The sequence below is a fragment of the Roseateles sp. genome (genome assembly GCF_039929605.1).
In the GTDB taxonomy this organism is placed as follows: Bacteria; Pseudomonadota; Gammaproteobacteria; order Burkholderiales; family Burkholderiaceae_C; genus Pelomonas.
In genome coordinates, this window is sequence record NZ_JBDSQX010000136.1 from 57,672 (window position 1) to 114,885 (window position 57,214).

The 57,214-nt window shown below is 68.5% G+C and carries 46 protein-coding genes and 4 tRNA genes (2 of these 50 only partly in view); 25 read left to right on the plus strand and 25 right to left on the minus strand.

Features of this window, described 5'->3' with window-relative positions; translation table 11 throughout:
* Positions 1–1,880, minus strand: the 5' portion of a protein-coding gene (locus ABIS05_RS18840; protein ID WP_348011770.1) for a DNA topoisomerase III. The gene continues 721 nt to the left of window position 1, outside the view; the window shows 1,880 of its 2,601 coding nt (coding positions 1–1,880); its start codon is at positions 1,878–1,880; the stop codon falls past the left edge of the window.
* 201 nt (positions 1,881–2,081) lie between these two features.
* On the opposite strand from ABIS05_RS18840, the gene ABIS05_RS18845 reads away from it, so the two are divergent.
* Genes ABIS05_RS18845 through ABIS05_RS18855 form a run of 3 tightly spaced genes read left to right on the plus strand, consistent with a single transcriptional unit; the run spans position 2,082 to position 3,988 of the window.
* A complete protein-coding gene (locus ABIS05_RS18845) occupies positions 2,082–2,555 on the plus strand; it encodes an SET domain-containing protein-lysine N-methyltransferase (RefSeq protein ID WP_348011771.1) in 474 nt (157 codons plus the stop codon).
* A gap of 4 nt (positions 2,556–2,559) precedes the next feature.
* Positions 2,560–3,288 carry a biotin--[acetyl-CoA-carboxylase] ligase gene (locus ABIS05_RS18850; protein WP_348011772.1) on the plus strand — a complete coding sequence of 243 codons (729 nt, stop codon included), beginning with the start codon at positions 2,560–2,562 and terminating at the stop codon, positions 3,286–3,288.
* Positions 3,289–3,307: 19 nt separating this feature from the next.
* Positions 3,308–3,988 (plus strand): hypothetical protein, encoded by a 681-nt coding sequence (locus ABIS05_RS18855; protein ID WP_348011773.1) that lies wholly within the window; start codon positions 3,308–3,310, stop codon positions 3,986–3,988.
* On the opposite strand, the gene ABIS05_RS18860 is transcribed toward ABIS05_RS18855, so the two are convergent.
* The 3 genes from ABIS05_RS18860 to ABIS05_RS18870 all read right to left on the minus strand — a co-directional run bounded on the left by ABIS05_RS18860 (position 3,942) and on the right by ABIS05_RS18870 (position 7,780).
* Complete coding sequence (locus tag ABIS05_RS18860; protein WP_348011774.1) at positions 3,942–6,056, minus strand: S8 family peptidase; 2,115 nt, start codon at positions 6,054–6,056, stop codon at positions 3,942–3,944. The genes ABIS05_RS18855 and ABIS05_RS18860 overlap by 47 nt on opposite strands.
* A 92-nt stretch (positions 6,057–6,148) precedes the next feature.
* The gene (locus tag ABIS05_RS18865; protein ID WP_348011775.1) at positions 6,149–6,817 is read right to left on the minus strand and encodes a glutathione S-transferase; all 669 of its coding nucleotides are present in this window, start codon (positions 6,815–6,817) and stop codon (positions 6,149–6,151) included.
* Positions 6,818–6,886: 69 nt separating this feature from the next.
* A complete protein-coding gene (locus ABIS05_RS18870) occupies positions 6,887–7,780 on the minus strand; it encodes a DMT family transporter (protein WP_348011776.1) in 894 nt (297 codons plus the stop codon).
* 18 nt (positions 7,781–7,798) lie between these two features.
* On the opposite strand from ABIS05_RS18870, the gene ABIS05_RS18875 reads away from it, so the two are divergent.
* The gene (locus ABIS05_RS18875; protein WP_348011777.1) at positions 7,799–8,956 is read left to right on the plus strand and encodes an FAD-binding oxidoreductase; all 1,158 of its coding nucleotides are present in this window, start codon (positions 7,799–7,801) and stop codon (positions 8,954–8,956) included.
* A 168-nt stretch (positions 8,957–9,124) separates the two neighbouring features.
* On the opposite strand, the gene ABIS05_RS18880 is transcribed toward ABIS05_RS18875, so the two are convergent.
* The 3 genes from ABIS05_RS18880 to glnE all read right to left on the minus strand — a co-directional run bounded on the left by ABIS05_RS18880 (position 9,125) and on the right by glnE (position 13,511).
* The gene (locus ABIS05_RS18880; protein ID WP_348011778.1) at positions 9,125–9,757 is read right to left on the minus strand and encodes a hypothetical protein; all 633 of its coding nucleotides are present in this window, start codon (positions 9,755–9,757) and stop codon (positions 9,125–9,127) included.
* On the minus strand, positions 9,747–10,337 hold the full coding sequence (gene rrtA, locus ABIS05_RS18885; protein WP_348011779.1) for a rhombosortase: 591 nt from the start codon (positions 10,335–10,337) through the stop codon (positions 9,747–9,749). Before rrtA ends, ABIS05_RS18880 begins: the two co-directional genes overlap by 11 nt.
* 444 nt (positions 10,338–10,781) lie before the next feature.
* Positions 10,782–13,511 (minus strand): bifunctional [glutamate--ammonia ligase]-adenylyl-L-tyrosine phosphorylase/[glutamate--ammonia-ligase] adenylyltransferase, encoded by a 2,730-nt coding sequence (glnE, locus tag ABIS05_RS18890; protein WP_348011780.1) that lies wholly within the window; start codon positions 13,509–13,511, stop codon positions 10,782–10,784.
* 72 nt (positions 13,512–13,583) lie between these two features.
* Here glnE and ABIS05_RS18895 point away from each other — a divergent pair, with 72 nt between their 5' ends.
* Complete coding sequence (locus tag ABIS05_RS18895; protein WP_348011781.1) at positions 13,584–17,639, plus strand: YhdP family protein; 4,056 nt, start codon at positions 13,584–13,586, stop codon at positions 17,637–17,639.
* A 171-nt stretch (positions 17,640–17,810) separates the two neighbouring features.
* Here the strand turns inward: ABIS05_RS18895 and ABIS05_RS18900 are convergent, their stop codons facing one another.
* Complete coding sequence (locus tag ABIS05_RS18900; protein ID WP_348011782.1) at positions 17,811–18,638, minus strand: transporter substrate-binding domain-containing protein; 828 nt, start codon at positions 18,636–18,638, stop codon at positions 17,811–17,813.
* A gap of 93 nt (positions 18,639–18,731) precedes the next feature.
* Between ABIS05_RS18900 and ABIS05_RS18905 the strand changes: the two genes are divergently transcribed.
* Both ABIS05_RS18905 and ABIS05_RS18910 read left to right on the plus strand, forming a co-directional pair.
* Entirely contained in the window at positions 18,732–19,526 is a 795-nt protein-coding gene (locus ABIS05_RS18905; RefSeq protein ID WP_348011783.1) for a carbon-nitrogen hydrolase family protein, read from the plus strand.
* On the plus strand, positions 19,523–20,785 hold the full coding sequence (locus ABIS05_RS18910; protein ID WP_348011784.1) for an MFS transporter: 1,263 nt from the start codon (positions 19,523–19,525) through the stop codon (positions 20,783–20,785). Before ABIS05_RS18905 ends, ABIS05_RS18910 begins: the two co-directional genes overlap by 4 nt.
* On the opposite strand, the gene ABIS05_RS18915 is transcribed toward ABIS05_RS18910, so the two are convergent.
* Positions 20,775–21,329, minus strand: a complete 555-nt coding sequence (locus ABIS05_RS18915; RefSeq protein WP_348011785.1) for a hypothetical protein — start codon at positions 21,327–21,329, stop codon at positions 20,775–20,777. The two genes, ABIS05_RS18910 and ABIS05_RS18915, sit on opposite strands and share 11 nt — an antisense overlap.
* Before the next feature lie 105 nt (positions 21,330–21,434).
* On the opposite strand from ABIS05_RS18915, the gene ABIS05_RS18920 reads away from it, so the two are divergent.
* Positions 21,435–21,668, plus strand: a complete 234-nt coding sequence (locus tag ABIS05_RS18920) for a hypothetical protein (protein WP_348011786.1) — start codon at positions 21,435–21,437, stop codon at positions 21,666–21,668.
* 140 nt (positions 21,669–21,808) lie between these two features.
* Here the strand turns inward: ABIS05_RS18920 and ABIS05_RS18925 are convergent, their stop codons facing one another.
* Positions 21,809–23,221 carry a sensor histidine kinase gene (locus ABIS05_RS18925; protein WP_348011787.1) on the minus strand — a complete coding sequence of 471 codons (1,413 nt, stop codon included), beginning with the start codon at positions 23,219–23,221 and terminating at the stop codon, positions 21,809–21,811.
* A 177-nt stretch (positions 23,222–23,398) separates the two neighbouring features.
* A complete protein-coding gene (locus ABIS05_RS18930) occupies positions 23,399–24,067 on the minus strand; it encodes a response regulator transcription factor (RefSeq protein ID WP_348011788.1) in 669 nt (222 codons plus the stop codon).
* 148 nt (positions 24,068–24,215) lie between these two features.
* On the opposite strand from ABIS05_RS18930, the gene ABIS05_RS18935 reads away from it, so the two are divergent.
* The gene (locus tag ABIS05_RS18935) at positions 24,216–26,954 is read left to right on the plus strand and encodes a pitrilysin family protein (protein WP_348011789.1); all 2,739 of its coding nucleotides are present in this window, start codon (positions 24,216–24,218) and stop codon (positions 26,952–26,954) included.
* A gap of 16 nt (positions 26,955–26,970) precedes the next feature.
* Here the strand turns inward: ABIS05_RS18935 and ABIS05_RS18940 are convergent, their stop codons facing one another.
* Positions 26,971–27,342, minus strand: a complete 372-nt coding sequence (locus ABIS05_RS18940) for a hypothetical protein (protein ID WP_348011790.1) — start codon at positions 27,340–27,342, stop codon at positions 26,971–26,973.
* A gap of 165 nt (positions 27,343–27,507) precedes the next feature.
* Here ABIS05_RS18940 and ABIS05_RS18945 point away from each other — a divergent pair, with 165 nt between their 5' ends.
* The 10 genes from ABIS05_RS18945 to ABIS05_RS18990 all read left to right on the plus strand — a co-directional run bounded on the left by ABIS05_RS18945 (position 27,508) and on the right by ABIS05_RS18990 (position 33,567).
* Positions 27,508–27,687: a hypothetical protein gene (locus ABIS05_RS18945; RefSeq protein WP_348011791.1), complete on the plus strand. Its 180-nt coding sequence runs from the start codon at positions 27,508–27,510 to the stop codon at positions 27,685–27,687.
* Positions 27,688–28,050: 363 nt separating this feature from the next.
* A tRNA-Arg gene (locus ABIS05_RS18950) sits at positions 28,051–28,128 on the plus strand.
* A 12-nt stretch (positions 28,129–28,140) separates the two neighbouring features.
* A tRNA-Glu gene (locus ABIS05_RS18955) sits at positions 28,141–28,215 on the plus strand.
* Positions 28,216–28,329: 114 nt separating this feature from the next.
* Positions 28,330–28,405: transfer RNA gene (locus ABIS05_RS18960), tRNA-Asp, on the plus strand.
* A 56-nt stretch (positions 28,406–28,461) separates the two neighbouring features.
* Positions 28,462–28,638 (plus strand): SEC-C metal-binding domain-containing protein, encoded by a 177-nt coding sequence (locus ABIS05_RS18965; RefSeq protein ID WP_348011792.1) that lies wholly within the window; start codon positions 28,462–28,464, stop codon positions 28,636–28,638.
* A gap of 70 nt (positions 28,639–28,708) precedes the next feature.
* A complete protein-coding gene (locus tag ABIS05_RS18970) occupies positions 28,709–29,269 on the plus strand; it encodes an HNH endonuclease (RefSeq protein ID WP_348011793.1) in 561 nt (186 codons plus the stop codon).
* Between the two features lie 186 nt (positions 29,270–29,455).
* Positions 29,456–29,523, plus strand: a tRNA-Ile gene (locus ABIS05_RS18975).
* Positions 29,524–29,853: 330 nt separating this feature from the next.
* A complete protein-coding gene (locus tag ABIS05_RS18980) occupies positions 29,854–30,990 on the plus strand; it encodes an SPFH domain-containing protein (protein ID WP_348011794.1) in 1,137 nt (378 codons plus the stop codon).
* 143 nt (positions 30,991–31,133) lie between these two features.
* Positions 31,134–32,003 carry a DUF3365 domain-containing protein gene (locus ABIS05_RS18985; protein WP_348011795.1) on the plus strand — a complete coding sequence of 290 codons (870 nt, stop codon included), beginning with the start codon at positions 31,134–31,136 and terminating at the stop codon, positions 32,001–32,003.
* Positions 32,004–32,103: 100 nt separating this feature from the next.
* Positions 32,104–33,567 carry a serine/threonine-protein kinase gene (locus ABIS05_RS18990; RefSeq protein ID WP_348011796.1) on the plus strand — a complete coding sequence of 488 codons (1,464 nt, stop codon included), beginning with the start codon at positions 32,104–32,106 and terminating at the stop codon, positions 33,565–33,567.
* Positions 33,568–33,615: 48 nt separating this feature from the next.
* On the opposite strand, the gene ABIS05_RS18995 is transcribed toward ABIS05_RS18990, so the two are convergent.
* On the minus strand, positions 33,616–34,122 hold the full coding sequence (locus tag ABIS05_RS18995; protein WP_348011797.1) for a cupin domain-containing protein: 507 nt from the start codon (positions 34,120–34,122) through the stop codon (positions 33,616–33,618).
* A gap of 42 nt (positions 34,123–34,164) precedes the next feature.
* On the minus strand, positions 34,165–34,563 hold the full coding sequence (locus tag ABIS05_RS19000; protein ID WP_348011798.1) for a 4-oxalocrotonate tautomerase: 399 nt from the start codon (positions 34,561–34,563) through the stop codon (positions 34,165–34,167).
* 151 nt (positions 34,564–34,714) lie between these two features.
* On the opposite strand from ABIS05_RS19000, the gene ABIS05_RS19005 reads away from it, so the two are divergent.
* The 4 genes from ABIS05_RS19005 to ABIS05_RS19020 all read left to right on the plus strand — a co-directional run bounded on the left by ABIS05_RS19005 (position 34,715) and on the right by ABIS05_RS19020 (position 39,779).
* Positions 34,715–36,169, plus strand: coding sequence for a PLP-dependent aminotransferase family protein (locus ABIS05_RS19005; RefSeq protein WP_348011799.1), 1,455 nt, complete (start codon positions 34,715–34,717; stop codon positions 36,167–36,169).
* Between the two features lie 200 nt (positions 36,170–36,369).
* On the plus strand, positions 36,370–38,724 hold the full coding sequence (locus ABIS05_RS19010) for an excinuclease ABC subunit UvrA (RefSeq protein WP_348011800.1): 2,355 nt from the start codon (positions 36,370–36,372) through the stop codon (positions 38,722–38,724).
* A 192-nt stretch (positions 38,725–38,916) separates the two neighbouring features.
* Positions 38,917–39,285, plus strand: coding sequence for a hypothetical protein (locus ABIS05_RS19015; protein WP_348011801.1), 369 nt, complete (start codon positions 38,917–38,919; stop codon positions 39,283–39,285).
* Complete coding sequence (locus ABIS05_RS19020; RefSeq protein WP_348011802.1) at positions 39,270–39,779, plus strand: LuxR C-terminal-related transcriptional regulator; 510 nt, start codon at positions 39,270–39,272, stop codon at positions 39,777–39,779. The genes ABIS05_RS19015 and ABIS05_RS19020 overlap by 16 nt, the downstream gene beginning before the upstream one ends.
* Before the next feature lie 82 nt (positions 39,780–39,861).
* Here ABIS05_RS19020 and ABIS05_RS19025 read toward each other — a convergent pair whose 3' ends face one another.
* From ABIS05_RS19025 to ABIS05_RS19050, 6 genes are all read right to left on the minus strand, one after another.
* A complete protein-coding gene (locus tag ABIS05_RS19025; RefSeq protein ID WP_348011803.1) occupies positions 39,862–42,297 on the minus strand; it encodes a glycoside hydrolase family 2 TIM barrel-domain containing protein in 2,436 nt (811 codons plus the stop codon).
* Positions 42,298–42,515: 218 nt separating this feature from the next.
* Positions 42,516–45,380: a beta-galactosidase GalA gene (galA, locus tag ABIS05_RS19030; RefSeq protein ID WP_348011804.1), complete on the minus strand. Its 2,865-nt coding sequence runs from the start codon at positions 45,378–45,380 to the stop codon at positions 42,516–42,518.
* A gap of 218 nt (positions 45,381–45,598) precedes the next feature.
* On the minus strand, positions 45,599–45,829 hold the full coding sequence (locus ABIS05_RS19035) for a hypothetical protein (RefSeq protein WP_348011805.1): 231 nt from the start codon (positions 45,827–45,829) through the stop codon (positions 45,599–45,601).
* Between the two features lie 112 nt (positions 45,830–45,941).
* Entirely contained in the window at positions 45,942–47,576 is a 1,635-nt protein-coding gene (locus ABIS05_RS19040; protein WP_348011806.1) for a DUF5597 domain-containing protein, read from the minus strand.
* A gap of 269 nt (positions 47,577–47,845) precedes the next feature.
* A complete protein-coding gene (locus ABIS05_RS19045) occupies positions 47,846–49,270 on the minus strand; it encodes a glycoside hydrolase family 27 protein (RefSeq protein ID WP_348063310.1) in 1,425 nt (474 codons plus the stop codon).
* 359 nt (positions 49,271–49,629) lie between these two features.
* The gene (locus ABIS05_RS19050; protein ID WP_348011808.1) at positions 49,630–50,682 is read right to left on the minus strand and encodes a LacI family DNA-binding transcriptional regulator; all 1,053 of its coding nucleotides are present in this window, start codon (positions 50,680–50,682) and stop codon (positions 49,630–49,632) included.
* Between the two features lie 502 nt (positions 50,683–51,184).
* Here ABIS05_RS19050 and ABIS05_RS19055 point away from each other — a divergent pair.
* Positions 51,185–51,808 carry a hypothetical protein gene (locus ABIS05_RS19055; protein WP_348011809.1) on the plus strand — a complete coding sequence of 208 codons (624 nt, stop codon included), beginning with the start codon at positions 51,185–51,187 and terminating at the stop codon, positions 51,806–51,808.
* Positions 51,809–51,831: 23 nt separating this feature from the next.
* On the opposite strand, the gene ABIS05_RS19060 is transcribed toward ABIS05_RS19055, so the two are convergent.
* Positions 51,832–52,734, minus strand: coding sequence for a class I SAM-dependent methyltransferase (locus tag ABIS05_RS19060; RefSeq protein ID WP_348011810.1), 903 nt, complete (start codon positions 52,732–52,734; stop codon positions 51,832–51,834).
* A 33-nt stretch (positions 52,735–52,767) separates the two neighbouring features.
* Here ABIS05_RS19060 and ABIS05_RS19065 point away from each other — a divergent pair, with 33 nt between their 5' ends.
* Positions 52,768–53,679: a glutaminase gene (locus ABIS05_RS19065; RefSeq protein WP_348011811.1), complete on the plus strand. Its 912-nt coding sequence runs from the start codon at positions 52,768–52,770 to the stop codon at positions 53,677–53,679.
* Here the strand turns inward: ABIS05_RS19065 and ABIS05_RS19070 are convergent.
* The 4 genes in view from ABIS05_RS19070 to ABIS05_RS19085 are tightly spaced (at most 8 nt apart) and all read right to left on the minus strand, a layout consistent with a single transcriptional unit that may run on beyond the window.
* Positions 53,676–54,278: a redoxin domain-containing protein gene (locus ABIS05_RS19070; RefSeq protein WP_348011812.1), complete on the minus strand. Its 603-nt coding sequence runs from the start codon at positions 54,276–54,278 to the stop codon at positions 53,676–53,678. The two genes, ABIS05_RS19065 and ABIS05_RS19070, sit on opposite strands and share 4 nt — an antisense overlap.
* Entirely contained in the window at positions 54,275–56,392 is a 2,118-nt protein-coding gene (locus ABIS05_RS19075) for a thioredoxin family protein (RefSeq protein WP_348011813.1), read from the minus strand. Before ABIS05_RS19075 ends, ABIS05_RS19070 begins: the two co-directional genes overlap by 4 nt.
* Positions 56,393–56,400: 8 nt before the next feature.
* Positions 56,401–56,964, minus strand: a complete 564-nt coding sequence (locus tag ABIS05_RS19080) for a tRNA-uridine aminocarboxypropyltransferase (protein WP_348011814.1) — start codon at positions 56,962–56,964, stop codon at positions 56,401–56,403.
* Positions 56,961–57,214: the 3' end of a hypothetical protein gene (locus ABIS05_RS19085; RefSeq protein WP_348011815.1), read on the minus strand. Its footprint extends 319 nt past the window's final position; 254 of the gene's 573 nt are visible here — the last part of the coding sequence; its start codon lies off the right edge, out of view; the stop codon is at positions 56,961–56,963. Before ABIS05_RS19085 ends, ABIS05_RS19080 begins: the two co-directional genes overlap by 4 nt.

Here is a 57,214-nt window from a genome sequence, read left to right on the forward strand (position 1 = left end):
CGGTCATAGCCCTTGGCCTTGGCGACCATCTTCTCGGTCATGGCCGCGATCTCGGCCATGAAGACCTCGCGGCTCAGCTTGCCCTTCTCCATCTGGGCCAGCTTGAACTCCCAGTCGCCGGTCAGGTCGGGCTGGGTCAGGTCGGCCACCTCCAGGCCGCGCAGCAACGTCATCAGCTGGAAGGCCTTGGCCGTCGGGATCAGCTCGCGGCCTTCGCGCAGCATGTACTTCTCGCTGATCAGGCCTTCGATGGTGGCCGCGCGCGTGGCGGGCGTGCCCAGGCCCTTCTCGGCCATGGCCTCGCGCAGCTCGTCGTCGTCGATGAGTTTGCCGGCGCCTTCCATGGCGCTCAGCAGCGTCGCTTCCGTGTAGCGCGCGGGCGGCTTGGTCTGCAGGGCCTTCACGTCGACGCTCTCGGTGCGCACGACCTCGCCGGTGTTCACCGGCACGAGGTTGGCGTCCTCGTCGTCCACGTCCTTGCCGTAGACGGCCAGCCAGCCCGGCTTCACCAGCACCTTGCCGTTGGTCTGGAAATGGTGCGTGTCCACTTTAGAGATGCGCGTCGTGACCAGGAATTCGGCCGGCGGGAAGAACACACCGAGGAAGCGCTTGACGACCATGTCGTAGAGCTTGGCCTCGATCTCGGTCAGGCTCTTGGGCGCCTGCAGCGTCGGGATGATGGCGAAGTGATCCGACACCTTGGCGTTGTCGAACACCTTCTTGGTGGGCTTGATGTAGCCCTCTTTCAGCGCCGTGGCCGCGTGCTTCGACAGCGCAGCCAGCGGGCCGGGCAGGTCCTCGGTGGCCAGCATCTTGGCGGTGTCCTTGGCCACGGCGACGTAGTCCTCCGGCAGGAAGCGCGAGTCCGTCCGCGGGTAGGTCAGCACCTTGTGCTTCTCATACAGCGCCTGGGCGATGGACAACGTCGTCTTGGCCGAGAAGCCGAAGCGCGAGTTGGCCTCGCGCTGCAGCGTCGTCAGGTCGTAGAGGCCGCCGCAGCTGGTCGTGCTGGGCTTGCTTTCCTCGGTGACCGCTGCCGGCTTGCCCAGTACCGCCTTGGCGATGGCCTCGGCATCGGCCGCGTTCCACATGCGGTCGGCGCGGCGTTCGAGGTCGTCGTTCTTCTTCCACGCCGGGTCGAACCACTTGCCTTCGTACTGGCCGGCCTGGGCGTCGAAGTTGGCGCGCAGCTCCCAATAGTCGCGCGAGACATGCTTGCGGATCTTCTCTTCACGCTCGACGACGACCGACAGCGTCGGCGTCTGCACGCGGCCCACGGTGGTGAGGAAGAAGCCGCCGTCGCGCGAGTTGAAGGCCGTCATGGCGCGCGTGCCGTTGATGCCCACCAGCCAGTCGGCCTCGGAGCGGCAGCGTGCGGCGTCGGCCAGCGGCAGCATCTGCTCGTCGCTGCGCAGCTTGGTGAAGCCGTCGCGGATGGCGGCCGGCGTCATCGACTGCAGCCACAGCCGCTGGATGGGCTTGTTCAACGGGCCCTTGGCCGGCGTCGCGTACTGTTCAATCAGCCGGAAGATCAACTCGCCCTCGCGGCCCGCGTCGCAGGCGTTGATCAGCGCCGTCACGTCCTTGCGGCGGATCAGCTTGGAGAGCGCGTTGAGCCGGCCCTTGTTCTTGTCGATGGGATTGAGGTCGAAGTGCGGCGGGATGACGGGCAGGTTGTTGAAGCTCCACTTGCCGCGCTTGACGTCGAACTCCTCCGGCGCCGCAATCTCGACGAGGTGGCCCACCGCCGAGCTGACCACGTACTGCTCGTTCTCGAAATGGTCGTCGTGCTTGTCGAACTTGCCCGCCACAGGCGTCAGCGCGCGGACGATGTCCTGCGCGACGGAGGGCTTCTCGGCAATGATCAGAGTCTTGCTCATCGGTCTTTCAATCGGTTGTCAGTTCATCTTCCGGGCCGAGCGCCGGGCCGCCCCAAGCGGGCCCGTCAGGCGATGTACGCCTTGGACGAGGGACCTCATTCTTGCTGCCTACAATCCGGGCCTCGCGCGCATGCCTACGCACATGCCTACGCACATGCCTACGCACATGCGCACCCATGAAATCACCGTACCACAGGGCCGATGACCGCCAAAACCCCACGCCGCAAGATCGAAGTCCGTGATTCCGGCGTGCATGGCCGGGGCGTCTACGCCCTGGTGCCCTTCGCGGCGGGCGCACGCATCATCGAGTACACGGGGGAGATCATTTCCTGGGACGAGGCCGTCGAGCGCCATCCACACGACCCGGCACAACCCAACCACACCTTCTATTTCCACCTCGACAGCGGCGACGTCATCGACGGCCTGCGCGGCAACATCGCGCGCTGGATCAACCACGCCTGCGAGCCCAACTGCGAGGCCGACGAGGTCGATGGCCGCGTGTTTGTGCATGCGCTGCGCGACCTGGAAGCCGGCGAGGAACTGTTCTACGACTACCGCCTGATGCTGGACGAGCGCCACACGGCCAAGGTGAAGAAGCAGTTCGCCTGCTGGTGCGGCGCCGCCACCTGCCGCGGCACGATGCTCGAGCCCAAGACCCGAAAGTCAGGGCGCTGACACGATGGAGCGGCGCCACCTCGCCGAATGCGGCTCGACCAACACCGAGGCGCTGGCGCATCTGCGCGAAAGTGGCGGGCCGCTGCTGGTGTCGGCCAGCCGCCAGACCGCCGGCCGCGGCCGCCTCGGGCGCGCCTGGCTGACTGACACGAGCAGCGATGACGCCGCGCTGACCTTCTCCGTCGCGCTGCCGCTGCCGGCCGAGCTGGACCTCTCCGGCCTGTCCCTCGCCGTGGGCTGCACGGTGGCCGACACGCTGGACCCGGGCGGCGAGCGCATCCGCCTGAAATGGCCCAACGACCTGTTCCTGGACGGCGCCAAGCTGGGCGGCATCCTCATCGAGACCGTGCCGCTGCCGGCCGGGCAGCGCGGCGTCGTCGTCGGCATCGGCCTGAACCTGCAACCGCTGCCCGAAGGCGCCGACCGCAGCGCCTTCGCCAGCGGCCACGCGGCGCTGCAGACGCTGGACCCGGGCGCCACCGCCGCAACCACGCTGGACCGCCTGGCACCGGCGCTGCGCGGCATGCTGGCCGACTTCGAGACGCTGAGCTTCGGACCCTGGCAGGCCGCGTTCTCGCGGCGCGACCTGGCAGCCGGCCGGCGCGTGCGCGTCGGCGAGCAGGTGGGCGTGGCGCGCGGCGTGTCCACACGCGGCGAACTGCTGCTGGACACGGACGCGGGCATCGCCTTCGTGAGTGGAGGCGAACTCAGCCTCAGACTGGCGCCGGTATGAACGATCTGGAGACCTCCCCGTGATCCGTGTGCTCGTCATCGTGCTGCTGGCGGTCAACGCCCTGTTCTTCGTCTGGTCGCGCGGCTGGCTGGACACGGTCACCGGCCTGCCCGCCCAAGCCGGGCGCGAGCCCCAGCGCCTGAAGGCCCAGCAGCACCCCGAGCGCATCCAGCCGCTGGCGGCTAACGCCGTCGCGGCCATGGCCCAGCGCAGTTGCCTGGAATTGGGCCCGCTGGACGGCGACGCGGCCCTGGCCGCCGCGCAGGCCGCGCTTCGCAATGCCGGCGCAGGTGCAAGAGCCGAGGTCCAGGTGCGCAGCAGCGAGCAAGCGGGCGTGTGGGTGGTGGCGACCATCAAGCTGGCCGACGCCGAGTTCCGCGCCCGCAAGGAAGCCACCTACAGGCAGATGCGCATCAATTTCGAGCCGCTGGAGGGCCTGCCCGCCGAGCAGCCGGCCTTCGTGCTGAGCCGGCACGCCAGCCAGGCCGAAGCGGCGGCCGAGATTGCGGCCCTGGACAGGCGCGGCCTCAAAGGCCTGCGCGTGTTGGCGCTGAAGGCGCCGGTGAATCGCCACACGCTCGTCCTGCCCCAAGCCGACGGCCTGCTCGCCAGCCGGCTCAAGGCCAGCAAGGACCCGGCGTTGGCAGCGGGCTTCAGGGCCTGCAGCGCAGCGGCTGCGGCGTCGGCCGCTTCAAGCTAGGTTTCAGGCTAAAGGCGGCCAGCAGCAGGGCCAGCAGCCAGGCGGCACTGACCGCACCGCCACCGCCACCCGAGGTGGCAGGCGGGGTGACGACGGGCGCGGCGGCCACGCTGACCGTGGCCACCTGGCTGTGCACATAGCCGTCGCTGTCGGTCACGTCCGCCTGCACGACGAAGTTGCCTGCGGCGGCCGGCGTCAGCGTCGCGGTGGCCGAATTGGCGCCGCTGCTGAAATCGCCGACGACGTTGCCGCCCTTGTCGTTGATCGTCCACTTGGTCGCCGTGACGGTCTTGCCGCTGGCCAGGCCGGTGATGGCGGCCGTCAGCGTGCCCGACTGCGCGGCCGTCAAACCGGCGCTGGGCGTAACGGTGACCGTGGCGCCGTTGAGCGCCTGGGCGGCCTTCACGGCGGCGAAGGCATCCACCATGCCGGCGCCGCAGGTGTCCTTGGTGCAGTAGCACTCCAGCTGATCCGTCGTGGTCGGCGCCACGCATGCGGCGGTACCGACTGACCCTCCGGTGATCGGAAAAGCGCGCGCCGTCAGCTTGAGGATCGGTGTGACCTCGGCCGAGGTCAGCGCCGGCCGCACCGACGCCATCAGGCCCACGATGCCGCTGACAACTGGCGCCGAGAAGCTGGTGCCGACGGAAGCGTTGCTGCCGGTGTAGATGCCGTCGCCGGTGTAGGTCGCTGGCGAGGTCGTGCCGCTGTTGGTAGTACTGACCATGGGATAGAGGCATGGATAGCCAACGGCCAGATTCACGCAATTGCCACCCGGCGCCGCGATGGTCACCTCGCCGCCGACGCTGGAGAAGCCGACCTTGGTGCCCACATGGCGCAGCGCTGCAACCGTGACGACGCCTGGGCAATTGCCCGGCAGACCGACGGCATGACCAGCTGAGTTGCCGGCGGCGATGACGATGGTGGAACCGGTAGCGTTCACCCGAATGATCGTTTCGCGATAAAGCCTGGCCGTTTCGCGTTGTGAGGCGGTGGACGTAGTCGCATCGGGGTCGCAACTACCCGATCCACCAAGGCTCAGATTGAGCACCTTGGCCTTATTGGTGTTCGCTGGCAAGCCTGGGACAGAGAGGCCGGCGGCCCACTTCATGCCGGCCATGATGTCGCTGTCATAGCCGCCGCACTTGCCGAGAACGCGGACGGGCAGGATCTTCAGGATCTCCCTTCCGATGCCGGCCATGCCCAAGCCGTTGTCGGTCTTCGCGGCGATGAGACCTGAGACGCGCGTGCCATGCCAAGAACTGTTGCTGATGTCGCTGGCGTCGCAGCCGTCGCCTAGCGAGCCAATATCAGCCGAGCTGACCCAGTCACCCGGATCGGAAGGGTCGGCATCCGGCCCATCACCATCATTGGCGATGGCCGTTGACAGCTTGCCGGGGCTGCCGAGGCCGATCATGTCGTAGCCGCCGACGACTTGATCCGCAAGGTCGGGATGGTCCAAGCGCACGCCCGTGTCCAGCACGGCGACGACGGTGCCGGAGCCGTTCTTCGCAAGCTCCCAGGCGGCCGGGGCGTTAACGCTAGAAACGACTTGGCCTGGGGTGCTGCTTGGCGCCTTGAGATACCACTGGTCAACAGTACGGCTATAGGTGTCCTGGAGCTTTCCATCAGAGTCAGGAAATCGCCCGATGAAGTTAGAGGGCGCAGATTCAGCGCCGCCGAACAGTGGATCGTCGGGCAATGCCAGTCGCTTGCGTCGCTCGTCCACCGCAACCAGGTCGACCTCCGTGTCGGCCGCCAACCTTTTGGCCAGTTGGGTGCTGGTCATGCCGCGCGCGGTCACGACGTGGGTGCGCTCGTCCAGGCTGAGCCCGGCCCGCAGCGCCTGACCCGTGCGCATACCCAGCGCCGTGGCGCGCGTCTGCGCAATCTCGCGGGCCTCGAAGCGTGTCGCCCGCAGGGTCAGCGCCTTGGCACGCACGCTGTCGGCCTGGGGCTTGAAGCGCACGATGACCCGCGCCTCGGGTTCAGTCTGGGTCTGAGCCAGCGCCGGCACGGCCAGTGCGGCGGCGAAGAGGGCGATCAGCAGCGGGCGCAGGGGCATCATGGGAGGCAGTTGTGCGGAGCAGGGAAAAGTCAGTTTAGGCGGCCCGGCTCCGCGCAAATGCAAACAAATGCGCGCGAACTGACAGCTCCCGCTCAGGTCTGGGCGCGGTTGGCGGCGAGCGATCGTTCCTGGTCGGCCTTGCGGTCGGCCACCACGCGGGCCGCGTGCGGGCGTTCGCCGATGAGCTTGGCGTAGGGCTTCCAGTCCACACCGCCGGCGGCGAGCAGGTCCTCGCCGTAGATCACCTTGGTCGACATCGCGACGAGGGGCAGGCTGACCCAGCCAGCGCAGTCGGCCATCGTGAACGTGTCGCCGGCCAGGTAGGGGCCGAACTTGGCGAGGCGCTTGAAGGCGGCGATGTTCCCCGCCAGCAGGCGGGCGACGCGCTTCTTCGTGCCGTCACTGACCTGGCCGCCGAAGAAGGCCTCGGCATACAGCTCGCGCGCGACCAGTTCCAGATGCAGGTCGACGTAGCTGATGAGCTCGCGCACCTTCGCAGCCTCGAAGGGATCGGCCGGAATGAGCCGCGGCGCACCGGGGTAGGCGGCTTCGAGGTAGTCGACGATGACCTGGCTCTCGCACAGCGAGCCCTGCGGCGTCTTCAGGAAGGGCACCTTGCCCAGCGGCGAGCAGCTCAGCACGGCTTCGTCGTGCGAATGGGTCTCGATGCGCTCCTCGGTGAAGGGGATGCCCTTCTCCAGCAATGCGAACTTGGCCTTGTTGTAGTAGTTGGACAGCGGGATGCCGCAGAGCGTGATCATGGGTGTATCTCCTGGTGTGAAGGCGCAGTCTAGGCAGTGCAGGCCGGGCTCTCTGGCGCGGGCGTGACATCAGCGATTGACGAGCACGATCCCCGCCGTCAGCGCGGCCAGCGCCATCACCAGCCGCGTGCTGACGCCTTCGCCAAGCAGCAGCGCGCCGGCCACCAGACCGAACAGCGGCGTGCTCAGCGTGAACACGGCGAGCTTGGTGGCTGCGTAGTGACGAATGAGCCAGAACCAGACCAGGTAGCTCGCGAACGACACGATGACGGCCTGGAAGCCGAACAGGCCGAGCAGGCGCGGTGACCAGTGCGTGGGCAGAGGCTCACCCGCGAACGCCGCCGCAGCACAGAGCGCGACGGCCGACACACCGAGCTGATAGAGCAGCGTCTTCTCGGCCTGCGCTTGAGCGAGCCGGGTGCCGCGGATGGCCAGGGTCGTGCCCGCCCACAGCACGGCGGCGGCCACGCCGAGCGCGTCGCCCCACCACTGGGTCGGGCTGTGCGGCGACGAGAAGCCTTCGGCAAACGCAAAAGCCACCGCGCCGAAGGCCAACAGCAGGCCGGTCCATTGCTTGCTCGACAGCTTCTCGCCGTGGGCGATCCACGGCATGCAGAGCGCGACGACGAAGGGCGACAGGTAGAGGAACACGACCATGCGCGAGGCACTGGTGTACTGCAACCCGATGAAGATGCAGGCGAACTCGGCCGCGAACAGCGCGCCGGCCAGCAGCCCGCCGCCAAGGCTGCCGTCGCGCTCGAACAGCCGCACGCCACGCGACGCCGCCCACAGCCACACCAGCAGCCCCGCGACGACCGAACGAAGGCCGGCCTGCCACAGCGGCCCAATCTCCGTCAGCGCGACCTTGACGGCGACCTGGTTGATGCCCCAGAGGACGCAGCACAGCAGCAGCAGCGCGATGGCGCGCGGGTCGAGCTGGGTCTGACGGGTGGGGAGGCTCATGGCCTCTATGCTGCCAGCATGCTTGATGTCACTGTGATCGGCGGGGGCGTGATGGGTGCCGCGACCGCCTGCTTTCTGGCGCGCGACCACGGCGCTTCGGTGACCGTCATCGAGCGCGACCCGAGCTACGCGCGGGCGTCGAGCTCGCTGTCGCTGAGCTCCATCCGCCAGCAGTTCTCGCAGCCGGTCAACATGGCGCTGTCACGCTGGAGCATGGACTTCCTGCGCCGTGTGGCGGATGAGCTGGCGGTGCCGGACGACCGCCCCGCCATCGGCCTCGTCGAGCCCGGCTACCTCTACCTCGCGACCGCAGCCGGCAAGGCCACGCTGCGCGAGTTGCATGAGCTGCAGCGTGCCGAGGGCGTGGACGTGGCGTTGCTGACACCCGCCGAACTGAGCTCGCGCTTCCCGTGGATGGAGGTGGGCGATCTGGCGCTGGGTTCGCTGGGCCTCAGCGGCGAGGGCTGGTTCGACGGCCCGGCCCTGCACCGCGCCTTCCGGCGCCGGGCACAAGCCTGCGGCGCGCGCTTCGTCACGGCCGAGGCGGTGGGGTTCGAGACCGCAGGCGACCGCGTGACCGGCGTGCGCTGCGCCGATGGTTCACGCCTCGGCGGCGACGCCTTCGTCATCGCCGCCGGCGCCTGGAGCGCGGCGCTGGGTGATGCGCTGCGCTTCACGCTGCCGGTCAGCGCCAGGAAGCGCGACGTCTTCGTGCTGGAAACGCCGGCCGTGCTACCCGACTGCCCACTGGTCATCGACCCCAGCGGCTTCTGGTTTCGCACCGAGGGCGCATTGATCCTCGCCGGCGGCCCGCCGCGCGGCGAAGACCTTGACGATCTGCCGCTCGACCAGATCGACCACGGCCTGTTTGACGAGATGCTTTGGCCCGCGCTCGCTGCTCGCGTGCCGGCGCTGGAGGCATTGCGCGTGCGCTCGGCCTGGGCCGGTTACTACGAGATGAACGCCTTCGACCACAACGGCCTGGCCGGCCGGTTACCGGGCTGGGCGAACGCCTTCACCGCCTGCGGCTTCTCGGGCCACGGCATGCAGCAGTCACCGGCGGTGGGGCATTCGATGGCGCGGCTGATCGCCGGGTTGGACGCGCCGCTGATCGCGGGGCTGACGCCGCGGCGGCTGCTGGATGGCCGGCCGTTGATCGAGGCCAATGTCATCTAGAAGCAGCGGATGAGACGGATGTATTTCGGGCCGAGCGCCGGGCCGCTCCCAAGCCGGCCCGCGATGGCGATGTGCTTGCGGCTCGATGCCGCAAGCATCGCCGTCCCCTTGGGGGACCGACCGGGCTCGCCCGCGTCCGCGGGGCGAGACCAGGCGAGGGGCTCACTTTCAGCGCTTGCGCACCCGCTTCTTGGCGGGCTCCTGGGTCTGCACCCAGCGCGTCGCCGTCAGCTTGTCGGACACCGAGCTGGTCTTGTTGTCCACGTAGCCCCAGTTGCGCATGGCCAGGCGAATCTCGGTGTCCGACGGGCTGGCCTCAGGGCCCTTGGCGTGCACGACCCAGACGGTCTTGCAGATCATGTCGGCATGGAACTCGGCCATGCGCGGCAGTTCGGACGGGTTGCTCAGCACGGCCACCAGCATGCGCGCCTCGCGCAGGTTGGTGGTGATGCCGCCGGCCAGCGCCTCGGCCAGGGCCGGGTCCAGCGTGCCGACGGTCGGGCCGATCAGCAGGGCCGGGTTGTCGGCGCTGACGCCGAGCTTGGCGGCCAGCGTGGGCGGCGGCGTCTGCAGCTTCTTCAGCCAGCGGCCGGCTTCCTTCTCGCCCAGCACCAGGGCGACGGGCTCCTCGCCGGCTTCGAAGCGCAGTTCCTCGCCTTCGACGCGCAGGTTCTGCAGCGCGGCGATGTCCCAGCGGTGCTTGAGAGCGCCGCGCAGCACGACGGTGGTCGATTCGAGCAGGGCGGTGACCTCTGCGGTCTCGTTGCCGACGCGGGCGGTACAGCTGGCTTCACGTCCCATGCGGGTTCCTCGGTGATTTTGGGTAGCTGCGCATTGTCAGGCTCCAGGCGATGAGTCCGGCGAGGGCGCCGCTGAGATGGGCAAACGGAGCGACGGGGAAGTCGAAACCTTCGGTGGCGCGCAGGGCGGGCCCGAGGGGGTGTTCGAGGGCGAGCTTGGCGATGAGGCCGAGGGCGATGGCCGCGCCGATGAGGCGCTCGCGGCCGGCCCGCGAGATGAGCGTCAACGCGGCAATGGCGGCCAGGGCGTGCAGTTCGCCGGAGAGGCCGGCGTAGCGGTCGAGGTCGGCGCGCAGCAGCAGGCCGAACTGGGTCAGCGGCAGGGCGATGACGGCGGCGAGGGTTTCTCGCTTGCCGAGTTGCGCACGGTGGCCGAGCAGGGCGAGCACGGCGCAGCCGGCGAGGTTGGCGGCCAGGTGGATGGGCGTCCAGTGGACGAAGGCAGCGGTGAGGGCGCGCCAGGGCTGCGGGGCGATCAGCGCCGGCTGCCAGTCGAGTGCTTCGCGGGGCAGCGGCCATGCGATGAGGGACAGCGCGGCGAACGACGCGCAGAGCAGTAGCCAGCTCAACCGGTAGGTCACTGGCCAGGCCCATGCCGGGATTTCGCCCCGGCGGGCGACTCACTTTTTGGGCCGCCAAAAAGTAAGCAAAAAGCTCCCCCCTGACCGCCCCGCCCTTCGCTGCGCTGCGGGTCCCCTGCGGTGCTAAAAGGGGGCATGCAGAAATACATCCGCCACCCGCATTCCGGGTTTGGCTGTTGCGGCTGTTCAAAGGGTCCCCTTTGGAGGAGCCAAGAAGCGCAGAACGGCGAGGCGTGCGCGCAGCGCACTTCGTGAACTGACTCCGCGCAGCTGTTTGACCGCAGCGTAGCGAAGGGAGTTCTGCGCGGGCCTCGCCGTTCGAGCATCGCAGGGAACCCCGAGCGCAGCGACGGGCGACGGAACAGGGGCGACTTTTTGCCTTCTTTTTGGTCGCTCAAAAAGAAGGTCGCCCGCCGGGGCGAACTCCCGGCATGGGCGTTGCCATCAACCAAAAACAGCGAGCCACAACGACCGCACGGCATCACGGTGCAAAGCCAACGGAGCAGCGGCCAAGACATCCAACGCCGTCGACTGCTCATCCAACCTCGCCCTGTGCTGCACCCGCCGCAGCTCGCGGTAAGCCGTCGCTGCGGCGACCCCGACCCCCGCAGGCAGCAGCGCCAAGGTCTCTGCCATCAGCAGCAGCGCAATATTGCCGAGGTCGTCCTGCAGCTGCGGGTGCGTGGCCGAATGCGCCAGCACCAACACCTGCACGGCGAACTCCACGTCCATCATGCCGCCCTCGCTGTGCTTCACATCGAAGAGGCCGTCTTTCACCGGCCGCGCCGCGCGCACCTTCTCGCGCATGGCCTGCACCTCGCGCCTGAGGGCCTCGGCATCACGCGGCGCCGTCAGCACCTGCCGCCTCACGGCTTCACAGCGCTCGGCCAGATCCACGTCACCCGCACAGAAGCGTGCCCGCGTGATGGCCTGGTGCTCCCAGGTCCAGGCCGTGTTGCTGCCCCGGCCCGTTTGATAGGCCTCGAAGTGGCTCAGCGACGTGACCAGCAGGCCCGAGTTGCCGTTGGGCCGCAGCGCCGTGTCGATGTCGAACAGCTCGCCGGCCGCCGTGCGTAGCGTCAGCCAGTTGATGAGGCGGCGCATGAAGGCGCCGTAGATCTCGGAGGCGTTCTCGTCGTCGTCGTCGAAGACGAACACCACGTCCAGGTCGCCACCGTAGCCCAGTTCCTTGCCGCCCAGCTTGCCGTAGGCGATGACGGCCAGGCGCGGCGTGGCGCGGTGCGCCTTGCCAAAGCGCGCCCAGGCCCAGTCGATGGCGATCTGCAGCACGGCGTCGGCCAGCAGTGAGAGGTCATCCGCCACCTGCTCCACCGTGATGCGGCCTTCGACGTCGCGCACCAGCGTGCGGAAGACTTCGGCGTGGTGGGCGCGGCGCAGCGTGTCGAGCAGGGCCTCTTCATCGGCCTGGCCACTGCGGGCCCAGCCCTTCTCGCGGTCACGCAGGTCGGCCAGGAAGGCCTCGCGGTCAAAGCGGGCCTGCAGCAGCAGCGGGTCGGCGAGTTCGTCGATGACGCCCGGGTGCTGCATCAGGTATCGCACCGGCCAACGTGCCAACCCCAGCAGGCGCAGCAACCGCGCCTGCACGGCCGGGCGCTCGACGAGCATGGCCAGATAACTCTCGCGGCGCAGCAGCGGGTCGACCCAGTCGACAAAGCGCAGCGCCGCGTCCAGCGAACATTCCTCTGCCGCCACGGCCTGCGCCGCGCGGTGGAAGAGCTTGGCCAGCCGTTGGCGTGATTCCTCGCGCAGCGCCTGCACGCGCGGCGTCTCGGCCAGCGCGCGCACGGCCGTCGCCAGCGGCTCGGGCAGCCCTTGCAGGAAGTCCTCGCCGTCCACGGCCGGCTTTGGGCCGCCGCACTGGCCGCCCTTGCAGCCGCCCGGCGGCTTGCCGCCCTCGTGCAGCAGCGCGTCGAACTCCATCGCCACCAGCTCGCGCACCTCGCCGAGCTGCTCGAAGAGTTCACAAGTTTCCCGCGAGCACTTCAGGCCCAGCGAGGCGGCGATCCAGGCCAGGTCGGCGTCGGCCTGCGGCAGGCAATGCGTCTGCTGGTCGTCCAGGAACTGGATGCGGTGCTCGACGCGACGCAGGAAAACGTAGGCGTCGCTCAGGCGCTGCGCCGTCTCGGGCTTCATCAGCCCGCCGGCCGCCAGCTGGGCCAGCGCCTTGACGGTGGAGCGCGTGCGGATCTCGGGGAACTGGCCGCCGCGCACCACCTGCAGCAGCTGCACGGTGAACTCGATCTCGCGGATACCGCCGCGCGACAGCTTGACGTCGTTGGCCCGCTCGGGCCGGCCGGCGGCGCGGGCCTTGGCCTCGCTGCGGATCTTGCCGTGCAGCTGCCGCAGGCCTTCGAAGACGCCGTAGTCCAGGTAGCGCCGGTAGACGAAGGGTGTGACGAGGTCGCGCAGCTGCAGCGTGCGCGGGTCGCCCGGCGCACCAAAGCCGGTGAGCGGCGCGACAACGCGGCTCTTCAGCCAGGCGAAGCGCTCCCACTCGCGGCCCTGCACGAGGAAATACTCCTCCAGCATGGCCAGGCTCACAGCCGGCGGGCCGCTCTTGCCATTGGGGCGCAGCGCCAGGTCGACGCGGAAGACCTGGCCGTCGTCGGTCACGTCGCCGATCAGCGCGTAAAGGCGCTTGGCGACGTTGGCGAAGTATTCGTGCGCACTGATCGGCCGGCGGCCTTGGGTCTCGCCGTCGTCTTCGTAGACGTAGATGAGGTCGATGTCGGACGAGACATTCAGTTCGCGCGCGCCGAGCTTGCCCATGCCCAGCACCCAGAAGGCGATGTCGCCGCCCTCGGCATTGCGCGGCTCGCCGTGGATGGCATCCAGCTCGGCGCGGGCGGCGGTCAACGCCCGGTCCAGCGTGACTTCGGCGAGATGGGTCATGGCCAGCGTGACATCCGCCACGCCCGCGCCCTGTTCGATGTCCAGCACCGCCAGGCGCTCCAGCACCAGGTGGCGGGCCACGCGCAGTGCGCTGGCGAGCGAGCGCTCAGGCCGGTCCGTGAGCAGATCGTCGATCAGCGCGCCGATGACGGCCCGGTCCGGCAGGCCCGCCGGCAGCCGGGACAGCTCCTCGGCATAGCGGCGGCGGATGCGCTGGACATAGCGGCTGTGTGCAGCAAAGACGGGAAACAGTGCGCTCATATCCCTGTGCTAGATTGGCCGCCGGCCGGTTCCTACGCGCCTTCTCAAGCGCAAGCGGCAACGCTGAACAACGTGTCTGACTACTTCTCGGCCGCTCTCCATCACTGCACCCGCGCCACGCGCTGGCCTTTGCGCCTCTGCTGGCGGGCTCTGCGCTGGGCGCTGTTGCTGCTGGCCCTGCTGTGGGGCTTGGGCGTGGTGGCTTGGAGCGTGTTGCACTGGGCCATTCTCCCGCACGCCAATGAATGGCGCCCCTGGCTGGAAAAGGAAGCCTCAAAGGCCCTGGGGGTAGAGCTGCGCATCGGCAGCATCACGGTCGAATCCGGTGGCTGGATGCCCCGCATGGAGCTGGGCGACGTGCGTGTGCTGGACGCAAACGGCCATCCGGCGCTGACGCTGCCGCGCGTCACGGCGGTGCTGTCGGCGCAGTCGCTGGTCGTGCTGCAGCCGCGCTTCTCGCAGTTGCTGGTGGACGCCCCCGAACTCGTCATCCGCCGCGACGCCAGCGGCCGCATCTTCATCGGCGGCCTGGGCCTGGACGAGGCCGAGCGCACCGACGCCGGCACCACCGACGCCGGCCTGGACTGGCTGTTCAGCCAACCCGAGCTGGCCATCATCAAGGGCCGCGTGCGCTGGGTGGACGAAAAGCGCGCCGACGCGCGGCCGCTGGAGCTGTCCGACCTCAACTTCATCATGCGCAACGGCCTGCGCCGCCACCAGCTGCGCCTGGACGCGACGCCGCCGGCCGACTGGGGACAGCGCTTCACGCTGCGCGGCCAGTTCACGCAGAGCGTGCTGAAGCGGCCCGCCGAGTTCCAGCACTGGAGCGGCGAGCTCTACGCCGAGCTGCCGCGCGCCGACCTGAGCCAGCTGCGCCGCCACGTGGACCTGCCCTTCCAGCTCAGCGAAGGCGACGGCGCCGTGCGCGTCTGGGGCCAGATCAAGGACGGCGAGCCGGTCAGCGCGACGCTGGACCTGGCCCTGCGCGCCGTGCGCCTGAAGGTGCTCGAATCCGCGCCCGACCTGGACCTGGATCACATCGAAGGCCGGTTGAACCTGGCGCGCAGCCAGGGTGCCCTGAGCCTGCAGGCCCACCAGCTCGGCTTCGTCAGCGGCGACGGTGTCGCCTGGCCGCGCTCGGACTGGGGCGTGTCGCTGCAGCTCGGCAAGAACGATGAAGTGCTGGGCGGCGAGGTCAACGCCCAGCGCCTGGACTTCGCGCTGATGGCGCAGATCGCGCAGCGCCTGCCGCTGGGCGAGCGCGCCCACGAGCTGCTGGCCGAGCTGGAGCCGCGCGGCGTGCTGACAGCGCTCTCCGGCCAATGGCAGGGCGCGCTGGACGCACCGCGCAGCTACCGCGTCAAGGCGCAGCTGGACGGCCTGGCCCTGGCCGCCAAACGCAGCGAGCAGGAAGGCCACCTCGGCCGCCCCGGCCTGCGCGGTGCCAGCCTGGCGCTGGACGCCAGCGAGCGTGGCGGCTCGGCCAGGCTGGCCGTGCACGACGGCGAGGTCGAGCTGCCCGGGCTGTTCGAGGACTCTCGGCTGCCGATCACGCGGCTGTCCACCCAGCTGACGTGGCTGTTGCCCCAAGCCCCGTCACCAGCCCCGCCCCAAGCCCAAGCCACGGCCAAGACGCCCGGCCACGTCGAGCTCCGCCTGCGCGATCTGCAGCTGCAGACACCCGACCTGAGCGGCGAGTTCGACGTGACGTGGAAGCGCCCGGCCGGCGCCACCACGCCGGGCTTCCTGGACCTGACCGGCCGGGTCGCCCAGCGCGTGGACGCGACGCGCGTGGCCCGCTACATCCCCGTGAGCCTGCCCAACACGCGCAGCTACATCGCGCGCGCACTGCTGGCCGGCGAGGCGCGCAACACCCATGTGCGCATCAAGGGCGAGCTGGCGGACTTTCCTTTTGATGCGCCGAAGTCAGGCGGCATCTTCCGCGTCTCCACACAGGCACAGGGCGTGCGGCTGGCTTACGTGCCACCCAGCGATGTCGGGACGAACTGGCCGGTCATGGAAGGCGTGGATGCCGAGGTCATCTTCGAGCGCGGCGGCATGCAGATCAAGGACGGCCGTGCCAAGGTGCTGGGCTATGAGCTGAGCGGCGTCAACGGCGGCATCAAGGACCTGCACCATGGCCGCGTGCTGGCGCTGGACGGCGCCGGCCGCGGTGCCGGCACCGACCTGCTGAACTTCGTGCGCGCCTCGCCGCTGGACGAATGGCTGGGCCACGCGCTGAGCACCACGGCCGCCCAAGGGCCGGTGGCCCTCAAGCTGGGCTTGAGCATCCCGCTGGACGACACCCCGCAGACGGCGGTCAAGGGCCAGCTGCAACTCGGCGGCGTGGACCTGCGGCTGCGGCCCGAACTGCCCGCCCTGGGCGGCGCGCGCGGCCGCATCGACTTCGACCGCAAAGGCCTGCAGCTGGCCGGCATGACGGCGCGGCTGCTGGGCGGCGATGCCGGCATCGAGGGCGGCACCCAGCGCGATGGCAGCATGCGCTTTGCCGTGCAGGGCCAGGCCACCGCCGAGGGCCTGCGCCGTACCACCGAGCTGGGCGCCGTGGCGCGTCTGGCGCAGGCCGCCAGCGGGCAAACGGCCTACCGCTTCCAGCTCGCCGTGGGCAAGGAAGGTCAGCCAGAGCTGAGCGTGTCCAGCAACCTGCAAGGCCTGGCGCTGGACCTGCCCGCGCCGGCGCGCAAGGAGGCCGACACCGTGCTGCCGCTGCGCCTGCTGATCTCGCCCACCGGCGCCGGCCGCGACGAGATCCGCCTGGAGGTGGGCACGGCTGCCGCGCCGCTTCTGCAGGCGCAGCTGCAGCGCGACGTGTCCGGCCCGACCTCGCAGGTGCTGCGCGCCGCGCTGGCCGTGCAGGAGAAGCTGCCCGCGCTGCCCGCTGCCGGCGTGCTGCTGCAGGCCAATGTGGCAACGCTGGACCTGGACGCCTGGCAGGACCGGCTGAGTTCACTGGCCGGCAGTGGTGGCGAAGGCAGCGAGGGTGGCGACGGCCTGGGCCTGCTGCCCAGCCAGATCGCGCTGCGCAGCCAGGCCCTCAAGGTGGGCGGCCGCCAGCTGGGCCGCGTGTCTGCCGTCGTCGCGCGCGACGGCAACAACTGGCGCCTCAACATCGATGCCGAGCAGCTGACCGGGCGCATCGAGTTGAAGGGCGTCAAGGGCGGCCACATCGACGCCGTGCAGGCGCGGCTGACGCGGCTGTCGCTGCCGCGCTCCGAAGTCGATTCGGTCAATGAGCTGATGGACCCGGGCAAGGCCACGGCCAGCAGCAGCCCGCTGCCGTCGCTGGACATCGAGGTGGACGACTTCGAGCTGCGCGGCAAGCGCATGGGTCGCCTGGAGGTGCTGGCCCAGGCGCCCGCCGCCGCGCGCGACTGGCAACTTGAGAAGCTGCAGATCGTGTCGCCCGACGCGACGCTGAGCGCCAGTGGCCGCTGGGCCGGGCGCCGCACCGAGCTCGACTGGAAGCTCGACGTGCACGACGCCGGCAAGCTGCTGGAGCGCCTGGGCCAGGGCCAGAAGGACAGCCCGGTGCTGCGCGGCGGCAAGGGCGTGCTGGCCGGCCAGGTGGGCTGGGACGGCTCGCCGCTGGCGCCGCAGTACGCCAGCATGGCCGGCGCGCTCAACATCCAGCTCGACAGCGGCACCTTCCTGAAGGTGGAACCGGGCGTTGGCCGGCTGCTCGGCGTGCTGAGCCTGCAGTCGCTGCCGCGCCGGCTGCTGCTGGACTTCCGCGACGTCTTCGCCGAAGGCTTCACCTTCGACGGCGTGAGCGGCGACGTGAAGATCGCTGCCGGCGTGGCGCGCAGCGACAACATCCGCATCCGCGGCCTGCAGGCGGCCGTGCTGGTGGACGGCAGCACCGACCTGGCGGCCGAGACGCAGAAGCTGCGCGTCGTCGTCGTGCCCGAGGTGTCGGCCGGCGGCGCCTCGCTGGCTTACGCGGCCATCAACCCGGCGATCGCGCTGGGCGCCTTCCTGGCGCAGATGATCCTGAGCCGCCCGATGGCCGCAGCCAACACGCGCGAGTTCCACATCACCGGCACCTGGGACGACCCCAAGGTGGAGAAGGTGGCAGGGCCGGCCAAGGCCGCTAGCGCGGTGAATTGAGAGCCCCTCGCCCAGTCGCGCGGCGCTGCACGCGCAGCGCGCCTGGTCGGTCTCCCGTGGGGACGGCGATGCGTGCCGGATCAACCGACACGCACATCGCCAGACGGGCCGGCTTGGGGCGGCCCGGCGCTCGGCCCAAATACATGCGGGCGCCGCTCAGCGCTGCGAGGCTTACAACGCGCGCAACTGCAGCCGCAGCCCGGTGTAGCCACGCAGTTGCGCCAGCGCCGTCTTCAACCCCGGCTCGGCCATGAAGAGGGCGTCGAAGCTGCCGTCGGCCACGGCCAGCGCCAGGCCGCGCTGCAGCCGCTCGGCCAACTGCGGCCGGTTGCGCGCGACGAAGAAGTACAGCGGCTGCCGGTACTGCAACGCCAGCCCCGGCAGCTCGACCAAGCCCAGCTCGGGATGCTTCACCACCTCGATGTCGATCTCCTCACGAGTGCGCGGGATGAAGTCGAAGCGGCCGGCCTTGAGCATGCGGAACAGCGCGTCAAACTTGGGCGTCGTTTCCACCGTGAAGCCGTTGGTTCGCAGGATCTGAGCGTCGCTCCAGTAGGTGCCGGCACCGGCACGCAGGCGGCGCAGCGCGTCCAGCGTTCGCAACTCGCGCAGCGCGGGCAAGTCGGCCGACCGCACCAGCAGGAAGCGCAGCTCGTTCGTGCCCTTGAGCAGGTTGAAGCGCACCGGCAGCGCCTGGGCCTCGCGATCGGGTGTCGTGGTGCTCCACAGCAGGTCCAGCTGGCCGTCCGCCAGCATCTGGCGCAGGCGCTCGCGCGGCAGGTCGACTGCCGAGTGGATCAGCGTCGGGGGATGTTCGCCGTCGCTCGTCTTGCTCAGCGCGAGCTTCAACACCTCGATGAAGAACTGGCCATGCGCGCTGTAGGCGTTGGGGTCGGGCAGGCGCAGCGTCAGCGACGAGCCGGCGCCACGGGCCGACGACAGCGCGGCCGCGAGGGGAAGCGCCAGCACATGGCGCCGCAGGCAAGAAGAGGTCGGCATGGAACGCTGATTCTGAGCCCGGGCGCGCCCCGGCGTCGTGACTTCCGTCGCTTTGCCAACGCTGTCAGCGCGCTCGGCGCTAGCATCCCCGTCATGAAAATAGCCGCCCTCCAGATGGTGTCCGGCCCCGACCTGGGCGCCAACCTCATTGCCGGGAGCGAGTTGCTCGAATCGGCCGCCGCCCAGGGCGCCCACCTGGCCGCCCTGCCCGAATATTTCTGCCTGATGGGCCACCAGGACAGCGACAAGCTGGCCATCGCCGAGGAGCTGGGCCACGGCCCCATCCAGGCCATGCTGTCACGCGCCGCGCGGGAGCTGAGGCTGTGGATCATCGGCGGCACGCTGCCGATCAAGGCGGAGCAGCCCGGCCGCGTGCGCAACACGACGCTGGTGTTCTCGCCCACCGGCGAGGTCGTTGCGCGCTACGACAAGATCCATTTGTTCGCCTACGACAACGGCCGCGAGAGCTATGACGAAGCGCGCGTGCTGGAGGCGGGCAGCCAGCCCGCCACATTCGATGCGGATGGCATACGCACGGGCCTGTCGGTCTGCTACGACCTGCGCTTCCCCGAGCTCTACCGCAGCTACAACCCCTGCGAGCTGATCGCCGTGCCGGCCGCCTTCACCTACACGACGGGCGAGAAGCACTGGGAGCTGCTGCTGCGTGCCCGCGCGGTGGAGAACCAGTGCTACGTCATCGCGCCGGCCCAGGGCGGCAAGCACGAGAACGGCCGCCGCACCTGGGGCCACAGCATGATCGTCGACCCCTGGGGCGAGGTGCTCGCCGTGCTGCCCGAGGGCGAAGGCGTCGTCGTTGCCGACATCGACCCGGCGCGCCTGGCCCAGGTGCGCCAGCAGCTGCCCGCGCTCGCGCACCGCAAGCTGTGACAGCCGCTCTTCAGCCGCCTCGCGGCACGGCCTGGCTCATCGGCGCCCTGGTGGCGGCCGCGCTGTTCGGCAACTACTACGTCTACGACTCCATCGGCCCGGTGGCCGACCTGCTGCAGCAGCAGCGCGGCTTCAGCGACAGCCAGGTGGGCCTGCTGAACGCCATCTACAGCCTGCCCAACATCGTGCTCATCCTCGTGGGCGGCGTGCTGGTGGACCGCTTCGGCGCGGCGCGCATGACCTTGGTGACCGCCGCCATCTGCCTGGCCGGCGCGCTGCTGACGGCGTTCAGCCCGAACTTCACCGGCATGGCGGCCGGCCGGCTGCTGTTTGGCATCGGCGCGGAGACCTTCAGCATCGCCACGCTCGCGGCCATTGCCGACTACTTCGGCGGCCGCAGCCTCGCCTTGGCGATGGGGCTGGCGCTGGCCATCGGCCGCCTCGGGTCGTTCAGCGCCGACATGTCGCCGACGTGGTTCGCCGCCGCGTACGCGCAGACCTGGCAGCAGCCGCTCATCATCGCGGCGGCCATCGCGGCGACGTCATTCGCCGCGTCGGTCGTCTACTGGCGCGTCGACCGACGCCCGCGCGAGGCCGGGCTGCTACCGACAGGCCGCACGGCGGAAAAGCTGGCGTGGCGCGACCTGCTGCACTTCGGCCGCGCCTACTGGTATCTGCTGGCGCTGTGCGTGCTGTGGTACTCGGTGATCCTGGCGTTTCGCAGCACCTTCTCGATCAAGTATTTCCAGCATGTCCACGGGCTGGATCTGGCCACCGCCGGGCAGATGAACAGTTATGTCTTCCTGGCCGCCGTGTTCGCCACGCCCGCCTTCGGCTGGCTGTGCGACCGCTTCAACCGCTACGCGCCCTTCCTGGCCTTTGGCGCGCTGCTGCTGCCAGTGGCGCTGGCCGTCATGGCGCTGACGCACTGGAGCCTGTGGGTGTCGACGGCGTTGATCGGCGTCAGCTACTCGCTGGTGCCGGCCGTCATGTGGCCGCTGGCCAGCCGGCTGGTGGCGCCGAGCCGCTTCGGCACCGCCATCGGCCTGATGTGGGTGGCACAGAACGCCGGCATCAGCGGCGCCAACCTCGTGGCTGGCTGGCTGAACGACCGCGCCGGCGCCAGCGCGGCCAACCCGGCGGGCTATGCGCCGATGATGGAGTTCTTCGGCATCGCCAGCATGCTGGGCCTGCTGTGCGCGCTGGCGCTGTGGCTGACGGCCGGGCGCCGCAGCCACGAGAAAACAGTCAGGGTCTGAGCGTGACGAGGTCGCGCAGCAGCAGGCTGATGTTGGCCCGCAGCGCGCGCTCGTTGGCGATGCGCAGTCGCTCGGACGGCGACACGAGGGCGTCGCCGAGGCTGGCCTCTTCGGTGTTGGCAATGCGGCGCTGGTAGACGATCTTGCCGCTGGCCTTGTCCACCAGCGTGTAGCGCACCGCCGTGCCCACCGTCACGCCCATGACCGGCACGAGGGGTTGCTGCAGTTGCAGCAGCTCGGCCTGCAGCTCGAAGCGCGCGGCGGGCTCGGGCGAGGCGGGCCGCATGCCCACGGCGTAGAGCGATTCGTCCAGCGCCTGCTGCAGGGTCACGGCGCTGACCCGAGAGCCCCACCAGCGCCCCGTCGCCTCACCGCCCTGAACGGGGGCAAGGGCGACCTGGCGTTGCAGCGATTCCGGCACCCAGCCACGCACCTGCAGCGCCTCGGCCTGGGTAATGGCCATCGGCAGCGGCTGGCTGGGCGTGCCGCAGCCGGCCAGCACAGAGGCCAGCAGGGCAGCACAGATGAGGGCGAGGCGTGACATGGGTGGGCCATGCTAGGGCGAAGCGGCCACGCCGGTGCGCGCAAATGAGGCCGGGAGGCCGGGCTTTTCGGCGCTCCGCCGTCACGTCGAATCAAGGCGGCCTATATGAGCCCGTGGAAGAGCTACCTGCTCAACGCCAAGCTGATGCCGCTGTGCGCCAGCGTCGTCGAGATCGCCAAGGCGACCGCGCCCAAGGCCTGGTCGGGCGACCTGGACTCGCTGGGCCTGGACCTGCTCGTCACGCACTGCTGGGGCGCCATCTACGAACAGGCCGACTACACGGCGCCGCACAACCCATTGGCCGGCCGACCTGAGCTGCGTCGTCTACCTGGAAGCTGAAGCAGGCTGCGCGCCGCCGGTGTTCTCCAAGACCAGCGCCTACCAGCCGAGGCCGGCCACGCTGATCGTGTTTCCCAGCGTGACGATGCACGAGGTGCCGGCGACGCCGGGGCGGCGCGTTGTCGTGGCCATGAGCCAGTTCAAGCAGCTGGGGCTGGATCCGGCGGCACCGGCGGCAGGCTGAGCCGCGCTCTCAGGCCGGTCTGACCCGGGCCGCCGTGGGCGTCCAGCAACTCGAGTCGGCCGCCGTGGCGCGCCGCGATGTCGGCCGCGATGGCCAGGCCCAGGCCGCTGCCCGTGCCGGCGGCCTTGCCGCCGCGGCGAAAGCGCAGCATCGCCGCAGCCCGCTCCGCCAGCGGGATGCCGGGGCCGTTGTCCTCGACTTCCAGCCAGGGCCCATCGGCCGAAGCGCCGCAGCGCACCGTGATGCGCGCACCGGCGCCGGCATAGCTGACAGCGTTGTGGATGAGGTTCTCCAGCAGCTCGCGCAGCAGGAAGGAGTGGCCCAGGCACCGCGCCTCGGCGAGTTCGAAGCCGAGGTCCACGCCTGAGGGCAGCGCGCGGTGTGCCCAGTCCTGGCCGCTTTCGGTGGCGATGTCGCGCAGGTCGAGCGCAAAGCCGACATCGACGCTGCGGTCCTCCGCGCGGGCCAGCGACAGCAGCTGCTGGGCCAGGCGCGCGCTGCGCACGACGCGCTGGCGCAGCCGCTCCAGCAGTGGCTCCATGCGTTGGTCGTGCGGCTCCAGCATGGCCAGCTCGATCTCGGTCTGCAGCGAGGTCAGCGGCGTGCGCAGCTGGTGGGCCGCGTCGGCCAGGAACTCGCGCTGCGCGCCGGCCGCGCGGTCCAGTCGCTCGAACAGGCGGTTGAAGGCCGCCTGCAGCGGCACCAGCTCACGCGGCAGGCGCGCCGTCAGCGGCGTGAGGCGATGCAGGTCGCGGCGCTCCAGCTCGGCGCTCAGGCCAGTCAGCGGCGTCAGCCCCTGGCGCACCGCCCACCAGCCGGCCAGCGCCAGCAGCAAGGCCAGCGTGAGGCCGTTCAGCGCGACATAGGTGGCGATCTCGCGCTGCAACGCGTCGCGCTTGTGCAGCGTCTCGGCCACCAGCACCTGGCAGATGCCGCCGCCGCCGTTGCCGCAATCCCGGCCCAGCTGCACCAGGCGCAGCTCGCGGCCACGCAGGCGCACATCGCCGTAATGGGCGCTGCCCGCCGGCTGCGGCTTGGGCCGGGGCTGCAGCTCGGTCAGGCCGGCATCGCCCTGCATCACCTCGCCGCGCGGGCCCAGCACGAGGTAGAAGACGTCGTCCTGGCGGTCGAAGCGCAGCGCGCGGTCCATGGTGGCGCTGATGTCGATGCGCGGCTCGCCGCTGCGCAGGTCGATCTGGCCGACCAGCGTCAGCGCGGTGTCTTCCAGGCCTTCGTCCAGCCAGCTCTGGGCGCTGCTCTGCACCTGCTGGTAGAGCGCCATGCCCAGCACCGGCAGCACCACCAGCAGCGGCAGCATCAGCCAGCCGAACAGCCGGCGCTGCAGGCTGGAGCGCGAGCCTTCAGCCACGCTCAGTTGCCTACGGGGTCAAAACGTTGGGCTTTGGGGCCGAGCGCCGGGCCGCTCCCAAGCCGGCCCGGTAGCCGATGTGCTTGCGGCCCGATGCCGCAAGCATCGGCGCCCCCTCGGGGGGCCGGCCAGAATCGCCCGCGTACAGCGGTGCGAGGCTGGGCGAGGGGCGCCATTTCAACCTATCTCTTCGAGCAGATAGCCGAGCCCGCGCACCGTGCGCAGCTGCACGCCGCCCGGCTCGATCTTGGCGCGCAGGCGCGACAGGCAGACCTCGATGGCGTTGTCGCTGACGCCCTGGTCCCAGGCATTGCTGGCCAGCGCGATGTGCTCCTTGGGCACGACCTTGCCGGCACGCGCCATCAGGAAGCCGAGCACGTCCCACTCGCGGGCGGAGAGCGCCAGCGGCTCTTCCTCGATGTAGGCGCGGCGCGCCTCCTGGTCGATGCGCAGGCGGGCGAGCTGCAACTGGTTGCTGGTGCGCGCCTGGCTGCGGCGCACGAGGGCGCGGGCACGGGCGACGAGTTCGGTCAGCGCGAAGGGCTTGACGAGGTAGTCGTCGGCCCCGCCCTCCAGGCCGCGCACACGGTCCTCGACGGCGTCACGCGCGGTCAGGATGAGCACCGGCACGGGCAGACCTTCGGCTCGCACGCGGCGCAGCGTCTCAAAGCCGTCGATGCCGGCCAGGCCGATGTCGAGGATGAGCAGGTCGTAGGCGTCTTCCTTCAACGAGCGCGGCACGGGCTCGCCGCGGGCCGTGCAGTCCACGACCCAGCCCTGCGAACGCAGCGCCCGAGCGGTGGTTTCGACCAGTTGTTCGTCGTCTTCGACAAGCAGGATGCGCATGGGGGGCAGTATGGCGCGAGACGCCTGCAGGCGCTGACGCAGGGCTGTCGCGCCACGACAGCCGGCGGCAAGGCGCGGGGCATGACGTCCGGCTTCAAGCGATGACCCGTCGCTATGCTGGCGCCACTTCTGACTTGGCCTCCTCACCATGCGTCTGCCGCCCCGCCTTGCCGCCATCGCCCTCTTGCTGCCGCTACTGGCCGTGGCCGCGCCCGCCGGATCGCCTGCGCCGGTGCGCGAAGCCGAAGGCGTCAGCGAGTACCGCCTGGCCAACGGCCTGCAGGTGCTGCTGATCCCCGACGCCACCAAGCCCACCGTCACCGTCAACGTGACCTACCGCGTCGGCAGCCGCCACGAGGGCAACGGCGAAACCGGCATGGCCCACCTGCTTGAGCATCTGGTCTTCAAGACGACCGCCAAGTTCGCCAACGTCGGCGCCGAGCTGTCCAAGCGGGGCATGCAGTTCAACGGCTCGACCAATGCCGACCGCACCAACTACTTCGAGACCTTCCCCGCCGACCCCGCGCAGCTGAGCTGGGCGTTGGCGATGGAGGCCGACCGCATGACCGGCTCCAAGGTGTTGAAGAGCGACCTCGACACCGAGATGAGCGTGGTGCGCAACGAGATGGAGGCCGGCGAGAACAACGCCCTCGGCATCCTCATCCAGCGCACCCAGGCCGCGGCCTACCAGTGGCACGCCTACGGCCGCAGCACCATCGGCGCGCGCTCCGACGTGGAGCATGTCGACATCCCCAGCCTGCAGGCCTTCTACAAGCGCCACTACCAGCCCGACAACGCGACGCTGATCGTTGCCGGCGCGTTTGACGCCAAGCGCACCTTGGCTGAGATCGCGCGCGTGTTCGGCGCCCTGCCCAAGCCCGCGCGCCTGCTGCCGCCGACCTACACCGTCGAGCCCGTGCAGGAGGGTGAGCGCCTGGTGACGGTGCGCCGCGTCAGCGCCATGCAGGGTGTGTTTGCGAGCTATCACATCCCGCCGCTGACCCACCCCGATTTCGCGGCCTTCGAGGTCGCCGTCACGGCGCTGGCCGACACGCCTAGCGGCCGCCTGCACAAGCGCGCCGTGGAGCCCGGCCTCGCGGCCCAGACCTTTGGCTGGTCGGGCCGCAACGCCGAGCCGGGCCTGCTCAACTTCGGCCTGGTGCTGAAGTCCGACAACGACGTGGACCGCGCTCAAGCGCTGCTGGCCGACACCGTCGAGAGCCTCGCCAAGGAGCCCATCACCACCGTGGAACTGCAGCGCGCCCAGGCCCAGTGGGCCAAGAATTTCGACGAGCTGATGGCCAGCCCGCAGCAGCTGTGCGTGACGCTGTCCGAGACCATCGCGGCCGGCGACTGGCGCCTGCTGTTCCTGCTGCGCAATCGCATTGAGGCTGCCACGGTGGACAGCGTCAACGCGACGCTGCGCCAATGGCTGCTGCCCAGCAACCGCACGCTGGGCCGCCTCTACGCCACGGCCGCGCCCGAGCGCACGCCGCTGGCCCTGCCCATGGCTGCGGCCGACGCGCTGAAGGGCTACGTGCCCAAGGCCGCCGTCGCGGCCGGTGAGGTGTTCGACACCAGCCCCGCCAACATCGACCGCCGCACCCAGCGCTTTCAGCTCTCCAACGGCCTGCGTGTGGCACTGCTGCCGAAGCGCTCGCGCGGCGAGACGGTGGACATCGCGCTCAAACTTCACTACGGCAGCGTGGACAGCCTGCGCGGCAAGCGCACCGAGGCCAACCTCATCGGCGAGGCGCTGCAGCTGGGCAGCAAACAGCACACGCGGGCGCAGATCGCCGACAGCTTCGACAAGCTCAAGAGCCGCCTGGCCGTCAACAGCAGCGCCACCGGCGGCACGAATGCCACGCTGAGCAGCCGCCGCCCGCAGCTGGCCGAGGCCCTCGCGCTGATGGCCGAGGTGCTGAAAGAACCGAGCTTCCCGCCCACCGAGGTCGAGCAGCTGGTGCGCCAGCAGATCGCCGGCGCGGAAGAGGCCGCCCAGCAGCCGCAGGCCGTGGCCTCGCAAGCCTTGCAGCGCGCGCTGGCTGCGGCCTATCCGACCGATGACCCGCGCTACTTCGCCAGCTTCCCCGACTACATCGCGTCGCTGAAAACGGTGACACCGGAGAAGCTGCAGATCTTCCACCGCGAGCTGCTTGGCGCCTCGCATGGTGAGCTGGTGCTGGTGGGAGATTTCGACCCCGCCGAGGTCAAGCCGCTGGTCGAGCGCCTGTTCGGCAACTGGACGGCACCGCAGGCCTACGCCCGCCTGCCGCAGCCGCTGCCCGCCGTGCAAAGCCTCAAGCTCAACGAGACGCTGAAGGACAAGGCCAACGCCATGGTCTTCGGCGGCCTGCTGCTGCCGATGAACGACGACCACGCCGACCACGCGGCGCTGCGCATCGCCGCCCATGTGCTGGGCGCCAGCGGCTTCGATTCGCGACTGCTGACGCGGCTGCGCCAGAAGGAAGGCGTGTCCTACGGCGCTGGCGCCTGGTTGAACGCCTCCAGCTTCGAACCCAACGCACAGCTCGGCGTGGCCGCCATCTTCGCGCCCGAGAACCGCGCCCGCGTCGAGGCGGCGCTGAACGACGAACTCGCCCGCTTCGTGCGCGACGGCATCACACAGGCCGAGCTGGACACCGCCAAGCGCGCGATGAAGGCCCAGAGCGACACCTGGCGCAGCGATGACAGCGCCGTGGCAGGCGCCATCGCCGGCCACCTGGAACTCGGCCGCCAGTTCAAGTGGAACGCCGACCTCGACGCACGCGGCGAGGCGCTGACGCTTGGCGAGGTGAATGCGGCGATCAAACGCTGGATAGACCCAGCCAAGGCCAACTGGTCGTGGGCGGGGGATTTCGACAAGAAGGCCGCGGCCGCGAAGTGAACCGGCCGGCAGCGGCCTAAGCGCCGCTGCCGAAGGCCTTCAGGGATTGCCTGAGCTTCTTGCGCCCATCGCTGTTGGTCCCGCGATAGGTCTTCAGCGCCAGCGCCAGGAACTGCTGCTCGGCGGGCGTCAGGCCCGTAGGCTCGCGCTCCTCGTCGAGCCAGCCGGCGGGCCTGTCGCAGTGGTGCTCGATCTGGCGCGCCAGCTTGTCGCCGAGGGGCCGGGCGCCGCTCTTGGCCATGGACCACGTCGCGCCGCTGACATCGATGCGCGCTGCCCACGCGGCCTCCAGGCCCTTGGGCGGATCGCCCGCAGTGATGCGCTCTTCGACGAAGGTCTGGAAGAGCGCCAGGGCGTTGAGACGGCGGATGGTGGCGGGGCTGGACACGCTGCAGAGGTGGGGGCTTAGTGTTGTTAAAACACTTCACACGCATTCTAGGTGGCACGCCGCGCTTGACCAAGGCGTGAACAGTTTTCACAATGCAGGGATTCGCTCAACGCCGTTGGGCAACCCAACAACCCCAACCCGACCGAACCGCTTTCGTACCTCGCCATGAACCGCCACCTTTTCAACGTCATCGCATACCCCGGCTCAACGAGCCGGCGCGATGGCGCCTGGATGGCGCTGGTCGAGGGACCGAAAGCAGAGGGCTCGCAACCCCAGGTCGCCTATGCCCACGACTGCGGTCGTGATCGTGATGACACCCACACATCGGGAGAAGGTCCCGGCTGACGCCGCCCTTCCACGCTCTTCTGAGGCCCGGTATCCGCAAGGAACCGGGCCTTTTGTTTTTTCGCTTTTCAACCGAACACCGTGCCGGGGCTGCCCTGGCGCCGCTGCGCACGCGCAGCGCCAGCTCTTTCACAACTCGCATCGAGTGCCCGCCGACCACATCGGCGCGGCACTCAACACTGGCAGGCGCCGAGGCTCGTCCTCGGCTGCCCTGCCCCATCTCGGGTGTGCCCACGCACAAGCATCGGCCGGCCCGGTGTGCATGTGCGCTCGGGCGGCCGCCTGTCGCGTGCAGCGACGCATTGCTGGTTTGCGCAAACCAGTCGCGTCGCGTGTGGACACAGCCGAGATGGTTTTTCCTTTGCCTTGTTAGCTCAGTGGAGTGAGAGCGCCGGTCTACGAAACCGGAGGTCGGACGTTCGAGTCGTTCACAAGGCGCCAATCAACAGCAATGCCCCGTTGGACTTCCGGTGAGGTCCTCGGCCCTTCAAGCCGAAGAGGCGGGTTCAACTCCCGCACGGGGTACCACTCCTTTTTACCCAGAAGCCTCTCGTTGAGCTCACGCCCCGAGAGGCGCAAACCGGCCGCAACGATTGGGCGGCGTCGGAACCCGTGACCGACAACCTTTCTGTCTTTACCCATGTCGCCATAGCTCAGCTGGGAGAGCGCCGGTCTGTCGAACCGGAGGTCGCGGGATCGAAACCCGCTGGCGGCGCCATTGCCTTCACCAGGAGAACGTCATGAAGAAGCACACCACCCACAGCTTTCGAAACCATGAGCAAGCGCCGCAAGGGCTTCCCGTCTGAAACGCAGGTCAAGCGCGGTGACCGCATGGTGCATGGCTACAAGGAGCTGATCGAAAAGCTCGGCAGGAGCGATCCTTGCCCCTGCGGCTCGCGGAGGTCGTTTCAAGCGCTGCTGCCTGCACAGTGGCTGTTTTCGACGGCGTGAACCGCGATCACTACCAACGTTGATCGACCGCCCCCCTCAACCGTGCCAAGCCCAAAGAAAGGAGGCCACCATGCACGACGTTTTGCAGTTGGACATCACCGGCCTCCCGCAGGCCTGGGTCTCGGTCGAACACGCCGCCACGCTCGTCGCCACCGATGCCGTCGTGTGGTCGGCCGGCGAGCGCCCGCTGGCCGTGTTGCGTGGCGGTTTCAATGCCACCACCGGCCGCCAGTCGGTGCTGGCCGTTCCTGCCATCGTGGCCCTGCGCGGCGCGTCGAGGCTCAACCTCTTCGACATCACGCCGGTCTACGGCAAGGCCAAGGTCATCAAGCGTGACCGCTGCACCTGCGCCTATTGCGGCGTGGTGCTCGACGCGCGCGTGCTGACCATCGACCACATCGCGCCCGCCAGCCGGGGTGGGCCCTTGAGCTGGATGAACACGGTCGCGGCCTGCCGCGTCTGCAATTCGCTCAAGGCCGACCGCACGCCGGACGAGGCCCGCATGCCGCTGCTGTTCGCGCCCTTTGTGCCGAGCCGCTTCGAGGACTTCATCTTGAAGGGCAGGCACATCCGCGCGGACGTGCACGACTGGCTGGCTGCGCGCCTGCCGAGAGGATCTCGCCTCAGTTGAGGCGACCACGAATCTGCCGAGGAAAGCAGAGCGCTCACAGGTCGGGGTTCCCAAGCCCCGCCGGTGCGCCGAGACCGGGTCCGCCCGTCGTTTCGACGTATGCCGCGCCTGCCGGAATCGACGGGTAGCCCGTGAGGCAAGGTTGGGCCGCAAGGCCTTGGGTTCAATTCCCAACTTCACGACCACTGGATAGCTCAGTCGGGTAGAGCAACGAACTAATCATTCGTCTGTCGCGGGTTCGACTCCCGCTCCAAGCTTGGCCTTTCACGCCAATCCAAAACCGGTCGCAAGACCACCCCGCCGAACGTGCGCCCTGGCTCCGGCCAGATCGCGCATCAGCGGCCCGCGCTCGCGCGCCGGGCAAGCGGGGCCCTGCTGCCACGGCCAGCCGCGAGCGCCTTCAAGTGAGGAGGCGTTCAACGCGCACCGTGGCGCCAGGCCCTGGCATCCGACGTCCGCACGGGTTGCTGTAACGGCACCCCTATGGAAATGCAGGCGCAGCCCCTCCGCGCGCAGCGCATCCTTGCTTTGCGGCAGGGCTGCGTCTGCATTTCCTCAACACGCGTCACAACAAGGAGAACACCATGACGATCAAGCGTGTCACTGTGAAGAAGAACGAGCGCGGCATCCTGCTGCGCAATGGCGACTTCGAACGCGTGCTGCAACCGGGCACGCACTGGCTGTTCGCCGGCATGGACGCGCTGAAGGTCGAGCTGTTCGCGATCAGCCAACCGGCCTTCGTGCATCCGTTGACCGACTACCTGATGGCCAAGGAGCCTGAGGTTGTCGAGGCGGAGTTCCTGCGCGTCGAGCTCAATGAGCACGAGGCGGGTCTGCGCACCGAGAACGGCGTGCTCGTCGAGGTGCTGCCGCCCGCCACGCGGCGCCTGTACTGGCGTGGCCTGGTGGACGTGCAGGTCGAGTTGATTGACCTGCGCGCGTCCGCCGAGCTGCCGGCCGCCCTGGCTGCGCGACTGACTCAGCCGCAACTGCGCCCGCGCGCGCTGACCGGCCTGGCTGGCGTGCTGCAGGTGGAGGTGCCGGCAACCGGCGCCGGCCTGCTGCGCGTGGACGGCAAGGTGGAGCGGCTGCTGGCCGCGGGTTCCTACGCGTTCTGGAAGTTCAACCGCAACGTGACCGTGGAGCTGGTGGACCTGCGGCTGCAGGCGCTGGAGGTGACGGGCCAGGAGATCCTGACGCGCGACAAGGTCTCGCTGCGGCTGAACCTCTCGGCCACCTGGCGCTTCACCGATGTGCTGCGCGCGTTCGAGCAACTGGCCAAGCCGGCCGATCACCTCTACCGCGAGCTGCAGTTCGGCCTGCGCGCCGCAGTGGGCACGCGCACGCTGGACGAGCTGCTGGAGAACAAGTCGGTCATCGACGAAGTCGTGACCGCCCAGGTCACTGCCAAGCTGGCCGGCTACGGCCTGCAGCTGGACGGCGTGGGCGTGAAGGACATCGTGCTGCCGGGCGAGATGAAAACCATCCTCGCCCAGGTGGTGGAGGCCGGAAAAGCCGCCGAGGCGAACGTGATCCGTCGCCGTGAGGAAACCGCAGCGACGCGCTCCCTGCTCAACACGGCCAAGGTGATGGAGGACAACCCCGTCGCCTTGCGCCTGAAGGAGCTGGAAACGCTGGAACGCGTGGCCGAGCGCATCGACAAGATCTCCGTGTTCGGCGGTCTGGACCAAGTGCTCAACGGGCTGGTGAAGCTGCGTTGAGTGCTGAACTCACGCACCGCTTCAGGGCGCCCGGCTTCGGTCGGGCGCCCTTTTTTTGACCTCTGCACGCCGCGCCACGGGAGCATTCACGAAGGGCGGGTCGCGCCGGCCGGCACTACCATTGCTGCCCCTACGAGGCCGCCATGAAACTGCTCGTCAAATTCAATCTCGTTTACCTGCTGGTCATGAGCCTGGGCATCGCCGTGAGCGGCTACATCGCCCGCCAGCTGCTGCAGGACAACGCCCAGCAGGAGGTCGTCGGCAGCGCCCGCATGCTGATGGAGAAGGCGCTGGCCGTGCGCGCCTACACCAACACGCAGATCAAACCGCTGCTGGCCTCGCAGATGGCCAACGAGTTCCTGCCGCAAACGGTGCCCAGCTACTCCGCCACGGAGGTGCTGGGCACGCTGCTGGCCAAGCACCCCGAGTTCGCCTACAAGGAGGCGACGCTGAACCCCACCAACCCGCGCGACCGTGCCACCAGCTGGGAGGCCGACATCGTGGGTCAATTCAGAAGCGCAGCCGACCTGAAGGAAACCGTCGGCACGCGCGACACGCCGGCCGGCCCGTCGCTCTACATCGCCCGCCCGCTGCGCATCACCGACCCCGCCTGCCTGGCCTGCCACAGCAGCGTGGACGCCGCGCCGGCCACCATGGTGGCCAAGTACGGCCCGGCCAACGGCTTCGGCTGGAACCTCAACGAAGTCATCGGCGCACAGATCGTGTCGGTGCCGCTGGGCGTGCCGCTGCAGCGCGCCGACAACGTCTTCAAGCTCTTCATCTCGTCACTGATCGGCGTGTTCGTCGTCGTCGGCATCGTGCTGAACCTGATGGTGTGGATGCTCGTCGTCCGCCCCGTCACCCGCCTGTCCGCGCTGGCCGACCGCGTCAGCCAGGGCGACCTGGACGCGCCCGAGTTCAAGGCCAGTGGCCGCGACGAGATCGCCACGCTGTCCGACTCCTTCTCACGCATGCGCGCCAGCGTCGTGCAGGCCATGAAACTCCTGGAATGAGACCACCCCTACCGGCTTCGCCGGCCCCTCAAGGGGCGCTGCTGGTGGCCCGGCAAAGCCGGTTCCACGGCAGCCGCTTGGGAACACCCTACGCAACGGCATGAGCGACAAAAAGCATCCAACGCAGCTCGGCAAATACCGCATCACCGAAGTCCTCGGTGAAGGCGCGATGGGCGTCGTCTACAAAGGCTTCGACCCCGACATCCAGCGCACCGTCGCGCTCAAGACCATTCGCCAGCAGATCGATGCCGAGGACGACAGCCCCGGCGCGCCGGCCTCGCGCTTCCGCAATGAGGCCCAGGCTGCTGGGCGCCTCGGCCACCCGGGCATCGTCGCCGTCTACGACTTCGGCCGCGCAGAGCATTGCGCCTATATCGCGATGGAGTTCGTCGAAGGTCGGTCGCTAGCGAGCTATCTGAGCGCCAAGGTGCGCTTCACCGACAGCGACATCCCCGGCATCATGAGCCAGCTGCTCGATGCGCTGGGCCATGCGCACCATCACGGCGTCTGGCACCGCGACGTCAAGCCCAGCAACATCATCATGATGGCCAACGGCCGGCTCAAGGTGGCCGACTTCGGCATCGCGCGCATCGAGTCGCAAAGCCTCACGCAGACCCACTACATGGTGGGCACGCCCAGCCACATGGCGCCCGAGCAGTTCCTTGGCAAACCGATGGACCGGCGCGTCGATATCTACGGCGCCGGCGTCGTGCTCTACCAGCTGCTGACCGGCCGCGCGCCCTTTGCCGGCACGACCGAGGCCCTCATGTACAAGGTCGTCAACGAGGACGCTATGCAGCCCTCGATGGTGGACGGCGCCGAGCGTCCCGGCTGGTTCGATGCCATCGTCGGCCGCGCGCTGTCCAAGCGCCCGGCCGACCGCTTCGCCGACACCGACGAGTTCAAGCAGGCCCTGATCGACGGCGCCGGCCGCGGGATCGACGACACCGCCTGGGAACGCACGCTGATGATGGCGCCGCCGCGCCCCGCCCGGCCGCCCCTTTCGACCACGATTGCGCCACCCACCGTCGCGCCGCCCACCACCGCCGGTGGCTCCAGCGGCGCGCCGCCGCCCACGCACTGGGACAAGGCCCAGCTCACCCAGGCCGAGCAGACGCTGGCCCGGCTGGTCGGCCCGCTCGCCAGCGTGCTCGTGCGCCGCGCGGCGCGCGAGTGCACCGACATCAACGAGCTCTACAGCAAGCTCGCCGAGCAGGTCAGCGATCCGCGTGCCCGGGACGTCTTCCTCGGCCAGGCCAGCCTGATCACCGGCGGCACCGGCCGCACGGCGGGCGGCACGAGCGGTGCGCTGCCGAGCGTCGGCTCCAAGGGCTCAGCCGGCTCGGCGGGCGGCACGCTGATCGGCGGGCCGCTGAACGATGCGGTGATGGGCAAAGCCGTGCCCCTGCTGGCCCAGCACGTCGGGCCCATCGCCAAGGTATTGGTCAAGCGCGCGGCCGCCGGGACGGACAGCCGCGCGGTGTTCTTCAACCGGCTGGCGGAGGCTGTGAACGATCCAGCGGCGCGCGAGAAGCTGCTGAAGGAGTTGGGGCGCCTGCCCTGATCGCCCTTGGGCGGGACTGGCGTGGCCCGAGGCGTCCGACATCGGCCATCACCGCAGGGATTCATCGTCTGCACCGGTGCCCATCGCGGCCCCGTCGTCCGGCAATTGCAGGTCACGCGCTGGGATGCCCATCGCAGAACAGTACTGCCGGTAGTCGAAGATGCGATCCTCGGTCGTGATGCGCGCGGTCACGCTGCGATGGGGCCCCAGGTACTCGACTGCGCCCTTCACGACAACGTGCACGATCAGGTCTTCTGCGCCCTGGGCTTGCCACCAGTCAGTGTTACCCGCAGGCTCAAACACATAGCCGCCGGGACCGACGACCTGGCCGGTGTTCAGCCGGCGAGACCCTTGCAGGTTCAGCGCGTGGACCTCGCCGCTGTGGCGATGCAGGCCCACTCGCACGCCGGGCCGCAGGCGCATCAATTCCACCCAACCCGCACCCTCGGGCAGGAAGGCGATCGGCAGCGACCACTTGCCTTCGCCCTCGGGCATCCAGTCCGGCAGGCCGCTGCGTTCGAGTGCTGCGGCCACGACATGATCGATCGTCGACATGAGGGTTGCTCCGTTGAAGTGGTGTCATGCACCCCGGTTCGGTCAGCCCTGCGGGTGCTGATGGCGAAACTCCTGGGTCTTGCCGCCGAAGCCGTAGGCGGCAGCGCGCACGTCTTGCACGTAGATATAGCTTTCCTCGTGCAATTCGCCCAGCAGTCTCGAGAAGGCCTCGAATGCTTCGGCGATGTACTGCGCCTTTTCCGCCTTGGTGTTGGTCTCGTCGACCACCTTCACGTCGAAGTAGATGCTGCGCTTGCCCAGTTCGGCCAGCGAGGTTCCGCCGACAAACCAGTCCCGCGGGTCCACGAAGTCGATCGTGACTGCCGTGAGCAGGCGGTTCTTCTTCAAGATCCGGCTGGTCAGCTCCAGCAGCGTTTCGTTGATTTGCTGGCTGAGTGCGGGCGACTTGGTCGCGCACACTTTGACGTTCAGGATGGGCATGTCGGCTCCTTGTTGAAGACAGTGTGGGTTGAACGGCAGGCCCGATCGCAAGGAACTGGATTGAGGGCTGCGACCCGTGGTTTTTCGCCGCTCGACGGCGCAATACTACGCAGGCACTGGACCTTAGGTTGGGCCACTTTGAGGTGAATTCATGGAGCCAGTTTTTCCGTTTGATCTGTCCTTGCCGATGCGTGGCGGGGCGCTCATGGAGACACTGCATCAGCAGTTGCGCGCGGCCGTGCTCGACGGCCGCCTGGCCGCCGGCGCTCGACTTCCCTCGACCCGCTCGGCAGCTCAAGCGCTGGGCGTGAGCCGGAACACCGTCGTTGCAGCCTACGACCGCCTGATCGCGGAGGGCTACCTGCAGCCACGGGCCGGTGCGAGGGCCGTTGTGGCCGAGGTTGCGGCACGCCGCGGCGTGAACCTGCCGCGCGCCGGCAGCCCGACCTTGGAGAAGATGCGATTGAATCCTTTGTGGCGCTCGCCGCTTTTGCAGCCGGAGCCGGCGCGCGACCTTCCCGAGCAGTCTTTCCGACTTGGCTTGCCGGACCACCGCCACTTCCCGCACGAGGCATGGCGCCGCCTCACCGCTCAGTCGCTGCGGGCATGGTCGCGCGTTCGTTTCAGCTATCCGCCGTCCGACGGCTTGCCCGAGCTGCGTGAAGCGATCGCACAGCATGTCGCATTTGCGCGCGCAGTGGCTTGCACGGCGGGAGACGTGCTGGTCACCTCGGGCGCCCAGCAGGCCTTCGACTTGCTTGCACGTTTGCTCGTGACGCCGGGCCAGACCAAGGTCGCCGTCGAGGAGCCCGGCTATCCGCCGCTGCGCGCCGCCTTTATCGCCGCGGGGGCAGAGTTGGTGCCGATACCCGTTGACGATGAAGGCATGTGTGTCGACCAACTGCCTGACGACGTGCGAGTGATCAGCGTCACGCCTTCACACCAGGCTCCGACCGGCGCCGCGTTGTCCTTGCGCCGGCGCAAGGCGCTGCTGGCATTTGCGCGAAAGTGGCAGGCCGTCGTACTCGAAGACGACTATGACGGTGAGTTCCGCTTCGGCTCAAGGCCCCTGGACGCATTGCAGACCCTGGACCGCGATGGCTTGGTGTTCTACATCGGCACGTTTTCAAAGAGCATGTTCCCCTCGTTGCGCAAGGGCTTCGTGGTGATGCCTCCATGGGCACGGGATGCGCTGGTCAGCGTCAAGCATTGCGCCGACTCGCACTGCGACACGATCACGCAGGCCACCCTGGCAACATTCATCCGGGACGGACACTTGGCGCGTCACGTGCGGCGCGTGCGGCCCATCTATGCGTTAAGGCGGGAAGCCCTGCTGGGTGGCCTTCAGCGTGAGCTGGGCGAATGGCTGCATGCGATCCCGTCGGAAGCCGGGCTGCACCTGGCTGCGCGCATCAGGCGCCCACGGCAAACAGCGGTGATTATCGATGCGATGCGCCGTTACGCACCGGGTGCGCAATCGACCGCCGACTATGCGATGTTGCCCGGCCATTCCTCGGCATTGGCCTTCGGATACGGCGTTATCGATGCCGGCGAAATAGGCAAAGCGCTGAGGCGCATGCGAAGGTTCTTGTTGAGCCAGGCTTAGAGACGGTTCGCACCCAACGTGCGCAAGCACTGGCGCCATGAAATTGCCACTAACTGGATCATTTCAAGGCGCGGTTGGTTCGTAAGCTAAGGGTCGCTTGACGCCGGTCCAGTAAGTGAATTGGCGGCACGGGCGATGCCTCGACGGACAGCTCCAACACCACGGAAACAGCCTTAGGCGACGCTGAATAAGTTCCCGCGATGCAGCGCAGCCTGGTTTGGGATGGGCAACGCAACAGGCTGCCCAGCAACTCAATGAGCCAGATCGATCCAGAGTCTTCTATTCGCAGTCTTCACGGCGTCATACGGGTCGTGCGCGCACGCGAAAACAACTTGCGCAATGTCAGCGTCGAGATTCCGAAGAAGCTGATCACCGTGTTTACGGGAGTTTCGGGCTCGGGCAAGTCGTCCCTCGTGTTCGACACGATCGCTGCGGAATCGCAGCGCCAACTGAACGAGACCTTTCCGGCATTCGTGCGCAACCGCTTGCCGCACTACGGCCAGCCCGACGTAGACGCGCTTGAAAACCTGTCGCCGGCGATCATCGTCGACCAGAAGCGACTCGGCGGCAATCCCCGTTCGACCGTAGGAACCGCGACCGACATCTATGCGCTGCTGCGCCTGCTGTTCTCGCGCATCGCGCTTCCAAGCGTCGGCGAATCCTCGGTGTTCTCGTTCAACCATCCGCAGGGCATGTGCCCCACCTGCCTCGGGCTGGGGGCAGTCGTCGCGGTCGACGAAGAAAAGTTGATCGATCGAAGCCGGTCACTGAATCAAGGGGCGCTCACGTTCCACGGCTTTGACGTCGGTAGCGCCCGTTGGAAGCGCTATGTGGCGTCCGGGCTGTTCGACAACGACAAGCCGCTCGGGCGCTACACCCGGGCAGAGTTGCGCCTGTTGATGCATCAAGCGCCGATGGCCCTCAAGGAGCCGCCCGCCGATTGGTACAAGAGTGCCAGATATGAAGGGGTGGTCGACCGCTTCACGCGCGCGTACCTGCAAAAGTCCGCCGACCAGCTGAAGCCGCATGAGCGCGATGCGGTTGCGCGGGTCGTCCACCGCGGCACGTGCCCGACGTGCAAGGGCTATCGCCTCAACCCGACGGTCTTGGGCGCAAAGATCGATGGCCGCCACGTCGGCGAGTTGGCCGCGCTGCCGATCCTGGATCTGCTTCCCCTCGTTCGGGCCATCGACGACGCGCGCGCCGCGACCATCGTCACAGCCATCGCCGCACATCTCGAGAGCCTCGTGGCGATCGGCCTCGGATACCTGAGCCTCGACCGGCCGACGCCAACGCTGTCGGGCGGCGAGTCGCAGCGCGTGAAGATGGTTCGCCACCTCGCAAGCAGTTTGTCCGACATGACCTACATCCTGGATGAACCGAGCATCGGCCTGCACCCGCGCGACGTGCACCAGCTGAACGGCCTCATCGTCGGGCTGCGCGACAAGGGCAACACCGTGCTCGTCGTCGAGCACGACCCCGATGTCATTGCGATCGCCGACCATGTCGTCGACATGGGACCGGGCGCTGGCACTCACGGCGGCACGGTGGTGTTCGAGGGATCGGTTTGCGCGCTCGCCGAAGCGGCGACCTTGACCGGCCGTTTCCTGCGCAGCGGCGCGAGGCTCAAGACCGCTGTCCGCAAACCCGCCGGTGCCTTTCGCATTCGCGGCGCAACGCGGCACAACCTCGCGTCGGTCGACGTCGACATCCCGCGCGGCGTGTTGACCGTCGTCACCGGCGTCGCCGGGTCAGGCAAGAGCAGCTTGGTCAACGGGGTGCTCGTGCCTCAGCACCCCGACATCGTTTGCGTCGACCAAGGCGCACTGGTCGGCTCGACCCGCTCGAACATGGCGACCTACACCGGTGTACTCGATGCCATCCGCGACCTGTTCGCCAGCGAAAACAAGGTCAGCGCGTCGCTGTTCAGCGCCAACTCGACCGGGGGCTGCCCGACGTGCCGAGGCCTCGGCGAAGTCACGCTCGATCTCGGGTTCATGGATTCGATCACCACCGTCTGCGAAACCTGCCATGGCCGGCGTTTCCGCGAAGACGTCCTGAAGCTCAGGTACCACGGCATGGCGATCGACGAGGTGTTGAAGCTGACGGCGGAGAACGCGGCGGCATTCTTCATCGATCAGCCTGCGGTGTGCAGTCCGCTGCAGCGCGTCGTCGAAGTCGGGCTGGGCTATCTCGCACTCGGCCAGCCGCTCAGCACGCTGTCGGGTGGGGAACGCCAGCGCATCAAGCTGGCGACCGAACTGCACCGCGGCAGCCAGACCTACGTCCTGGACGAACCCACCACGGGACTCCACATGTCCGACGTCGCCACGCTGATCACGTTGCTGGACGGCATGGTGGAGGACGGCTCGAGTGTCATCGTCATCGAACACAACCTTGACGTCATCGCAAGCGCCGACTGGATCATCGACATGGGCCCGGGCGCCGGGCGCGACGGCGGAAGAGTCGTCGCGCAGGGCACGCCTGAGCAGATCGCGCGTGACCCGGCATCGGTGACGGGCGCTTTCCTAATCTCACGACTGCACGGCAGCTGAGCACCGATCAGGGACTGAACCGCGGGCCATCGCGTGATGGCCCGTTCGGGCGATGCGGCGCCAGCACGCGCTGGGCACGATGCCGGCAGCCTCAACCTGCCCCTCGGAGCCGCCATAATTCCTCACCACTCAGCCGCCTGGCGCCACTGCCTCGGAACGACCCTGGTCGCCTGCCTGGGCGCACTCAGCCTGGTGATCGCACCGCCCGCGCACGCTGCTGAAGCCGCTTCAGCGCCAGAGCCGTCGTCGCTGCTGGCCCTGTTCCAGCGCCTGCCCGATCTGCCCGCCAATGCCCCCGAGGCAGCGCGGTGGTTCGACGCGCGAGGCCAGCTCATCCACCCCGGCATGCTGGCGTTGCAGGCCGACATCCGCGCGCGCCAGCAGGCACTGGCACCGCTGGCCGCGGCCCTCGGTGAACGCGGCCGGGCGCAAGGCCAGCGGACCGTCGCCGCGCTGGAGCCCTTCGATCCCGCCCTGGCGCACGGCGCCCGAAGCGCTCGCCGCGTTGGCCGCACAGCCGCGCAGCCGCGCAGCCGCCCCAGGCCGTGGCCGAGTTGTTGAACGCGCTGGACGCCTGCGATATGGCGCATGGCGTGCTCGTCTTCGACGACCTGCACCGCGTCGACGACCCCGCCTTCTTCGACTTCCTGGACCGCCTGCTCGAACGCCTGAGCCCGCGCTGGACCGTGGCCGTCGCCACGCGGCACGACCCGCCGTTGGCGCTTGCGCGGCTGCGTGTGGCCGGCGAGCTGGCCGAGTTCCGCCAGGTCGACCTGCAGCTCAGCGAGGCAGAGGTACGCGCCCTCGTCACCGCGCAGGGGCAGCACGCCACGCAGGCCGAGAGCCCGCACGAACGCACGCAGGGCTGGGCCGCCGGCCTGCGCCTGGCATTGACGTCGGGCACGGCAGCGGGCGACAGCAACAAGCTCATCGCCCGCGCCTTCGACCTCAGCCCCCACACCGTCAAGCGGCACGTGGCCAACATCCTCGACAAGCTCGACGCCGGCTCACGCACGCAGGCGGCGGCCTGGTATCTGACCCAGCCCGGCGCCTGACGGCACGCAAGGAAGTTCGCGGAGGGACGCGGTCCGCCTGCGCAGGATGCGCAGTGGCGCTGTGCGCCGCGCCACTGCGGTTTCATCGCGCAATCACATCGAGCCGCATCCGCTGCGTCGGCAGGCCTTCGACGGCAACTTCAACCACGATGGGGCCGGGCGAAGCGCCCGCGCGGACTGCCGCCACCATCCGACCGTGGAAGGTCTTGCGTTCGCCCGATTGCAGGCTGCTCGCATCGACGGGGTCGCCGTTGCCCGCGCCGCCCAGCACGCCGGCGCCGGTCACACTGACCTTCACCTGGCGATCATCGGCGCGCGCGTAGATGGGAACGCCGTCGCCGTCGGCCAGCTCGACCGTCACGTAGGCCAGGTCCTCGCCATTGGCCTTCAGCTGCGACCGGTCCGCAGTTGCCTTGAACGCCGCTGGCAGGCCTGCCGTGCGCAGCTCCCACTGGCCGGCGCGCCTGCCGTCCCGGTAGCCGACCGCCAGCAGGCGGCCCGGCGCATAGGGCACGACGAACCGGGCCTTGTATTCAGTGGCGAGGCCTACGGCCTGCCGCCCCAGGCTCTTGTCGTTCAGGAAGAGTTCGACCTCCGGGAACTCCGAATACACCGCGACGTTCAGCGGCTTGCCTTTCTGACCGGCCCACGACCAGCTGGGATGCACGTCCTCCAGCGTCCAGTCGTTGTGCGGGTCGCCTTCCGGGAAGGGGTAGTGCGGGAAGGCGCGAGTGCCAGCCGGCTGCTCGACGAAGGCCGCGATCGGGTCGATGCCGGTCTTCCACAGTACCTGGCGGTAGTAGGCGGCGGGACGCTTGCGCCCGGTAGCGTCGATCTCGCCGCAATAGGCCAGGTGCCACGGATATGGGCCCCAGGTCTTCCAGTCCTGCTTGGCGTTCACCCAGCCGATGCCGGCCTCGCCGAGGTAGTCGAAGGAGGTCCACACGAAATCGCCGATCACCCACGGCAGGGTCTCCACCGGACGCCAGTAGTTGAAGGCGTAGCGGGACAGGGACTCGCCGCTGTACATGACACGCGACGGGTATTGCTCGTGGTCGCGTTCGAACAGGTGGGGCATGTAGTTGTAGCCGGCCGCGTCGAGCTCGCCATAGGCGCTGGCGATCGTCGGGGAGTCGATGCTGACCGCCTGGGTCACCGGCCGGGTCGCGTCGAGCTGGCGGACCCGCTGGACCAACATCCGTGCGGTCTTCGCGCCCTCGGGCGTGCCCTGCTCCCGGATCTCGTTGCCGATGCTCCAGAGCAGCACACTGGGGTGATTGCGGCCGCTGATGATCAGGCTGTCCAAGTCCTTCTGCCAGTTGTCAGCGAAGAAGCGGGCGTAGTCGGCGCTGGTCTTGCTGTTGCGCCAGGCGTCGAAGGCCTCGTTGATGACCAGCATGCCGAGCTCATCGGCAGCGTCCAGGGTGGCTTGGCTTGCTGGGTTGTGGGCGTTGCGGATGGCGTTGTAGCCGGCCGCCTTCAACAGCGCGACCTTGCGTGCATCCGCATCGGGAAGCCCGGCGGCGCCGAGCATGTAGTTGTCGTGGTGGATGTTGCCGCCGCGCAGCAGGACCTTCTCGCCATTGATGCGCAAGCCGTTTTTCGCATCGATCGCCACGGTACGGATGCCGAAGCGGGTCAGGCGCACATCGATCGCGACACCGTTGACGCGCACTTCCTGGCGAAGCAGGTAGAGATGCGGTGCCGACGGCCCCCACAGCCTGGGCTTGTCCACGGCCAGAGCTTGCCCTGCATCCACCTGGCCGCGCGCCGGCACGACATAACGCTTGCTGGCGCGGGCGACCGTCTCGCTGCCGTCGACGCTGGTCACGGCCGTGACCACTTCCACCTGTTGCGGCTTGGCCTGGCGGTTGGAGAGGCGTGTGCGAACGTCCAGGTCCGCCCGTTGACCGGTCGCGGCGCGGGTCGCTACCGCCACGCTGTCGGGGTCGATGTGCACCGGGTCCAGCAGTTCCACAGCCACCGGGCGGATCAGGCCCGAGCCGGCATACCAGCGCGACGACGAGTCCTCATGGCGCGCCCGCACGGCGATGACGTTGTCGCCCACCTTGACCTTGCCTGTCAGGTCCAGCGTGAATGCGGTGTAGCCGTAGCGATGCTGGCCCACAGGCTCGCCATTCAGCCAGATATCGGCGTCCATGTAGACGGCTTCGAACTTCAGCCGGACCACGCGGGCGGTTTCGGCCGAAGTCAGCGTGAGGTGACGCCGGTACCAGCCGGTGCCACCCGGGATGTAGCCGGAGTCGCGGCCACCCACGGTGGCAGGGTCGAAGGGTGGCGACCCGTCGGCCTTGTCCAGAATGGAGAAGTCGTGCGGCACGGCCACATGGCGCCATGCGCCGTCGTCGAAGTCGGGCCTCTCCGCTCCCTTGACCTCCCCCGCCATGAAACGCCAGCCCATTGAGAGACGGCGTTCCTCAGCGGTCGACGTGATCGAGACGAGCGCCAGCATCAGCGCCCATGGCAAGCGGCGCGTGAACTTGTTGAGCCTCAACATCAATTTGTGTCCCAGGACTGTCCGGTTAAATGAGCCGCGCCGCGCCTGACATCAAGCATTGATGCGGGTTGCAGGCCGACGCGCCCCAAAGTGACCCGCTCGACGCCGCTAACCAGTCGAACCTATTCAGCTTTCAACCGGACAGCAGTGAAGCCGCATAACGTTGCCGTTCAGTAGCCTGGTTCCGAGCGTAGCGATGACGAATCTGTTCCCGGTGTTCAGAAGATCTCGATCACCGTTGCAGCTGGGGCAAGGCCTTCGCTGACGGCGCGCAGCGTGGCGCGACCGGGGCTGCCGGTGGATTGCAGGATCACCTGCGCATGGCCGTTGAACACGCTGCGCTGCCACGGCCCGGTGGACGTGGTGGTGCGCAGCGTCAACCAGCGCCGGCCGCCCTGGGCGTCGTCGAACAGCTGGCGCGTGCCGCCGGCCGGCGTCGCGAAGACGAGGGTCAGCGCGTTGACGTCGGCCAGCTGGGCGGGGTCGAGGTCGATGACGCCCATGCCGTCTTCGCGGCGCGGGGTCACTGCCTTGCCGTTCAGGTAGACCTGCTGGCCGGGCGTGATGTCGCCCACGAACAGCGCCGCGTGGCCCGCTGCCGCAGCCGGGCGGGCAAAGCTGGCGTGCACGACGTTCCAGGCGCCATCGGCCGGCTGCTTCTCAATCGGCAACCAGGCGAAGGGGTCGCGCCAGCCGGCGCTGGCTGCGTCAGCGAGCAGTGCCGTCGCGTCTTCCTGCTTGGCCACGGCTTTCTGGCGCCAGCCGTTGACGGCGGCGTAGCGGTGGAACTCGGCGGGCTTGTCGGCCTCGTGCGAACCGGGGTCGCCGTTGCCCATGCCGATCAGGCGCACCGGGCCCGAGACCTCGAAGCTGATGCGCTGGCTGGCGGTGGGCACCACGCGGCCCTCCCGGTCGACCACGCTGACCCTGACCACCGCCACATCGTCGCCATCGGCGCGGATGCGGGTGCGGTCCGCCGTCAGCCGCACCGCGCTGCCGTCGCCGGTGGTGGCCACGGTCTCGGTGACGACCAGCTTGCCTCCCTGGTAGCCGCGCGCCGTCAGGCTGCCCGGTGCATAGGGAACGCTCCACTGCAGGTGGGCGTAGCGCGCCAACGGCTTGCGGCCCAGCGACTTGCCGTTGAGCAGCAGCTCCACCTCGTCGGTGTTGGCGTAGACGCGCACGTCGATGGGCTGGCCTTCGCGGCCGGGCCAGTTCCAGTGCGGCAGCACGTGCACCATGGGCTCGGTGGTCCAGGCGGCCTTGAGGTACTGGCCGCTGTCCTTGAGCAGCCCGGTCGTGTCCATCATGCCGAACTGCGAGGAGACGGCCGGCCAGCCGTAGGGCGTGGTCTCGCCGCGGTAGTCGAAGCCGGTCCAGAAGAACACGCCGGCCAGGAAGGGGCGCTCGGCGTTGTAGCGCCAAGCCTCCTCGATCGACGCCGTCGACGCGCCGCCGGAGCGCTTGTCGTAGGCGGCGACGAACACATGCGCCGGATCGTCGGCATAGATGCCGCGTGTGGCGTAGGTCAGGCCTTCCTCGGTGACGACCGATGCGCGCTCGGGGAAGCGCTTGTGCATGGCATCGATGTCGTGCTGGGCCTTGTAGTTGAAGCCCAGGACCTCGGAGCCCACCGCCGTGCCTTCGGGGCCACCGGAGCTGGACGCTGCCAATGTGGCCGGCCGCGTCGGGTCCATGCGCCTGACTATCGCCTGCATCTCGCGCGCCAGGCGCGTGCCGACGGCGGTGTTCTCGATGGCCCATTCCTCATTGCCTACCGACCACAGAATGACGGAGGGGTGGTTGCGGTCACGCCTCACCATGCGCTCCATCTCGTCACGGATCTGCGGCGCCGTGCCCATCATGCGGTGCTCGTCGATGACGAGGATGCCGAGCCGGTCGCAGGCCTCCAGCAGCTCGGGCGTGGCCGGATGGTGGGCCGAACGGATGGCGTTCACGCCCATGCCCTTGAGCATCTTCAGCCGCGCCTCGTGCATGGCGTCGGGCAGGGCAATGCCGATGCCGGCGTGGTCCTGGTGGTTGTTGACGCCGTGCAGCTTGACGTGGCGGCCGTTGAGGAAGAAGCCGGCGTTGGCGTCGAAGCGGATGGTGCGGATGCCGAAGGGCGTGTCGTAGCTGTCGACCACGCGGCCGCCGCTCTTCACGTGCGTCGTGAGCTTGTAGAGCTGCGGCGCCTCAAGCGACCACAGCTGCGGCGCCGTCACACGCAACGTGGCCGCCACGTCGGTGCTGGCGTCCACGCCCACGCGCCTTTCCGGCACGGTGGCGCGCGCCACGACGCGGCCGGCGGGATCGCGCAGTTCGTGCTCCAGGGTGAAGGACTCCGCCGCCTTGCCGTCGTTGCGCACTGTCGTGTCGACGGCCACCTCGGCACTGCCGCCGTTGACCGTGGCGCGCACGAAAGTGCCCTCGTGGCCCACGCGCAGCGGCTCGGTCTGGGTCAGCCAGACATGGCGGTAGATGCCCGCGCCTTCGTACCACCAGCCCTCCTGCGTGGTGGCGTCCACGCGCACGGCGACGACGTTGCGGCCGCCGTAATTCAGGTAGTCGCTGATGTCGACACGAAAGCTCGAATAGCCGCTGGCCTCGCGGTGCAGGTAGTGGCCGTTGACCCAGACCACGCTGTCGCGGAAGACGCCGTCGAACTCGATCGCAATGCGCTTGCCCTGTGCGGCTGCGGGAATGGCCAGCTCACGCCGGTACCAGCCGACGCTGTTCTCGGGGAAGGCCCGGCCGATGGCCTTGGAGCCGTGCGCCGCGCTGCCGCGCTCGGAGAACGGCAGTTCCACCGCCCAGTCGTGCGGCAGGTTCAGGCGGCGCCAGGTGCGGTCGTCGAACTCGGCGCCCGCGGGGCCGTCGCCAAAGCCGGCCTTGGCGAAGAAGAAGGACCGCGTGCCGTGGCCGAAGTCTTGCGCCTGGTCATGGGCGTGGCCGAGGGCGAAGCGCCAGCCGTCGTCGATGCGGGTGCGCTGGCGCCCGCCATCGGCGGCAGTGGCGCTGCCGACGGCAAAGGCCAGTGCGAGAGCCCAGAAGACCCAGGAGAAGGGGCGAAGTTGTCTCATCTTGATGTTTGACGTTGGGATCATGGTTCGCTCGATTCGCTTCGGCTGCCTGTCGCGGCCAATGCAGCAGGACGCGCGGCCGCAGCGGCCGCAGCGGCCGCGGACCCGCCGGACGCCGCAGCCAGACCAGCGCCTGCGACGGCGCGGACGAAGCTGCGGCGCGCTGGTTCATTGGGGACGGTACTCATTCAGGTTGCCTTGCTCGTGGCACCGCGCAATTACTGGGCGTTGTCAACGATGGCCTTGATCAGTTCAGGGAAGTACTGAGCGCCGGTTGTGCGGTTGAACAGGCCGAACTGGTGGTTGTCGCTGTAGCCGTTGTCCCACCACACCGGCACGATGCCATGGCGCACCGCCGAGTTCGTCACGTACTTGGCCCATTCCGTGCGGTAGAAGCCCGTCGGGTCGTACTCGGACTTCAGGATGACGCCGTACTCGCCCATCAGCACGGGGATGCGGTCAGCAACTGGCCCTTGGCTGCGGATGTGAGGTTGGTCGTCACTCGGATCGCGGTGCCGTCACCAAAGGGCAAAACGCGCTCGGCCATGACGCTATTGCCCTTCAGCGCGCGCGCGCCATCTTGACCTTGAGCATGATGGGCTCGGCCATCAGGTTCAGGCCACTGTCGACCTGGTCGCCGTTCCAGACGCGCTCCATCTGCCAGCGGCCCTTGTCGTCAAAGCTGCCTTCCTCGACGCGCAGCATGAAGCCGCTTGCTTGCGGCCCGCCTTCCATGCGCACGCGGGTGCGTTGGCCAACGATGAGGAACTCGTCGTCGCCGATCTGCGCAATGGCCACGCCGCCGCCGGGCTGTTCGGTGCCGGCCGGCCGCTCGTCTTTGCTGTCCCAAGCAAGGTCCCAAAACTGCCATTGGCGGTAGGTCAGCTTGGCGACCCAGCCGCCCGGCAGCTCCAGCGACTGCGGCTTGCGGTCGTCGCCCTCAGCGGCACCGCGCGTGCGCCCTTCGAAGGCCCATTGCGCCCACTGGCGCTGGATGGGCCGGAAGGCGCCGAAGACGCGGGCGAAGGGCTCGACCATGGTCTTGTCGGCGCGCTTGGAGCCCAGCGGGAAGTTGGCGTAGTTGAAGTAGTCCAGGCCGAAGGGCGCCACACCCAGGGCGCCGCGGCCCAGCGCCGCGTAGATCCAGCGCGCATAGCCCTCGGCATTGCCGATCTCGGGAATCCACAGCGCGTTGTCCGGTCGCTGATACAGGCGCATGTTGGCCTTGATCCCCTCGGAGTTGGGCGTGTAGATGTCGGGCGCGACGATGTCGATGGCGGGCGCGGCGGCCTTGTAGATGTCGATGACGTCCCAGACCGGCCCACCGCTGGCGAAGTTGCCCTGCCAGGGCTTGGGCGGCTGTTCCAGCGCCTCGCGCAGCGCGCCGTTGACGTACATCGGTAGGTCGTAGACGGCGCGGCCGGCCTTGGCGATCTCACCGATGTAGCGGGCGATGGCCCAGGCGTGGAAGTACTCGTCGGCGTAGTCGCCATAGACCTCGCGCCAGTTGCCTGATGCGGCGGCCTTGGGCTTCTGGCGCGCCACCACTTCGGCGGGCACCGGCTGCTCGAAGGCCGCCTGGGCGGCGGGCGCGAAGTCGCGCACGAGGCCATAGGTGCCGGACTCGTTTTCGACCTGAACCATCAGCACGGTGCGCTCGGTCGCGTCGATCTTCTTCAGGTGAGCCATGAGCGCCACGAAGGCGCGCTTGTCGGCCTTGAGCGTCTCTTCGCCGAAGGGGCTGAAGCAGAAGTTGGGCTTGCCGTCGCGGTCCAGCATGGAAGGGAAACGCTTCCCATTGAGCTTGACCCAGTCGGGGGTGTACGAGCCGCCGGTGTTCTTCCAGGTCGCGAACCACAACAGCACGAGGCGCTTGTCCTGCTGCCGCGCTTCCTTGACCAGGACGTCGAGGAAGCTGAAGTCGAACTGGCCTTCCTGGGGCTCGACCTGCTGCCAGGCCACCGGCATCAACACGGTGTTGGCGTGCGCATCGTTGGCCGCGGCCCAGACCTTGCCCAGGGCTTTGGGATAGTTGCTGGAGTTGTGGGCCTGGGCGCCGAGCATCAGGAAGGGTTTGCCGTCGACGAGCAAGGCATGGTGGCCGTCGCGCTGCACGAAACGCGGGGCTTCGGCCGCGCTGACGGGTATGGTCAGCATTGCGGCGAGTAGGGCCGCGATCAGGGAGGTCTTCTTCATAGGGGAAGCTTTGTGATTCGCTTGCTGAGATCAGGCGCGATGGCTCGGGCGCAGAAGCGGTTGACGAGGTTTCCTGCTGATCGTTGTTGCACTGCGGACGAGTGGGCTTGACGGCAAAGACCTATTGGCAGTGGCTCGCTTGGGACAACTGTTCGTCATCTACGTGTGAGGAGGGCGCGTGATATTTCCGCCGGGATCTACGGGGCCGCGCGCTTGGCAAGGGCATCTTCAGGGAAGGACTCCTTGCGCGCCGCGCGGCCGGGCCCGCCTTACGGTTTCGCAGGGACGGTCAGGCGCAGCATCAGCACGCTGTGTGGCGCCAGCCGCGCTTCCAGTTTGCCGCTGGTGTCGCCCGTCTTCTTGCTCCACAGGTCGGACCAGCGGTAGACGGCCTGCTTGAAATCGACCGATCGCTTGCTCAGGTCATCGCCCAGGACTTGCTTCTTCCAGTCATGGTGAACGTCGGCAGGCTGGTTGGAGCGGTTCAGGAACATCAGTGCCCAATCCCCGCCGTCGAGCGGCTTGGCGTAGAACTCCAGCGGACCGTCGACCAGGACGCGCAGCGCCTGCACACCCAGCTTGTCCTGGTTCACCGCGATCACGCCGGGGTTGGTGAGGATGCGGCGGGTCGACTCGGTCATGGAACGCAGGTCGTTGCCCAGGATGAGGGGCGAGGCCAGCATGGCCCAGATCGACAGATGGGCGCGGTCTTCATCCTCGCTCATGCCGTTGCCCACTTCGAGCATGTCCATATCGTTCCAGTGGCCCGGCCCTGCGAAGTTGCGCAGGTTTGCGTCAGCGTGCTTGTCGAGGATGCGCAGCACGCCCATACCCGTCGAGAAACCGGGATTGAACTGGCAGTCGAAGCAGTTATAGATATCGGGTGTGGTGCGCCACAGATGGCCGACTTTGCCGGCCCACTCCCACGGCTTGCTCATGCCCCATTCGCAGATGCTGAACACCATCGGACGGCCCGCCTTGGCGATCGCGTCGCGCATCGTGGTGTAGGCCGGTTCGGCGCTCATGCCTGGGGTGTCGCACCAGTCGTACTTGACGTAATCGATGCCCCAGCGCGCATAGACCAGCGCATCCTGGTACTCGTGGCCTCGGCTGCCGGGACGGCCGCCGCAGGTGGTGGCGCCAGCATCCGAGTAGATGCCGAGCTTGAGTCCCTTGCCATGCACATAGTCCGCCAGCGCCTTCATGCCGGATGGGAAGCGCTTGGCGTCCGGCTGGATGTTGCCATCGGCGTCGCGCTGGCCTTGCCAGCAATCGTCAATGTTCACGTACTGGTAGCCGGCGTCCTTCATGCCTGACTTGACCATGGCATCGGCGGTCTCGCGGAGCAGACGTTCGTCGATATCGCAGGCGAATTTGTTCCAGCTGTTCCAACCCATCGGCGGGGTAAGCGCCAGGCCTTCAGCCTTTTGAGCCCAGCTATTGCCTGCTACGCCAAAGAACAGGGTCAGCGCCGCGACGGCCATCATTGCCCAGCTCTGGAACGGCGACTTGTGTGTTGCGTGCTTTGTTTTCATTTCTGAATCACTCTCAGTTCGATCAGTTGTAGGTAGCAATCGGCCGGCACGCTTTGGCCTCACCACCACCGCCAGACTCGGCTGGATGGTGGGCGACTCGACAAGGTAGGCCGCCACGCGCATCAGGTTCGGACCGTAGAACAGAACGCTTTTGGTCATACCGTGTAGATGGAACCGCACGCCTTCCGCCGTTCGGCGCCAAGCAGAACCGTCGGACCGCGCGTCCGCCGGCAGCTGCTCGGCAGCGTCGAGCGCCGAAGGTTGCTGCCCTGTCTCGCGCGTCGGCAAACGTGTGTACTAACGCGCAGGGCAGCACTCCTTCGGAGTAATTGTTGTGGTCGTCCTGGCCCAGGAACATACGGCTCTCGTTGCTTTTGCGACTCGATTCATGGGTTAATCAATTTTTGATTAGCCGGTTAATCAACTAATCAAAAAAGGTGCGGCCACGCCGCACGCGCATCTTAAATTAGTCGACCAATTAAGCTGACTAGGGGAAAAACCTAGCACCTCCCCACGTGTCAGGGGATGGTCAGCGGCTCGCTCCGAGGTCCTGGCAAGGTCCGCCTGTTGACGATCTCGACGGGCAGGACGATGTCGCGAGGGCCCTCGTAGGCCTCGCCACGGCGCTGGGCCTCGATCAGCTGCATCAGGGCCTCGACCGCACGACGCCCTATCTCAACCAGGGGCTGGCGCACGGTCGTCATGCCCAGTGCGCGGGCCATCAAGGTGTCATCGAAGCCTGCAATGGAGATGTCCCGAGGAACGCTCAACCCGCAGCTCTCCAGCGCCTGGATGCAGCCGAAGGCGATGTCGTCGCTGCCACAACAGACGGCCTCTGGCAACGGCTGACCGCGGTGGCGTTGCAGCCATTCCCGCATGGCCTGCCTACCCCCTTCGACGGTGAACCATGTGCGGATCAGATGGTCGGACGCCACTTCCACCGCGGCTTCTGCATGGGCGCGCAGGAAGCCATCGACACGGAGATCCGCGCCCTTGACGTTCACCGGACCACCCATGCAGAGGATCCGGCGATAGCCAAGCTCGAGCATGTGGCGTGCAATGGCATAGCCGCCTGCTTCATCGTCGGCCTCGACGTTCACCTGGGCCCGCAATAGCGGGCCAGCGTGGATCGTGACCATGGGCGTATGCCGCGGCAGCCAGGTCGTGCTGTCATCTTCCAGCTGACGCGCCAGCACGACGAGCCCGTCGACGCGGCCATCGCACAAGGCGTGGATGCGCTTGGGCGCTTCCTCCCAGCCGCCGAGTGGAAAGATGGATGTGATCTGGTGGGCCTGGGTCGCACTGCGCACGACGCCGTTGAAAATTTCCTGGAAATAGAGGTTGGGCTCCTCATCGGCAATGTTGGCGACGAAGCCGATGGCATTGGTGCGTTGAAACGTCAGCGCACGCGCGGTCGCGTTGGGCCGGTAGCTCAAGCGCGCCGCCGCCGCGAGGACCCGTTCACGCGTCTCGACCGACACGCGCGTCGAACCCTTCGCACCGCTGAGCGCGGAGGACGCCGCCGCATCAGAAACCCCTGCTTCTCGCGCGACGTCGGCGAGCGTGGGCAACTTGTGACGACGGCTCTTCGGTGGCTTGGAAGGCTGGGGTATCGGAGCGGACACTTCCGGGGGCTGGAGACGGGGCGAGGCACTCTAGCATCGCGTCTGGCTGGAACCGCGGGACCTGACGTCTTCGTGGCTGACGACCGGAACCTTTTCAGTGGACCTATGAACTTGCCCTTGTGCGTCGATCAGCGAGCACTCGGCGAGCAGGTATGACGGGCGCTGGCCAGCCGCTACCTTCCGCTGGCTCGCACCGCAAACGCTCGGGCTGTTGGTCGGTCACCTTCGAGTGCGCCTGCTAGGCACTTCAAGTTCCACCAGTGCAGAGCATTTCCACAGTGACAGCAGGCGTGCTTCATGGGCGGCAGCCCACCCGATACCAGTCCCCGGTGAACGTCAGTTGCTGGCCGAGAGCCGCCCGATGACATTCACCGGCCGGCTTGCGAGTCCGCGACCGTTCGCTGTCACTCGATCTGCTGAAACAAGGAAGGTTCTTCTCGGACGGCCCTTGGGCTACGGCCATCAACCAACTCATCGCTCATCGCGACCGGTCATCGTCAGACCGAACATCAGCCGCAGTCTGGCCCATCGCAGCCACCCGCATGGCTCCATCGGGCGATGCCGGCACACCGCCATCGAGGCGCGACAGCCGGGCGGTGCACGCCACACGGCCGATGACCATGTCGGCCATCTCGACGCCATCGAGCAGCTCGGCCAGGAGCTGCGGGCCCTGCGCTCGGCTCCCGTCGCCGAGCAACCGCTGCGCATGCAGCGCCTGTACCGCCACCTCGCGGCCTTCGTCGGCGAGAACCTCGTGCACATGCAGGTCGAGGAGAGCCAGAACAACGCGCTGCTGTGGGCGCTCTACAGCGACGCCGAGCTGCTGGCCATCCACGAGCGTCTGGTCGCCAGCATCGACCCCGCCGAGATGGCCATCAGCCTGCAATGGATGGCTGCGGCGTTGAACGATGCAGAGCTGGCAATGCTCTTCGGCGATCTGCAACGGCAAGCGCCGGCGGAGGTGTTCAACGCGCTGCTCGGGCTGGGCCACAGCCAGCTCAGCGCACCGCGACAAGCACGACTGAACCGCGGCCTGGGGCTGGCGCCGGTGCAGGGGTTGGTGGAGGCCTGAGGAGCAGGCGGGCGGTCGCGCTCTCACAGCGCAGGCAGCCGGTAAACCGCCACCTTCAAACCCCGATCGAGGGCCACATCCTCGAATGCCGCCGGGTTCGCCACCCACTCGACAAACAGCAGCTTCGGTGCCTGTTCGGCCGTCACGACGCGCAGGAAATCCAGGCCCAGCTTGGGCGTGTTGAGGCACATCAGCGCGTGGCCGCCTGGCGCCAGCAGCGACGGCAGCCGCCGGGCCAGCCGCGCCCAGTCCTTGGTCGCGACGAAGCTGCCCTTCTGGAAGCTGGGCGGGTCGCAGATGACGAGGTCATACGGCCCGCCACGCGTCAGCTTGCCCCAGGAGTTGAAGATGTCGTGAGCCAGGAACTTGGCACCGGTTTTCACGCCGTTGAGTTCATGGTTGCGTCGGCCGATGGCCAGGGCCCCGTCGCTCATGTCGACGTTGACGACCTCGGCCGCGCCAGCCTGCAGCGCGACGACCGAAAAGGCACAGGTGTAGGCAAACAGGTTGAGCACCTTGTCGCCCGGCTGCACGTGCTCGCGCACCCAGCGCCGGCCTTCGGCCATGTCGAGGAAGAGGCCGTGGTTCTGGCCGCGCAGCAGGTGGACGAGGTAGCACGTGCCGGTCTCGGTGACGACATGCGGCTCCGGCGCGGCGCCCGCCATCAGCCGCGTCTCGGTGCGGCCACCTTCCTGGCGGCATTGGTAGACCCATGGCGCCTCCGGCCATCGCGCGGTGATCGCCGCGCCGACGGCCGCGAGCGCATCGCCCTCCAGCGGCTCGAAGCTGGTGAGCAGCAATGCGGGCGGGTAGACGTCGAGCGTCAGGTGCTCGCAGCCGGGAAAGAGGCCGCCACGGCCGTGGAAGAGGCGTTGGGCGTCGGTGGGAAGGGCCATCGTGGCGATGGCGTCGAGCAGGGGTTGCATCAGCGAGATTGTCCCGGCGGGAGAATCCCGCTCATGGACTTCCAGCTCATCCTCGAACAGATCAACGCCGAGTTGCGCCCACTCATGGGCCAGGGCGGCAAGGTGGCGACCTACATCCCGGCGCTGGCGCGCGTGTCGCCGTACCAGTTCGGCATCGCGCTGCGCACCTGCAGGGGCGAGACGGCGGCGGCCGGCGACAGCGAGGTGCCGTTCTCCATCCAGAGCATGTCCAAGATGTTCTCGCTGACGCTGGCCATCCGCTCGCTGGGCGAAGCGCTGTGGGACCGCATCGGCCGCGAGCCCTCCGGCAGCCCGTTCAATTCGCTGGTGCAGCTAGAGACGGAGCGCGGCATCCCGCGCAACCCCTTCATCAATGCCGGTGCGATTGCCGTGGCGGACCGGCTGGTGTCGCTGGGCGACGCCAAGACCGAGCTGCTGGCGCTGCTCGGCCGGCTGTGCGGCGAGCCCGTGCGCATCGACACGGAAGTGGCGCAGTCCGAAGCCGACACCGGCTTTCGCAACGCCGCGCTGGCCAATTTCATGAAGGCCTTAGGCACGCTGGACAACGACGTGGCGACGGTGCTGGACGTCTACTTCAACCAGTGCGCCATTGCGATGAGCTGCGAGCAGGTGGCCTGCGCGGCCGGCTATCTGTGCCGCGACGGCAGCCATCCGCTGGCTGGCACCACCGTCCTCAGCGAGGCGCAAGTGCGGCGCGTCAATGCGCTGATGCTGACCTGCGGCACCTACGACGCGGCCGGCGAGTTCGCCTTCCGCATCGGCCTGCCCTGCAAGAGCGGCGTGGGCGGTGGCATCGTCGCCGTGGTGCCGGACCGCCTCACGCTGTGCGTCTGGTCGCCCGCGCTGGACGACACGGGCAACTCGTTCCTCGGGCGCCAGGCGCTTGAGCTGTTCGTCGCGAAGACCGGGCTGTCGGTGTTTTAAGAGGCGTACTTGACGCTGCAGCCATACGGCCGCGTCGACGCCTTCTCGACTTTGCGGCCCGCAGCCACGGCGGCGAGCGCCTCGGTCACGTAGGGCTCGGCCTTGGCGATGTCGGCCTTGTCGGCGGTGGCAATGCTGTCGATGCCGCCTTTGTAGGCCAGCGTGCCGTCGGGCTTGATGACGTACATGTGCGGCGTGGTCTGGGCGCCGTAGAGCTTGCCGAGCTCGCCCTTGGGGTCCAGCAGCGTGGCCATGGGCGCGGCGCCGCGTTCGCTGTTGAGCTTCCTGGCCGTGGCGCCGTCGACATGGCCTTGCTGGCCCGGCGCGGACGACACCACCTGCAGCCAGACCACGCCCTGCGCAGCTGCGTCCTTCTGCTGGCTCTGCATGTTGCCGCTGCTGTAGTGCTTCTTCACGTAGGGGCAGTCGTGGTTGGTCCACTCCAGCACCACGGTCTTGCCCTTCAGGTCGGCCAGCGACAGCGGTTTGCCCTCGGCTGTGGTGGCGCTGAAGGTCGGCGCGGGCGCCTCGACGGTGGCGGCGGCCTGCGCGAGCGCCGGTGCCAGCAACAGGGCGAGCAAGGTGCGGCGAATCATCATGACGAGCTCCTGGGGGAAGCGCTTGGGGTGGATACCGCCTCGATGACGACGCCGGGCGTGAGGATCTGCGGCAGCACCTGCGCCTCGGCGGCGCCCGGCGCGTAGTAGAGGTAGAGCGGCACGCCGGAGCGGCCATGGGCCTTGAGCACGGCGGTGATGCGCGGGTCTTCACGCGTCCAGTCGCCCTTCAGGTAGACGACGCCGGCCTTGGCGAAGGCGTCTTTCACCTCGGGGCGCGACAGCGCCACGCGCTCGTTGACGAGGCAGGAGATGCACCAGGCAGCCGTCAGGTTGACGAACACCGGCTTGTTCTGCGCGCGCAGCTCGGCCAGGCGCTCGGCGCTGTAGGTCTCGGTGGCCGACTCGGCGCGCACGTCGGCCGCGATGGGCTTGATCCACACCGACATGCCCAGCGCCAGCGCAATGCTGATGACCGCCGCGCCGGTGCCGACGAGGCTGGCACCGCTGCTGTGCCGACACCACAGGCCAAAGGCGATCAGCACCAGGCCCATCAGCGCCAGGGCGACGCCGTCCGGCCCGGTCTGCTGGGCCAACACCCACAGCAGCCAGACGACGGCCGCGTACATCGGGAAGGCGAGGAACTGCTTGAACCTGTCCATCCACGCGCCCGGCCTGGGCAGCCAACGCTGCGCGGCCGGCCAGAAGGCGAGGATCAGGAAGGGCAGCGCCAGCCCCAGGCCCAGCGCCAGGAACACAGCCAGCAGCACCGCCGCCGGCTGGCCCAGCGCGAACGCCAGCGCCGCACCCATGAAAGGCGCCGTGCACGGCGTGGCCACCACGGCCGCCAGCACGCCGGTGAAGAAGCTGCCCGCCAGGCCCTGCCGCGCCGCCAGCCCCGAGCCGACACCGGTGAAGCTGCCGCCGATCTCGAACAGGCCCGACAGGCTCAAGCCCACCAGGAAGAGCAGATAGGTCACCACCAGCACGAACACCGGCGAATGGAACTGGAAGCCCCAGCCCACCTGCTGGCCGCCTGCACGCAGCGCGATCAGCACGGCGGCCAGCAGCACGAAGCTGGCGAGCACGCCGGCCGTGTAGGCCAGGCCTTCCGCCTTGTGGTTGCCCTCGCGCACCAGGGCCAGCGCCTTGATGGACAGCACCGGGAAGACGCAGGGCATCAGGTTGAGGATCAGCCCGCCCACCAGCGCCAGCGCCAGCGCGGGCAGCAGGCCGAGGTCGCTCTCCGGCGCCGGCGTGGGCAAGGGCGTGGCGGCGGGCGCCTCCAGGCCGGCCGGGCCCGGGCCCTTGCCGGCGCCCTCGGGCATGGGGGCGGAAACGGTCCAGGCTTGCTCGCCGGTCGACGTCGTCAGCACGATGACACCGGACAGCGGCTTGCCAGCGGCCATGGGCTCGTCGCCGGCGGGGAGGTCCAGCGCCCAGCCGCTGCCCTCGGCTTTCAAGACCTGCGGTGCGCTGTGGGCCACGGCACCCCAGGTGTCGGCAAAGAAATAGGCCTTGCTTACTTTTTCACTCGGGCCGGCCGTCTGCCCGCTCAACTGCACGCCTTGCGGCGCTGCCTTGAGCTGCACGGCGAACGGCGCCGGCTTGGGGATGGCACGCTGCCACTCGCCGATCTGGGCCGTGTCGGCGCTGGCCTTGGCGTCGGCGGCAGACGCCACGACGGGCAGGTCCAGGCCCAGCGTGACCTGCTCGGGGATGCACACGTCCTTGCACACCAACCACTTCACCTCCGCCGTCGGCTGAAAGCGGCCGCCGGGTTTGGCGTCGGCCGGCACGGTCAACTCCACGAGCAAGGCCGGGCGGCCTTCGTAGCCGTAGTTGACGATGGGGCCGATGATCTGCAGCGACGGCGTCGGCCACTGGATGGGGCCGGCCTCTGCACCCGCCCAGCTGATGGTGGTGGCCTGGCCCGAGTCCCCCGGGTTCTGCCAGTAGGTGTGCCAGTGCGGCTTGATGTCCTGCTCCAGCGCGACCGTGAAGCGCTGGCCCGGCGCGACCGTGGCCTGGCTGGCCACGAGGCGGGCCTGCACGTGCTCGGTGCCGGCCTGGTTCGACGGTGCAGGTGGCTCGGCTTGAGCCAGCAGCGGAGCGGCCAGCAGGGTCAGGAAAATGAGGCGCAGGAACGAAGGCATCCCAAATCCTAGGCGAAACCGGCTTCCCTTCGTCGTGACAGGCCCGCATGAACCAATGCATCGAACGCGGCCCACAGCGGCGCAAAGCGTTCCGGGTCACCTTCCAGCAGCGCCAGCGCGTGCAGGCCGGCCTCCAGCGTCGACAGTTGCCCCGGCCGGTGGGCGCGGCGGATGGCGTAGCGGCCGGGCTGTTCGGGCAGGCTCACGCGCGGCAGCGCGGCCAGCCAGGGGTTGGCGGCCAGCAGGCGGCGGCTCTGGCGCCAACTGCCGTCGAGCAGGATGAGCTGGTTGATCTCGCTGGGCACGGCGGTGGCGGTGGTGGCGCATTCGCCCGGGTAGAGCAGCGCCGTGCCGGGGCCGGCCAGGCTGGCGTCAAACACCTCGCCGCGCAGCAGCCGCGCGCGTTGCAGGCCCAGCGTCAGCAGGGCGGTGGTGTTCTTGGCATGGCCCGCCTCGGCGGGGTGCTGCAGGATCAACAGCTCGGTGCGGTGGGCCAGCGGTGGCGCCGGGAGCGTGGCGCAAAGGCAGGTGGCGAGCGGGCGCTCGCAGCGCGGGCAGCGCAGTCGCGTCAATGCGGTGAGACGGTATGCGGGCCGATGGTTGACACGGTGCTGTCAGGGCCTGCGTCGTCCGCCGTCCGGTCGCCCTTGGGGCGGCGGCGCGAGCGCGTGGTGGGCAGGCCGAGCTGCTTGCGTGTGGCCAGCGCACCGGCCACCCAGACGCCGCCGATGACGCCAAAGATATTCAACGCGCCGAACAGCGGCGCCGCGCTGGACGACAGCAGCATGGTCTGCAGCGGCGCCGAGTAGGAACGCGGCTTCA

Coding starts and splice junctions, on each gene's coding strand:
- ABIS05_RS18935 (WP_348011789.1), top strand. CDS start 24,216: ATGCGTCTGCCGCCCCGCCTTGCCGCCATCGCCCTCTTGCTGCCGCTA.
- ABIS05_RS18945 (WP_348011791.1), top strand. CDS start 27,508: ATGAACCGCCACCTTTTCAACGTCATCGCATACCCCGGCTCAACGAGC.
- ABIS05_RS18860 (WP_348011774.1), bottom strand. CDS start 6,056: ATGATGCCCCTGCGCCCGCTGCTGATCGCCCTCTTCGCCGCCGCACTG.
- ABIS05_RS19060 (WP_348011810.1), bottom strand. CDS start 52,734: ATGCAACCCCTGCTCGACGCCATCGCCACGATGGCCCTTCCCACCGAC.
- ABIS05_RS19025 (WP_348011803.1), bottom strand. CDS start 42,297: ATGTTGAGGCTCAACAAGTTCACGCGCCGCTTGCCATGGGCGCTGATG.
- ABIS05_RS18990 (WP_348011796.1), top strand. CDS start 32,104: ATGAGCGACAAAAAGCATCCAACGCAGCTCGGCAAATACCGCATCACC.
- ABIS05_RS18875 (WP_348011777.1), top strand. CDS start 7,799: ATGCTTGATGTCACTGTGATCGGCGGGGGCGTGATGGGTGCCGCGACC.
- ABIS05_RS18880 (WP_348011778.1), bottom strand. CDS start 9,757: ATGGGACGTGAAGCCAGCTGTACCGCCCGCGTCGGCAACGAGACCGCA.
- ABIS05_RS18865 (WP_348011775.1), bottom strand. CDS start 6,817: ATGATCACGCTCTGCGGCATCCCGCTGTCCAACTACTACAACAAGGCC.
- ABIS05_RS19065 (WP_348011811.1), top strand. CDS start 52,768: ATGGACTTCCAGCTCATCCTCGAACAGATCAACGCCGAGTTGCGCCCA.
- ABIS05_RS18845 (WP_348011771.1), top strand. CDS start 2,082: ATGACCGCCAAAACCCCACGCCGCAAGATCGAAGTCCGTGATTCCGGC.
- ABIS05_RS18985 (WP_348011795.1), top strand. CDS start 31,134: ATGAAACTGCTCGTCAAATTCAATCTCGTTTACCTGCTGGTCATGAGC.
- galA (WP_348011804.1), bottom strand. CDS start 45,380: ATGAGACAACTTCGCCCCTTCTCCTGGGTCTTCTGGGCTCTCGCACTG.
- ABIS05_RS18995 (WP_348011797.1), bottom strand. CDS start 34,122: ATGTCGACGATCGATCATGTCGTGGCCGCAGCACTCGAACGCAGCGGC.
- ABIS05_RS19075 (WP_348011813.1), bottom strand. CDS start 56,392: ATGCCTTCGTTCCTGCGCCTCATTTTCCTGACCCTGCTGGCCGCTCCG.
- ABIS05_RS18980 (WP_348011794.1), top strand. CDS start 29,854: ATGACGATCAAGCGTGTCACTGTGAAGAAGAACGAGCGCGGCATCCTG.
- ABIS05_RS19010 (WP_348011800.1), top strand. CDS start 36,370: ATGCAGCGCAGCCTGGTTTGGGATGGGCAACGCAACAGGCTGCCCAGC.
- glnE (WP_348011780.1), bottom strand. CDS start 13,511: ATGAGCGCACTGTTTCCCGTCTTTGCTGCACACAGCCGCTATGTCCAG.
- ABIS05_RS19045 (WP_348063310.1), bottom strand. CDS start 49,270: ATGACCAAAAGCGTTCTGTTCTACGGTCCGAACCTGATGCGCGTGGCG.
- ABIS05_RS18870 (WP_348011776.1), bottom strand. CDS start 7,780: ATGAGCCTCCCCACCCGTCAGACCCAGCTCGACCCGCGCGCCATCGCG.
- ABIS05_RS18930 (WP_348011788.1), bottom strand. CDS start 24,067: ATGCGCATCCTGCTTGTCGAAGACGACGAACAACTGGTCGAAACCACC.
- ABIS05_RS18970 (WP_348011793.1), top strand. CDS start 28,709: ATGCACGACGTTTTGCAGTTGGACATCACCGGCCTCCCGCAGGCCTGG.
- ABIS05_RS18965 (WP_348011792.1), top strand. CDS start 28,462: ATGAGCAAGCGCCGCAAGGGCTTCCCGTCTGAAACGCAGGTCAAGCGC.
- ABIS05_RS18915 (WP_348011785.1), bottom strand. CDS start 21,329: ATGTCACGCCTCGCCCTCATCTGTGCTGCCCTGCTGGCCTCTGTGCTG.
- ABIS05_RS19005 (WP_348011799.1), top strand. CDS start 34,715: ATGGAGCCAGTTTTTCCGTTTGATCTGTCCTTGCCGATGCGTGGCGGG.
- ABIS05_RS18850 (WP_348011772.1), top strand. CDS start 2,560: ATGGAGCGGCGCCACCTCGCCGAATGCGGCTCGACCAACACCGAGGCG.
- ABIS05_RS18920 (WP_348011786.1), top strand. CDS start 21,435: ATGAGCCCGTGGAAGAGCTACCTGCTCAACGCCAAGCTGATGCCGCTG.
- ABIS05_RS19070 (WP_348011812.1), bottom strand. CDS start 54,278: ATGATGATTCGCCGCACCTTGCTCGCCCTGTTGCTGGCACCGGCGCTC.
- ABIS05_RS18905 (WP_348011783.1), top strand. CDS start 18,732: ATGAAAATAGCCGCCCTCCAGATGGTGTCCGGCCCCGACCTGGGCGCC.
- ABIS05_RS19000 (WP_348011798.1), bottom strand. CDS start 34,563: ATGCCCATCCTGAACGTCAAAGTGTGCGCGACCAAGTCGCCCGCACTC.
- ABIS05_RS19040 (WP_348011806.1), bottom strand. CDS start 47,576: ATGAAGAAGACCTCCCTGATCGCGGCCCTACTCGCCGCAATGCTGACC.
- ABIS05_RS18900 (WP_348011782.1), bottom strand. CDS start 18,638: ATGCCGACCTCTTCTTGCCTGCGGCGCCATGTGCTGGCGCTTCCCCTC.